This is a genomic window from Arthrobacter sp. ok909 (assembly GCF_900104405.1).
Taxonomy (GTDB): Bacteria; Actinomycetota; Actinomycetes; order Actinomycetales; family Micrococcaceae; genus Arthrobacter; species Arthrobacter humicola.
Genome location: NZ_FNJS01000003.1, coordinates 170991 through 227615 on the forward strand (window position 1 = coordinate 170991; position 56625 = coordinate 227615).

The following is a 56625-nucleotide window of genomic DNA, read 5'->3' on the forward strand; positions in this document are numbered from 1 at the left end:
GATCGTCACCCCGTATTACAACAAGCCCAGCCAGGCCGGCATCCAGGCCCACGTCGAGGCCGTCGCCGACGCCGCCGACCTCCCCGTCATGGTGTACGACATTCCGGGCCGCGCCGGCGTGCCCATCCTGCCCGAGACCATGATCCGTCTCGCCGACCACCCCCGGATCGTTGCCCTCAAGGATGCGAAGGCTGATTTCGCCGCCCTCACCCAGGTCCTGGCCAACACCGATATCGATGTCTACTCCGGCGACGACGGCCTCACGCTGCCGTGGATGGCTGCAGGTGCCGTCGGCCTGGTCAGCGTTTCCGCGCACGTCGCGACGCGGCAGTTCCGCGCGCTGATCGATGCCGCACTTGCAGGCGATTTTGCTACCGCCCGCACCCTACATTTCGAACTGGACCCCGTGGTCCGCGCAGTGATGACCCACATTCAGGGTGCTGTCGCTGCCAAGCAGGTTCTTAAGTGGCAGGGAGTCCTGCCCAACTCGGTTGTCCGTTTGCCCCTCGTGGAGCCGGACGAGGCCGAGATCGTAATCATCCGCGAGGATTTGGCGGAAGCGGGGATGGTCTTTTCCTGAGCAGGAGCCAATCCTGATCGTGAAAGTCCAGCCCGATTTCCGCCTGGAAAGTAGTGCACTATGACCCAAACCGCCCTTCCCGGCCTTGTCACGCCGCCCCGCCTCCCGAACAACACCCTGCGGATCGTGCCGCTCGGCGGGCTCGGGGAAATTGGCCGCAACATGACCGTCTTCGAGATCGGGGGCAAGCTCCTCATCGTTGACTGCGGCGTGCTCTTCCCCGAGGAGACCCAGCCCGGCGTCGACCTCATCCTGCCGGATTTCTCCTACATCGAGAACCGTCTCCAGGACATCGTCGCCGTCGTCCTGACCCACGGTCACGAGGACCACATCGGTGCCGTTCCCTACCTCCTGCGCCTGCGCGCCGATATCCCCATCGTGGGCTCGCAGCTCACCCTGGCCCTCATCGAGGCCAAGCTGCAGGAACACCGGATCAAGCCCAACACCAAGATTGTCGTCGAGGGCCAGGTCGAGAAGTTCGGGCCCTTCGAATGCGAGTTCATCGCCGTCAACCACTCCATCCCGGACGCCCTGGCCGTGTTCCTCCGCACCGCGGGCGGCACAGTCCTGCACACCGGTGACTTCAAGATGGACCAGCTGCCGCTCGACGGGCGTATCACCGACCTCCGGCACTTCGCCAAGCTGGGCGAAGAAGGCGTGGACCTGTTCATGTCGGACTCGACCAATGCCGACGTCCCCGGTTTCACCACCGCCGAGAAGGAAATCGGGCCCACCCTGGACCGGCTGTTCGGCCAGGCCTCCAAGCGGATCATCGTCGCGTCCTTCTCCTCCCACGTGCACCGCGTCCAGCAGGTCCTCGACGCCGCCGCCAACCACAACCGCAAGGTTGCCTTCGTGGGCCGCTCCATGGTCCGGAACATGGCCATCGCCGCGAAACTGGGCTACCTCGAGGTCCCGGCCGGGATCCTGGTCGATATCAAGAACATCGACAACCTGCCGGACAACCGGGTTGTGCTGATGTCCACCGGCTCCCAGGGCGAGCCCATGGCGGCCCTGTCCCGCATGGCCAACGGCGACCACCGCGTCGTCGTCGGCCAGGGCGACACCGTCATCCTCGCCTCGAGCCTCATCCCGGGTAACGAGAACGCGGTCTTCCGCATCATCAACGGCCTGCTGAAGCTCGGCGCAGATGTCATCCACAAGGGCAACGCCAAGGTGCACGTCTCCGGCCACGCCGCCGCCGGCGAGCTGTTGTACTGCTACAACATCCTTGAGCCGCTCAACGCCATGCCGGTGCACGGCGAAACCCGCCACCTCATCGCCAACGGCAAGATTGCCCTCGAATCCGGCGTGCCGGAGGAAAGCATCCTGCTCGCAGACAACGGCACCGTGATCGATCTCCGCGACCACCAGGCCGACATCGTCGGCCAGGTCGAGGTCGGGTTCGTCTACGTTGACGGCTCCAGCGTGGGTGAAATCACCGACGCCGACCTCAAGGACCGCCAGGTCCTCGGCGACGAGGGTTTCATCTCCATCATCACCGTCATCCACCGGGCCACCGGCAAGGTGGTGTCCGGGCCGGAGATCCACGCCCGCGGCGTGGCCGAGGACGACTCCGTCTTTGACGAGATCATCCCCAAGATCAACGAGGCCCTCGAAGAAGCAGTGCAGAACCGAACCGACCACACGACGCACCAGCTCCAGCAGGTCGTCCGCCGGGTCGTGGGCACCTGGGTGAACCGCAAGCTGCGCCGCAAGCCCATGATCATTCCGGTGGTCCTTGAGGCGTAAGCCTCAGTTGGTTCACCGTGCGTAAGCCTCAGGTGGTTCACCGGGGTAAGCCTTTTCGCGCACCGGGCGGATGCCCGGTGAACGGCCTTCCCGGCCCGCTCGCAGCCTGAGGGCTACGGCGGGCGGGGGAGGCCGTTCGGCGTCGGAACCGGGAACAACATGATCCCGGACGGCCCGGATATTCGGGGTTTTAGAGCCGGCATCCGGTACCGTGGCGGGTATGGCGACTCGTACTTCTCCCGCGCCTAGAGGAAACTCAAGCGGCAAATCAGGCAGTTCTCCCGGCCGGGGGTCCAGTCCCGCCGCATCCAAATCCGCCCGGCCGCGGGGCGCCGCAGGTAGAAAAACAGCGACCGCCCGGACCCGTCAGTTGGCCGCCGTTGAGCCGCCCCAGCCCTGGATTGTCCGGGTGTTCGCCGGTGCATGGCTTGGCATTGGCCACGTGGTCGGCGCCGGTATCCGGCGCGTCGGCCACGACGTCAGCGACCTCGCCCCCGAGGACCGCCGCGACGGTGCCGCACTGTTCAACCTGGCCCTGGGCGTCTTCGTCGCCACCTTCGCGTGGTGGGGGTTCCAAGGCTGGCTCCCGGACCTCGTGTTCGCGGTCATCAACGGCACATTCGGCTGGATGTCCCTGCTGCTGCCGCTCATGCTGTTCGTGTGCGCCTTCCGCCTGTTCCGCCAGCCCGACGACGGCCGCGGCAACAACCGGATCGGCATCGGCTTCCTCATCATGACCTTCGCCGGTTCCGGCCTGGCCCATATCATCGGCGGCCAGCCGACGGTGGCCGACGGCTTCGACGGCCTGCGCAAGGCCGGCGGCATGCTCGGTTACCTCGCCGCCGCCCCGCTGGCCGCAGTCCACCCCGCCGTCCCCGTGGCGGTGTACAGCCTGTTGGCCTTCACCTCGCTGCTGATCGTCACGGCGACACCCTTCGGCGCCATCCCCGGCCGCCTCCGGGACGCCTACGAGCACCTGATGGGCATCGACCTGCAGGACGACGACGGCGGGGACCGTCACGACCGCAGCTACCTCTACGAGAACGACGCCGAGGCGGCGCCCAGGAAGAAGCGCAGGCGCCTCTTCGGCAGGGACCACGACGACGACGCCGGCCTGGAAGGCTACGTCGGCGACGAAGCGTTCGAGCGGGCGCTCATCGCCGATGAGGAAGCAGCCGACGACGCGCCGCCCGCCAAACGGGCCAGGGGCGCCAAGGCGCTGGCTGGTGCCGGGCCCGACGTCGAGCCCGGTGCCGAGTCCGGCGTCGCACCCGGTGTCCGCCGTCCCACCCAGGCCGAGATTGCCGTCGAGAAGATCAAGGCGGCCCAGGGCCTCGGCGCGGCCGCCGGATCGCCGGGCGACAACGCCACCGAGGCCATCCCGCTGGTGACTCCCGGAATGGTGGCGGCGGGCTCGCTCAACCCCGCCGCCGCGGCAGCCCCGAAAGTCCCCGCCAACCCGGTGGCGCCGGCACCCCTGCCCACCCCGATTCCGCAGCGCACCGAACAGCTCTCGCTGGCCGGCGACGTGACCTACACCCTGCCGGCGTCGGACATGCTGACGCCCGGCTCCATCCCCAAGGAACGCACCGAGGCCAATGACGCGATCGTCGCCTCGCTCACCGAGACCCTGAACCAGTTCAACGTCGATGCCCAGGTGACCGGCTTCAGCCGCGGCCCCACCGTGACCCGCTACGAAATCGAACTGTCCCCGGGCACCAAGGTGGAGCGGGTCACCGCCTTGTCCAAGAACATCTCCTACGCCGTCGCGAGCTCGGACGTGCGCATCCTGAGCCCCATCCCGGGCAAGTCCGCCATCGGCATCGAGATCCCCAACACGGACCGCGAGACCGTGTCCCTGGGCGACGTGCTCCGCAGCCAGAACGCCCGCCGCACCGACCACCCCATGGTCATGGGCGTCGGCAAGGACGTCGAGGGCGGGTACGTCGTGGCAAACCTCGCCAAGATGCCGCACCTGCTGGTGGCCGGCGCCACCGGCGCCGGCAAGTCCTCGTTCGTGAACTCGATGATCACTTCGATCCTGATGCGGGCCACCCCGGACGAGGTCCGCATGGTCATGGTGGACCCCAAGCGCGTGGAACTCACGGCCTATGAGGGCGTTCCGCACCTCATCACCCCGATCATCACCAACCCGAAGAAGGCCGCCGAGGCGCTGCAGTGGGTGGTCCGGGAAATGGACGCCCGCTACGACGACCTCGCCAACTACGGCTTCAAGCACATCGACGACTTCAACAAGGCCGTCCGGGCCGGCAAGGTCCACCCGCCGGTGGACTCCAAGCGCGTCATCAAGCCCTATCCGTACCTGCTGGTGATCGTGGACGAACTCGCCGACCTCATGATGGTTGCCCCGCGCGACGTCGAAGACTCGATCGTCCGCATCACCCAGCTGGCGCGTGCGGCCGGCATCCACCTCGTCCTCGCCACCCAGCGTCCGTCCGTCGACGTCGTGACCGGCCTGATCAAGGCGAACGTGCCCTCCCGCATGGCCTTCGCCACGTCCTCCGTCACCGACTCCCGGGTGGTCCTCGACCAGCCGGGCGCCGAGAAACTCATCGGCCAGGGCGACGCCCTCTTCCTGCCCATGGGCGCTTCCAAGGCCATGCGCGTCCAGGGCGCGTGGGTCACGGAGTCCGAGATCCACAGGGTGGTCGAACACGTCAAGGGCCAGCTCAAGGCCGTCTACCGGGACGACGTCGCGCCCGAGGCGCAGAAGAAGCAGATCGACGACGACATCGGGGACGACCTCGAAGTCCTGCTCCAGGCGACCGAACTCGTGGTCACCACGCAGTTCGGCTCCACCTCGATGCTGCAGCGCAAGCTCCGTGTCGGCTTCGCGAAGGCCGGACGCCTCATGGACCTGCTCGAGTCCAGGGGAGTGGTGGGACCCTCGGAAGGGTCCAAGGCCCGCGACGTGCTGGTCAAGCCGGATGACCTCGCCGCGGTGCTGGCCGCGATGAAGGGGCTCGACGCGCCCGCCGTCGCGGATTCCCAGACGGCGGCGCTAAGTGATAACGCAAACGCGAACATCGCCCAGGGCGGCTACGCGGAGGACCTCGTGGCGGCTGACCTGGCCAACCGCACCCAGGCGATCGACTACCACGACGGCGCCGACGGCTCCGATGACGAGGACGGCTCGGAGGACGCTTGGTCCCTCACCGGACGGTAGTGCGGGAAGGCGGGTAGCCTAGGAAGGTGAATAGCGCCGAAGCCAACGCCGGATCCGCCTCGCGGATCTGGAACCTGCCGAATATCCTGACGATGCTGCGGATAGTGCTGGTGCCGTTCTTCGTCTGGTTCCTCGTCCTCGACGCCCCCGGACTCCAGGCCCAGAACGGCGTCTGGCGCTGGGCGGCTTCCGTCGTGTTCGCGGTGGCCATCTACACGGACAAGCTCGACGGCGACATCGCCAGGTCCCGCGGACTCGTCACCGACTTCGGGAAGATCGCGGACCCGATCGCCGACAAGCTCCTGATCGGCTCGGCACTGGTCATGCTCTCGCTGCTCCAGGAACTGCCGTGGTGGGTGACGATCCTGATCCTGCTCCGGGAGTGGGGCATCACCGCCCTGCGGTTCTTCGTCATCCGCTACGGCGTCATTCCGGCCTCGCGGGGCGGGAAGCTCAAAACGGTTGTGCAGACGGTGGCGATATTCCTCTACGTCCTACCGCTGGCATCCATCGCCCCGTGGCTCGGCGTTGTGGCGTTCGTCGTCATGATGGCTGCGCTGGCCATCACGTTGTGGACCGGCGGCGAATACGTTATCGAGGCCCTCAAACTGCGGGCGGCCGGCATCAAGGCAGAGAAAGCACGGGTAGGGGAGAACAAGCCATGACTGATCTGAACGCCCATCCGGACGCCAATCCGGACCCCAATCTTCATCCCAAGCTGCACCCCAACCTTCACCGGCTGGCGGAGCAGGCCGTCACCGGCGCCATCGGCCGGGGGGTGACCGCAGCCACCGCCGAATCCCTGACGGCCGGAATGGTCGCGGCGATCCTGGCCGACACGCCGGGCGCCTCCGCGATGCTGCAGGGCGGCGTGGTGTCCTACGCCAGCTCGGTCAAGACCGACGTCCTGGGCGTCTCCGCCGGTCTGCTCGACGCCGTCGGTTCCGTGGACGGGCAGGTCGCCGCGGCGATGGCAGACGGTGCCCGGCGCGTCTGTGGCGCCGATATCGGCGTGTCAACCACCGGTGTGGCCGGGCCCGAACCGCACGACGGCAAGGCGGTGGGCACGGTCTTTGTCGGCATCGCGACGGCGGAGGGCTCCACATCGTACCCGTATTCCTTTGACGGCAGCCGCGCCGAGATCCGCGCCCTCGCGTGCGGCGCGGCCCTGGAACGCCTGCTTGAGGCCCTATCTTCCGAAGGCTACCCGGCGTAAAGTTGCCGGGAACAAAAGTTGATTCCGAATAGTTGTTACATTGTGTCGCTTCCAAATAAGGGAGGCGCCTAGGATGAAAACATCAGCAGAGTCCGCCCCCACCGGCGGACTCGACAGTACGAGGAGCAAGGCGATACAGATGGTAAAGCAGCCCGTATCCGTAAACGGCGTTGTCCGCTGGAAGGATGTGGGCCTCGCCGATCAGGCAAAGAGCGAACAGAAGGAGCGCAAGATGGTAGTACTTCGTCACGAAATCGGTGATGTCCTGCGCGATGTCCGCCAGCGCCAAGGCCGTACCCTCCGTGAAGTTTCGCACAGTGCCCGTGTGTCCCTGGGCTACCTGAGCGAAGTGGAACGCGGCCAGAAGGAAGCCTCCTCGGAGTTGCTGTCCTCGATCTGCTCGGCCCTCGATGTTCCGCTCTCAAGCATGCTCCGCGAAGTCAGCGACCGCGTCGCGGTCGCCGAGGGTGTCGCGGTTCCGGACACCGTCCCGCAGGAGTTCGCGCAGCGCTACGGCCGCGACCTCGACCGAGAACTCAACTCCGACCTCAACGACGAGCTGGCGAAGGGCCTCCTTTCCGGAGCACGCTAGACGCCAACTCGCAGACGTTAGAAAAGGCCCCCCGGCTCGGCCGGGGGGCCTTTTCGAGTCTCAGGCGTGTTCGTCCCGGGGGAAGCCATCGCGTTCGTAGGTGGCATTGAGCTTTGCCATGTAGGTGGCGAGAGCCTGCAGGTCTTCGGCCGGCCACTGCGCCAGGCGCTTCCGGAACACCTCACGCCGGGCGTCCTGGACCTGGTGCATCCTTTCCTCGCCCTCGGGCGTCAGGCGGATGGCCTGCGCCCGGCCATCGAGGGGATCCGCTTCCTTCGACACGAGGCCGAGGCCCTCAAGGAACGCGATTTGCCGGCTCACAGAGGGTTTGCCGACGCCGATGCTGGAGGCGAGATCGGTCAGCCGGATAGGTCCTTGCTTGCGGATCACGGTGAGCAGTCCGTACGCAGCGGGTTCCACGTCCGGGTGGACCTCGCGGGAGAGCTGATTGGAAATGGAACGCCCGCGACGCCAGAGCAGGCTCAGCTGGTTTTCGACGGCGTTCAGGGCCGCATCGGCGTCAACGACGGCGTCTTCAGGGGAGGAATCTGCGGCGGCCTCGGGTGGGTTGCTCATGGCAACCATTCTAGAGTCCCGTGCCGTGAGAGACTTTACTGGTGCGAATCAGTGACTTTTGGCGGCTTATGGACGACGAGTTCGGTGCCGGGTACTCCCGTGTCCTGAGCAGCTCGCTGGTTCTGGCCGGCGTCGGCGGACGCACCGCGGACCAGGCCCTCAGCGCCGGCATCCCTCCCCGCCACGTGTGGCTTGCCCTGTGCGACGTCCAGGACGTGCCGCCGGAACGCCGTCTCGGCAGGGACATCAAACCCCGCGACAACGCCGGACCCAGCTGACGCCTGAAACGTTGCCCGGCATGCCGCCGGATGGGCCGCCGGGCCCCCTGCCGGTAGGGGGCCGACGCCTGACACGCCGCATTATTGTTCGAATATCTGTTCGGATAGGGATATGCTTTTTTTGAGCGTTTTCCACATAATGGGTCCCCGGCGACAACTTTGTCGGAGGGTGCCAGTAGCGTCAGTGATGACAGACGAAGGGCCTACACGGCCACTCCACAGCGAGAAAGTATTAGAGGTGTGAATCATGGCCGCAGCCCCGGATCGCCAGAAGGCGCTCGACGCAGCGCTTGCCCAGATTGACAAGCAGTTCGGTAAAGGCTCGGTTATGCGCCTCGGCGACGAAGTCCGTGCGCCCATCGAGGTTATCCCCACCGGCTCCATTGCCTTGGACGTCGCTTTGGGAATTGGCGGCCTGCCCCGCGGCCGTGTCGTGGAAATCTACGGTCCGGAATCCTCCGGTAAGACCACCGTGGCGCTGCACGCCGTTGCCAACGCCCAGCGTCTGGGCGGCATCGCCGCTTTCATCGACGCCGAACACGCCCTCGACCCGGAATACGCCGCCAAGCTGGGCGTCGACACTGACGCCCTTCTGGTCTCCCAGCCGGACACCGGCGAGCAGGCCCTGGAAATTATGGACATGCTCATTGGTTCGGGATCCCTTGACGTCATTGTCATTGACTCGGTTGCCGCTCTCGTTCCCCGTGCCGAAATTGAAGGCGACATGGGCGACAGCCACGTCGGCCTGCAGGCCCGCCTGATGAGCCAGGCCCTCCGTAAGATCACCGGCCGACTGAGCCAGACCAAGACCACGGCCATCTTCATCAACCAGCTGCGCGAAAAGATCGGCGTTTTCTTCGGCTCCCCGGAAACCACCACCGGTGGTAAGGCCCTGAAGTTCTATGCCTCAATCCGCATCGACGTCCGCCGCATCCAGACCCTCAAGGAGGGCGCGGACTCCGTCGGCAACCGCACCAAGGCCAAGATCGTCAAGAACAAGATGGCCCCGCCCTTCAAGATCGCCGAGTTCGACATCATCTACGGCCAGGGCATTTCCCGCGAGGGCGGCATCATCGATATGGGTGTCGAGCACGGCCTGATCAAGAAGTCCGGCTCCTGGTTCACCTACGATGGCGACCAGTTGGGTCAGGGCATGGAGAACTCCCGCCGGTTCCTGCGCGACAACCCGGAACTGGCGGCCGAACTCGAGCGCCTGATCAAGGAAAAGCTCGGCGTCGGCGTGAAGGCCCCCGCCGAGACCGAGGAATCACCGAAGCTGAAGGCCGTTGACGGCTTCTAGCTCCGGAGCCGGCAGCGGGTCAGGGTTCCGGCAGCGGAACCCTGACCCGAGCGCTGGTGACCCCAGCATGGGGTCGACCCGCCGCGGTTCACGAGGATCGCAGGGCTCCCGCAGTTCCCGCGGGTCGAGCGGGTCCCGTGGAGCCACGGCGCCGTCACCGGAACTGGACCCGGACGCGGATCCTGCGGCGGTGGCGCGTGCCATCGTGCTGCGCCAGCTGACGAATTCGCCCAAGAGCCGGCTGCAGCTGTCCCGCAAGCTGGCCGAGCGTAATGTCCCCGAGGACGTGGCCGAGGCCGTACTGGACCGCTTCGAGGAAGTGCGGCTGGTTGACGACGCCGAGTTCGCCGACATGTGGGTCCGCAGCAGGTCCCAAACGCGCAAGCTCGCCAAAGGGGCCCTGCGCCGCGAACTGGCCGACAAGGGGATCGACCCGGATACCGCCGCCAGCGCGCTCGACCAGCTCAGCGACGCCGACGAAGAGGCGGCCGCCCGTGAGCTCGTGGAGCGCAAACTGCGGGGATTCAGCGGCGACGAGGACCGTGCGGAGCGGGACAAGATCACCCGCCGCCTGGCGTCGATGCTTGCCCGCAAGGGCTATCAGCCCGCACTGGCCTTCCGGATCGTCGCCGAGGTGCTCGATGCCGCGGCCGCCGGAGCCGGGGACTGAGGGCTTCCAGCCGCCGTCCCCTCCCGCGTCCGTGCAGGCCCGGCCACAACCGGTTACCCCTAACCGTTACCCTTAACAGGTGAGTTTTACCATTCCCTCCCCAGCGGCCGGCACCACTTCTCCCACAGCGTCGTCGGCAGTCAGCGCAGACGCAGCTGCCACGCAGCTCAATTCCGGTTCGGCTCAGCCCCGCACATACCAGGTGCGCACCTTCGGGTGCCAAATGAACGTGCACGATTCCGAGCGGATGGCCGGCATGCTTGAAGCCGCGGGCTACGTACCGTCCGCCGGCGAGCTGGCCGACGTCGTGGTCTTCAACACGTGCGCGGTCCGGGAAAACGCCGACAACAAGCTGTACGGGAACCTGGGTATCCTGGCCCCGGTCAAGGCAGCCAATCCCGGCATGCAGATCGCCGTTGGCGGGTGCCTCGCGCAGAAGGACCGGGAGACCATCCTCAAGAAGGCGCCGTGGGTGGACGCGGTCTTCGGCACCCACAACGTCGGTGCCCTTCCTGCCCTGCTGAACCGGGCCCGCCACAACAACGAGGCCCAGCTGGAAATCCTCGAATCGTTGGATGTCTTCCCCTCGACCCTTCCGACCAAGCGCGACTCCGTCTATTCGGGCTGGGTGTCCATCTCGGTTGGCTGCAACAACACTTGCACCTTCTGCATCGTCCCTGCCTTGCGGGGCAAGGAAAAGGACCGCCGTCCGGGGGAGATCCTGGCCGAGATCCAGGCTCTTGTGGACGACGGCGCCATTGAAGTGACCTTGTTGGGGCAGAACGTGAATTCCTATGGCGTCGAGTTCGGCGACCGGCAGGCGTTTTCGAAGCTCCTGCGTGCCTGCGGGGAAATCCCCGGCCTGGAGCGTGTCCGCTTCACGAGCCCGCACCCCGCAGCCTTCACCGACGACGTCATCGACGCCATGGCCGAGACGCCCAACGTCATGCCGCAGCTGCATATGCCCCTGCAGTCCGGCTCGGACAAGGTCCTCAAGGATATGAAGCGGTCCTACCGCTCTGCGAAGTTCCTCGGCATCCTGGACAAGGTCCGCGAGAAGATCCCGCACGCGGCCATCTCCACGGATATCATCGTCGGCTTCCCCGGCGAGACCGAGGAAGACTTCCAGGCCACGCTCGACGTCGTCGAGAAGTCCCGGTTCGCCACCGCCTTCACCTTCCAATACTCCAAGCGGCCAGGCACCCCCGCCGCGGACCTGCCGGATCAGCTCCCGAAGGCCGTGGTCCAGGAGCGCTTTGAGCGCCTCACGGCCCTGCAGGACCGGATTGCTGCCGAGGAAAACGCCCGCCAGCTCGGCCGCCGCGTTGAGGTCATGGTGACCGCCCAGTCCGGCCGCAAGGCGGAGGAAACCCACCGCCTCTCCGGCCGTTCCCAGGACCAGCGGCTGGTGCACTTCTCCGTGCCCGAGGGCGCCGACGTGCCCCGGCCCGGCGACCTCGTGACCGTCACCATCACGGAGGCGGCCGCCTTCCACCTCGTCGCCGACCCCGCCTCGGCGGCGGATTACAGCCTGCGCCGTTCGCGTGCCGGTGACGCCTGGGACCGTTCCCAGGCCGATTCCTGCGGTGCCGCCCCGGCCGGCACGACGAATCCGGCGGGCAAAGCCAGCGCGTCGGGCAAGGCCGGCGTGTCGCTGGGCATGCCCAGCCTCCCGGTCCGCGGCCGTTAGCGCCGTGCCGGGACCTCAACGCAGCGCCGTCGCGCAGGTGCACGGCCAGGCGGCGACGGCGCCGCAGACGGCGGGAATGCCGCCCGTGATCGCCGTCGTCGGACCCACCGGTTCCGGCAAGTCCGACCTCGCCGTTTCGCTGGCGCTGGAACTCAACGGCGAGGTCATCAACGCCGATTCCATGCAGTTCTACCGCGGCATGGACATCGGCACGGCCAAGATCACCGACGCCGAACGCCGGGGAGTCCCGCACCACCTCTTGGACATCCTGGACGTGACCGAGGAAGCGAGCGTCTCGGACTTCCAGCAGCAGGCCCGCGCCCTGATCGGAGACATCCACGCCCGCGGGAAGCGGGCCATCCTGGCCGGCGGGTCCGGACTTTACGTCCGTGCCGCGCTGGATGTCCTGGAGTTTCCCGGCACGGATCCCGACATCCGCCGGCGCCTGGAGGCCGAACTGGACACGGCGGGCCCCGCACCGCTGCGGCAACGGCTGGAAGCCGTGGACCCCGTGTCGGCCGGCAGGCTCGGCGATGCCCGGCGCATCATCCGCGCCCTGGAAGTCTTCGAACTGACCGGACGCCCGTTCAGCTCCTTCATGCCCGCCCGCGAGTACTTCCAGCCTGCCGTCCAGATCGGGCTCGAGGTGGATAGGGAACTGCTCCGGGAGCGCCTGGCCCTGCGGGTCCACGCCATGGTGGACCGTGGGCTGCTGGAGGAAGTGCGGCGGCTCGACGCCGCGGGGCTCCGCAACGGCAGGACCGCGCCACGGGCCCTCGGCTATGCCCAGTTCCTTCGGGTTCTCGATGGCACTTCCAGCCTCGAGCAGGCCGCGGATGAAACGATCATCGCCACCCGGCAGTTCGCACGCCGGCAACTGACCTGGTTCCGGGCCGATCCCCGGGTCAACTGGCTGGACTGGCAGGATCCCGCCTTGGTGGCCAAGGCCGCGGCCCTGTGCCGGACGGCGCCCGTTCCGCCGCTGGCGTAGCGTTCCCGTCACGGTGCCGGAGCTCTCCGTACGGAACGGTAACCTTGGAGCATGGACGCATCCCACGCCGTAGCCGCCGCCCCTGCCGCCGGCGATACCGCATCCCTCAGCGGTCTGAAGTTTTCCAAGGGCCACGGAACAGGCAACGACTTTGTCCTGATCGCCGACCCCAACGGCGCACTGTCGCTCAGCCCCGAGCAGGTCGCGGCGCTCTGCGACCGGCACCGCGGCATCGGCGGCGACGGCCTGATCCGTGCGGTGCCCTCGCGGCTCGTGCCCGAGGGGCAGGAATTGCTGACCGTGCACCCCGACGCCGAGTGGTTCATGGACTACCGAAATGGCGACGGCTCGCTGTCTGAGATGTGCGGCAACGGCGTCCGCGTCTTTGTGCACTTCCTCATCGCCGAAGGCCTCGTGAACCTGCCGGCCGGCGAATCCCTCGTCATCGGCACCCGGGGCGGCGTGAAGACGATCGTCCGCACCGCTGCCGGCTATGCCGTCGACATGGGGCCCTGGGAGTTCATTTTCCCGGGCGAGGCGACCGCGCGGGCCATGGATTCGCTCGTCAGCGCCGAGGGGCTGGAGGTGGCCAGACCCGCACTGTCGGTCAGCATGGGCAACCCGCACACAGTGGTGGCCCTGGCCGAAATGGCCGAACTTGAGGCCACGCAGCTGTTCACCGCGCCCAAGGTGGACCCGACGCCGCCGCACGGCACCAATGTTGAATTCGTAGTGCCCTCCGAACCACTCGTCCACGAGGGCACGGGCACCATCACCATGCGGGTCCACGAGCGGGGGGTGGGGGAAACCCAGTCATGCGGCACCGGTGCCTGCGCCGCCGCCGTCGCCATCCGCCACTGGGCCGGGCAGGGCGCACCGGACGCGTGGAACGTTCACGTTCCCGGGGGAGTGGTCGGTGTGAAATTCTTCGTCGGTCCGGAGGGACACGAACACGTCGAGCTCAGCGGCCCGGCCGTGATCGTGGCTACCGGGACGCTTTCCTGACCCGAAGGATCCGGAACGACTTCGACGTGCTCTCACGGGTCACGGTGAAGCTGGAATCGAGCTCCGCCGCGAGCCAACGCTGCAGCGAATCCGAGCCGAGATTCTTCTGGACCACCAGCCAGGCCGATCCGCCCGGCGTCAGCCGCGGAATCCACAGGCGCAGGAGCGTGTGAAGTTCGTCCTTGCCGATCCGGATAGGCGGGTTGGACCAGATGGTGTCAAAACGCAGTTCGGGGTCCACAGCCTCCGGCGTGCTGGCGGTGACGTTGGTGAGTCCCAGCAGTGCGGCGTTTTCGTTGGTCAGGGTCACGCAGCGCTCGTTCACGTCCACCGCGTAGACGCGGGAGTGCGGTGCCCGCAGGGCCATGGTCAGGGCAATCGGGCCCCAGCCGCAGCCGATATCAAGCAGGTTTCCCTGCGGAGCCGGAGCCGGGACATCTGCCAGCAGCACGGCCGTTCCCTTGTCGATCCCGTCCGGGCTGAAGATCCCTGAGGACGTCTGCAGCCGGCGCGTCTCACCGGCAAGGTCCACGGTGAGCGGCTTGCGGGTGAAAGGCCCGGCGGGCTGGGCGCTGAAATAGTGTGCAGACTCCATAATGGGCCAGATTAGTTGGCGGTCCACCCGAATGGGAAACCGGACGGGACGCGGAACGGCGTCCGGGCCCGGGTACGCAACCCGGGTACGCAACGGAACGGCCCGGTCCCAGCAAGGAACGGCGGCCGAGCCCTGGAACGGGGCGTGAACGATCCCGGCGGCCCTCCCCGAACGGCGGACCCCGGCCCCGAACGGCCCACCCCGAGGGAGCCAGCTGCGCGAACCGGGCGAGCTTCAGCGTCTGCTAGGCTTAAAAGCATGATCTTGATCTCCAAGTAGCCGGCACGGGTCTCATCCCGTCCCCGCAGCGACGCAGGTAAACGCCTTCCGCTCAGTGCCCCCATCGCCCTGTCGAGTTATCTCGCCAGCAGGTGCACGAAACACTTGGAATCCAACCGCTTTTCTCGGCAACGCCTTGGCGGCGGCCCTTCTTTCCTTGACACCGTGCATGGCCCGATTCGGGGCCGGCCCGGCGGACGGCAATTACCTCACTGCGTTCCCGCAGCCAGGCGCCTCGGGCGCCTCTCCCACCAAGCCGCTCTCTTCACCTAGCTGTTTTCTTCAACTTGCTGTTCTCTCTACCCAGCCAGCGCTCCGTCCGGAGCCAGCCCTGCCCCCGGCACCGTTGCCGCGGGCATTCCAGGAGGCCTGCATGACCCCTCGCCGTCAGCCCAGCGCGAATACCGCCCCACAGAGCACCAATCGGCACTATTCTGAAATAGCCGAACCCCTAAAGGAGACCATGACCAGCCAGCCCAACACCGGACCCGATTCAGCCGCCCAGGACATGAGCCCTGCGGAGATCCAGGCTGTTATCGACCGGATCCTCTCCAAGGACACCCCTGCCCCGAATGCGGGCCGCGGCACCGGAGTCAACGACGCGGCCGGCACGAGCGCCGGCGGCCAGAAGGCGGTGTTCGGCACGGCACAGGCCATCTCGCGCCTGGACGACGTGTACACGAACTTCGACGGCGACCAGCAGGACCTCGAGGAACGCCACGCCCTGCGCCGCAAGGCGGGCCTGTCCACCGAACTCGAGGACGTCACCGAGGTCGAATACCGGCAGCTGCGCCTCGAACGCGTGGTCTTGGCCGGACTCTGGAGCGAAGGTACCCTCGCCGACGCCGAGAACTCCCTGCGTGAACTTGCCGCCCTCGCTGAGACAGCCGGCTCGGAGGTCCTGGACGGGCTCGTCCAGCGCCGGGCCAAGCCCGACCCCGGAACGTTCCTCGGCTCCGGCAAGGCGCAGGAACTCAAAGCCATCGTGATGTCCACGGGCGCCGACACCGTAGTGGTCGACGCCGAACTCGCCCCGTCCCAGCGGCGCGGCCTGGAGGACATCGTCAAGGTCAAAGTCATCGACCGCACCGCGCTCATCCTGGACATCTTCGCGCAGCATGCCAAGAGCCGGGAAGGCAAGGCACAGGTGGAACTGGCCCAGCTCGAATACCTGCTCCCGCGCCTGCGCGGCTGGGGAGAGTCGATGTCCCGCCAGGCCGGTGGCCAGGTGGGCGGCGCCGGCGCCGGCATGGGTTCCCGTGGTCCCGGTGAAACCAAGATCGAACTGGACCGCCGCCGGATCCGCACCCGCATGGCCAAGCTGCGGCGCGAAATCGCCGCGATGAAGCCCGCCCGGGAAACGAAGCGCGCCAACCGTCGTCGTAATGCCGTGCCGTCAGTAGCGATCGCCGGCTACACCAACGCCGGGAAGTCCTCGCTCCTGAACCGCCTGACCGACGCCGGGGTGCTGGTGGAGAACGCCCTGTTCGCCACCCTGGACCCCACCGTGCGCAAGGCAGAAACCGCCGACGGCCTCGGCTACACGCTGGCGGACACCGTGGGATTCGTCCGCTCGCTGCCCACCCAGCTCGTGGAAGCATTCCGCTCCACCCTGGAAGAGGTGGCCGACTCGGACCTCATCCTGCACGTCGTCGACGTCTCGCACCCCGACCCCGAGGGCCAGATCGCCGCAGTCCGGGCAGTCTTCAGCGAAGTCGACGCCCGCAAGGTTCCGGAAATCATCGTCCTGAACAAGGCCGACGCCGCCGACCCGTTTGTGGTCGAACGGCTCAAGCAGCGCGAACCGCGCCACGTGGTGGTCTCGGCACGCACAGGTGAAGGCATCCCGGAATTGCTCAAAGCCATCAGTGACGGCATTCCGCGCCCCGGCGTGAAGCTTGAGCTGTTGATCCCGTACAACCGTGGAGATCTGCTCAACAAGCTCCATGAGACCGACGCCGAGATCCTCAGCCTAGAGCACGAGGAAACCGGCACCCGGGCCGTGGTGATGGTGCGCGAAGGACTCGCCGCTGAACTGGATCCCTTCATCAGCAATGACTGAGGCTGCGGTGACCAAGGCCAAGGCCGGATCCTCGGACGCCGGGGCCGCTGACGCGGAACCGGCCGACGGAGGGACGGGCGAGGACGCCGCGGACGGCAACACGGCGTCCGGCAACACGGCCGGCGGGACTGGCGAGGAGTTCGTGATTGAGCTGCTCGACCGTGCCGTGTCCGGCATGGGTGGCCAGAGCCGCGACGGCCAGCACGAAATGGCCCGGCAGGTGGCGCGCGCGATCGACAGCGGCGACCACCTGCTGGTCCAGGCCGGCACCGGCACCGGCAAGTCACTGGCGTACCTGATTCCGCTGATCGCCCACTCGCTGACCAGCAACAAGCCCACCCTGGTCTCCACTGCGACCCTGGCACTGCAGACCCAGATTGTCGGCCGCGACCTGCCCCGGCTGCTCAAGACCATCACCCCGGCCCTGGAGCGGCCCGTCAAGGTTGCCTTGGTGAAGGGCCGGTCCAACTATGTGTGCCGGCACAAGATCGAGGGCGGCTTCCCGTCCGAGGAACCGTCCGAGGGGCAACTGTTCTCCCTCGGCGAGGACACGTCCGTGCCGCACTTTGCCGCCGCGCTGGGCGGGCCTTCCTCCCAGCTCGGCAAGGAAGTGGTGCGCCTGCGCGAATGGGCGGAGGAGACGGCCACGGGGGACCGGGACGAACTCATGCCCGGTGTCACGGACCGGGCCTGGCGGCAGGTCTCCGTCACGTCCATGGAGTGCCTCGGCGCGCAGAAGTGCCCGCTCGCGGCCGAATGCTTCAGTGAACTGGCCCGGCAGAACGCCGCCGATGCCGACGTCGTGGTCACCAACCACGCCATGCTCGCCGTCAGCGCCTTCGAAGGCCTGGCGGTCCTGCCCGAGTACGACGTCGTGGTGGTGGACGAGGCCCACGAACTGCAGGACCGCGTCACAGGCGCAGTCTCCGGCCAGCTCTCCGTGGCGATGGTCCACGCCGCCGCGTCCGGGGCCCGTAAGCACACAGGCATCACCGTGGACGCCCTGAACAATGCCGCCTCCCACCTGGAGCTCGCCATCGAAGGCGTCCCCAGCGGGTTGATGCCCAACGGCCTGAACACCGAGCAACTCGACTGCATCGACCAGTTGCGCGACGCCTGCCGCGCCGCGCTGTCCGATTCCAAGGGGGACAGTTCCACGACGGCCGACGGCGGTCGCCAGCTCGCCCGGTCCCGCCTCATGGTCATCCTGGAACTTTGCGAACGCCTCCTGGCCGCGCGGGAAAACCGCGAAGTCGTGTGGTTCTCCCGCAATAGCAGCTTCGACCCGGCGCAGGGCTACTCCCAGCCGGACGAGACCGCGCCGGCCTTGATCAATGTGGCCCCGTTGAGCGTCGCGGGGCGGCTGCGTGAAGGACTGTTCGCGGACCACACCGTCATCCTGACATCGGCCACGCTCGCCATCGGGGCGGCGTTCGAGCCGGCCGCCGGAGGCCTCGGCCTGGTCGGCAGCGGCGCCCCGAGCTGGACCGGCGTCGACGTCGGGTCCCCCTTCGACTATCCGAAGCAGGGCATCCTCTATGTCGCCCAGCACCTGCCCAAGCCCGGGCGCGGCACGTCCCCGGAGGCTCTGGACGAACTCGAGAAACTGATCCGTGCCTCCGGCGGCGGCGCCCTGTGCCTGTTTTCCTCCCGGCGAGCGGCGGAGGAGGCCGCCGAGGCGATGCGGCCACGGCTGGGCCTCAGCATCCTGTGCCAGGGGGAGTCGAGCATGACAGCGCTCGTGCGGCAGTTTGCCGACGAGCCGGACACATGTTTGTTCGGCACGATGTCCCTGTGGCAGGGCGTCGACGTTCCCGGAGTGTCCTGCCGCCTGGTGGTCATTGACAGGATTCCGTTCCCGCGGCCGGACGACCCGCTCATGACAGCACGTTCCCGTGCGGTGGCGCAGGCCGGCGGCAACGGCTTCATGTCCGTCTCGGCCACGCACGCCGCAATCCGCCTGGCGCAGGGCGCCGGCCGGCTGATCCGCTCGACCTCGGACAAGGGTGTGGTGGCGGTGCTGGATTCGCGGCTGTCCACGGAGCGCTACGGCGGGTTCCTCCGCGCCGCGCTTCCGCCGTTCTGGCCCACCACGGATCCTTCGATCGCCGTGGCCGCCTTGAAGCGGCTGGCGAAGGACTCCGCAAAGAACTAAAAGCGGGGGCCGGAGCCGCGGCTCCGGCCCCCGGAAGCCGTCCCTTGGAAGCCGTCCCCGGGAGGCCTGCCACGGGGTGGCTACAGGGAGCGGAGCACCGAGACGACCTTGCCCATGATCACGGCGTGGTCGCCGAGGATGGGCTCGTACTGGGTGTTTTGCGGTAGCAGCCAGGTGTGGCCGTCGCGCTGGCGGAACGTCTTGACCGTTGCTTCATCGTCGAGCAGCGCAGCCACGATGTCGCCGTTCACGGCATCACCCTGGCGGCGGACAACCACCCAGTCGCCGTCGCAGATGGCGGCATCGATCATCGAGTCGCCGGCCACCTTGAGCATGAAGAGTTCGCCGTGGCCCACCAGTTGGCGCGGCAGGGGCATGACGTCCTCCACCACCTGGTCGGCGAGGATCGGTCCGCCGGCCGCGATGCGTCCGACAAACGGCACCATTGCCGTGTCGGTGGCGCTGGCGAGTTCCGTCACGGAGAGGCCACCGACGGCGCGGAGGCCGCTGGATTTCTCGACGCCCGAAATGGCCCTCGTCCCCTCGTCCAGGGTCAGCGGCATGAGCACTTCCATGGCCCTTGGACGCTTTGGGTCCCGACGCAGGTAGCCGAGCTTTTCAAGTTGGGACAGCTGATGGGTCACGCTCGACAGGCTGGCGAGTCCGACGGTGTCGCCGATTTCGCGCATGGACGGCGGGTAGCCGTTGTCACTGACGGAGCGCTGGATCGTTTCCAGGATTTTCTTCTGCCGGACGGTCAGGCTCTTGGGGGCCCGTGCAGGCTGGGCGCTCCGTGAGCTGGCCCGGCCGCCGGTGGCTTGTGCTGCCATGTTCGCCAACGCCTTTCCGTTCCACCCGGCCGCCGTGGCTGCTGTCACCGGGAACTTCCGGCCTGAAATGTCAGACCCTCCTGATCAACTACCGATGAACGAGTTCACAAGCTGTTGTTCTTTCCCTCAAAAGTAGGCCAGCGGCATCGCTTTTTCAAACATTTGTTCTAGCGAGTCTCGACATCGTTCGTTACTAAGTGCTAAAACAGAACTAGCAAAGTTCGAATATGTGTTCGATTCCGGCTTTTACGCCCCGAGCGCATTATTCGGTTCTATGTTCGAATGTTCGGCCGGTTGGCGGCGAGTACGTGGAGTACGCCGGGCGGCACCGTATGGTCCAGGAGGGCTCAGTTCATGTCAGCAGCAAGCGCGTTTCACAGCACCTTTGATCACAGCATCACGGGCCGCGAGGTCGCCCGGCGGCCGAAGCAGGCGCCGCTGCGGCTCACCCGGCGCGGACGGTTCGTCTTCTTCGGGATCCCGCTGATCCTGCTGGCAGCGCTCATCTTGTCGTTCAGCGGATTCCTTACCGCTCCGGCCAAGGCGGCGGATTCCGCGGACCAGCTCAATGTGACGCCCACTGTTTCCGTGACTGTCCAGCCGGGGGAGTCACTCTGGGCCATTGCGGGGACCGTGGCGCCGGAACGCGATCCCCGTGACGTCGTGGCCGATATCGTGCAGTTGAACAACCTTGACGCCGCGCGTGTAATGCCGGGCCAGCAGCTGTTCGTTCCGTCCAAGTAGGTACCGCCGGCGACCGTCCCGGGCGTCACAGTTTCAGCGCCCGTCCCGCTTCCACTTAAACTGGTCACGTGACTGACCAGCTTGAGCGCCTCAACCGACTGCCCCTCCGAACCAATCTGCGCGGCCTGCGACCGTATGGCGCACCCCAGCTGGACGTCCCCATTCTGCTCAACGTCAACGAGAACACCCATGGTGTCCCGGCCGACGTCCGCGCCGCTATCACCGAGGCTGTCAGCGCCGCCGCCGCGGGGCTGAACCGGTATCCGGACCGGGAGTTCACCGAATTGCGGGAAGCCCTGGCCGAGTACCTTGGCCACGGCCTGGGCGCGGAGAACATCTGGGCCGCGAACGGCTCCAACGAAGTACTTCAGCAAATCCTCCAGGCGTTTGGCGGTCCCGGCCGGACGGCCCTTGGTTTCCCTCCCACATACTCGATGTACCCGCTGCTGGCCGCCGGCACGGACACGGAGTACATTGTTGGCGCCCGCGCGGCGGACTACGGGCTCAGCGCGGAATCGGCTGCCCGCCAGGTCCGGGAGCTGCAGCCCAACATTGTCTTCCTGTGCTCCCCGAATAACCCCACCGGTACCGGACTGGGTCTTGATGTCGTCGAGGCCGTCTATGCCGCCGGAGAGGCCAGCCAGACCATCGTGATCGTAGACGAGGCGTACCACGAGTTTGCCCACGACGGCACGCCCAGCGCACTGACCCTGCTGCCCGGCCGTGAGCGGCTCATCGTCTCGCGCACCATGAGCAAGGCCTTCGCCCTCGCCGGGGCGCGGCTCGGGTACATGGCCGCCGCTCCGGAGGTCACCGACGCCCTGCGGCTGGTCCGTCTGCCGTACCACCTCTCCGCTATAACCCAAGCGACGGCCCTGGCCGCGCTGCACCACCGTGTGGCCCTCATGGCCGACGTCGAGGACATCAAGCGCCAGCGCGACCGGATCGTGTCCGAGCTGGCCCGCCTGGGCCTAAAACCGGCGGCTTCCGATTCCAACTACGTGTTCTTCGGCGGCCTGGAGAACCCGCACGACGTCTGGCAGGGCCTGCTGGACGCCGGCGTCCTCATCCGCGACGTCGGCATCCCGGGGCACCTTCGCGTGACCGCGGGCACTGAGACGGAAACCACAGCCTTCCTCGAAGCCCTTGAACGCATCCTGACCAGCCACGCAACGCCGCAGGCCTAGACTTGACGGGGAGCCAGTGCGCCCCGCCAGACTGCCCAGCACCCTGCCTTCTTCCAAAGGACACATCTACATGAGCAACACCGGAGCCACCGCCGCCGAGGGCCGGACCGCACGCATGGAACGGACCACCAGTGAGTCCTCTGTCCTGGTTGAGATCAACCTGGACGGCACCGGGGTCTCGGATATCAGCACGTCGGTCCCGTTCTACGACCACATGCTGACGGCCCTGAGCAAGCACTCGCTGATTGACATGACCGTCAAGGCCACCGGCGACACCCACATCGATGTCCACCACACCGTCGAGGACGTGGCCATCACCTTCGGCGAGGTTCTGCGGACCGCATTGGGCAACAAGGCCGGAATCCGCCGCTTCGGCGAGGCGACCGTGCCCCTGGATGAGGCCCTCGCGCAGGCCGTCGTCGACGTCTCGGGCCGGCCCTACCTTGTCCACGCCGGCGAGCCGGCAGGCCAGGAATACCACCTGATCGGCGGCCACTTCACCGGCTCGCTGACCCGCCACGTGTTCGAGGCGATCACGCTCCACGCCGGGATCTGCCTCCACATGAACGTCACGGCCGGACGCGACCCCCACCACATCGTCGAGGCCCAGTTCAAGGCCTTCGCCCGGGCCCTGCGCGCAGCCGTCGAACCGGACCCCCGGGTCGAGGGCATCCCGTCCACCAAGGGCGCCCTGTGACCGGCCCGGTCCTGCGCGACGGGGCCATCATCGACCCCGCCGCCGCAACCAAGCCGGTGTCTCCGGAGGGAAAGCCGACCGTCACGGTGCTGGACTACGGTTCCGGCAACGTCCGCTCTGCCGTCCGTGCTCTGGAGCGGGCCGGGGCCGAGGTCATCCTCAGTTCCAAGCCCGAGGACGTCCTCAACGCCGACGGCCTCGTCGTCCCCGGCGTCGGCGCCTTCGAAACCGTCATGCGCGAACTCAAGTCCGTGGACGCCATCCGCATGATCGGGCGCCGCGTCGCCGGCGGCCGCCCCGTGCTTGCCATCTGCGTCGGACTCCAGGTGCTGTTCGAGGCAGGCGTCGAACACGGCACGGAAGCCGAAGGCATGGGGGAGTGGCCCGGCAAGGTCGAGTTGCTGCCCGCCGACGTCGTGCCCCACATGGGCTGGAACACCGTCTCCGTCCCGGAGGGATCCAAGTTGTTCGCCGGCGTCGAGGGTGAGCGCTTCTACTTCGTGCACTCCTACGGGGTCCAGCACTGGGACTTCGACGTCATCCAGCCCCGGATGGCGGCGCCCCTGGTGACCTGGTCCGAACACGGTGCGCCGTTCATTGCGGCCGTGGAGAACGGCCCGCTGTGCGCCACGCAGTTCCACCCGGAGAAGTCCGGTGATGCCGGCGCCCGGCTCCTGCGCAACTGGGTCGACGGCCTGCGCCCCGCGGCCCCGGAACAGACCGCCTAGATGTGGTCCCTGGTCCTCATGGGCGTCGCCGGCCTGCTGGTCGGCGGCGCAATCTCCTTCCGCCAGCAGAAAAGTCCGCGCTGGGTGGAGGTCGTGTTCTACATCCTGGCCGGCATGTCGCTGCTGGCCGCCTATCTCCTGACCCTGCCGGCGTCCTGACGGCCGCGCCGCGTTCCTGACCCACCATCCCGAGCTGAGGACACCACGATGACCACCGAAACCCCGCTGCCCGTACTCGAGCTTCTGCCTGCCGTCGACGTCGTCAACGGCCAGGCCGTCCGGCTCGTGCAAGGCGAAGCCGGCAGCGAGACGAGCTACGGCACCCCGCTGGAGGCCGCGCTCAACTGGCAGCAGCAGGGGGCCGAGTGGGTGCATCTGGTGGACCTGGACGCCGCATTCGGGCGCGGCTCCAACGCTGAACTGCTGCGCGAGGTCGTGGGGCGGCTTGACATCAAGGTTGAACTCTCCGGCGGCCTGCGCGACGACGATTCCCTCGAGAAGGCGCTCGACCTCGGCGTGGCCCGCGTGAACCTGGGCACCGCGGCACTGGAGAACCCGGAATGGACCTCCCGGGTGATCGAGCGCTTTGGCGATAAGATTGCCGTCGGCCTCGATGTCCGCGGCACCACGCTCGCCGGCCGCGGCTGGACCAAGGAAGGCGGGGACCTCTGGGAGGTGCTCGGCCGCCTCGAAGACGCCGGCTGCGCCCGGTACGTCGTCACCGACGTGACCAAGGACGGCACCCTCCAGGGCCCCAACGTCCAACTCCTGCGCCAGATGGTCGAGAAGACGGGCAAGCCGGTGGTCGCCTCCGGCGGCATTTCCAGCCTTGAGGACCTGCAGGTCCTGCGGTCCCTGGTGCCGCTCGGCGTCGAGGGCGCCATCATCGGCAAGGCCCTCTACAACGGCAACTTCACGCTGCCCCAGGCCCTCGACGTCGCCGGTCGCCGCTAAGCGGTCAGCAGTCATGACGCACACCCGCGAGCCCGGCGACACCCACGACCCCCACAACGCAGTGCAGCCGGACGCCGGCGCGGCTCCGGTCCGGCATCTGCCCGGACATATCGCCGCTGCCCTCGCCGGCGCCGGCGGCGCCACGGACTCCGCCGGTCAACCCTGGGCGGGCCGCAGCCTGTCCGGGGAAGCCGCGAAAATCCACAATTTCGAAGACGACGACGGCGCTGCCGACGCCGGCTACCTGGCGGCCGTGGCCAACCTCGCCGCGGGCACCGGCGACGAGGCGGCCGTGGTGGCCGCGCTTGCCACCGCCCGGGTCTTCGTGCCCATCCTGGCCCAGCTCGCCGAGGAAGGGGAAGGCGCCGGCGGCCTTCACGCCGACAAGCAGGCCGATATGGCCCTCGTAACGCTCAAAGCGCCGGACGGGCGGACGGCCATGCCCGCCTTCACCTCGGCGGCGTCACTTGAGGCCTGGCATCCGGAGGCCAGACCGGTGGCGGTCTACGCGGCCCGGGCGGCCCTGTCCGCCGTCGCGGAAGGTGCCGAGCTGCTCGTACTGGATCCCGGTGCGGACCTGACGTTCGTGGTCCGCAGGCCGGCGGTCTGGGCACTGGCCCAACAGCAAACCTGGACGCCGTCGTATGCCGATCCGGAACTCGCGCGCGCCCTCGGGGACAGCGCGGTTGGCTTTCCGGCGGTCCGCCGTGTTGAAATTCATCCAGGGGGTGGAATTGCCTCGGCTACAGCCGATGGCAGGCGGCTCCCCGGCGGGGGATCCGGCCCGGAACTCCGCGTGGTCCTGTACCTTGAGGACGGACTCGACGCCGCCGGCGTGCAGTCCATCGTCGCCGGCCTCAACAACGACTGGGCCCGGAATGAAATCTTTGCCGAGCGGGTTGACTCGATCGAGGTCAAGCTGCAGCGCGCAGCACCATAGCTGACGGCCCAACGGGGGGACCTCCTGGTGCTGCCGTGGGCAGTAACAGAAGGATGTAGTGACGTGAATTTCGCGCTTTACCGGGAGCTGCTCGCCGTCCGGCCCATCAGGCGGCTCCTGCTGGTCGGGATGATTGCCCGCATACCGCACTCGGCGGCCGGCGTCCTGTTGACCCTGCACATCGTCCTGACCCTCGGCCAAGGCTACGCGGCCGCCGGCGCCGCGGCCGCCGTCATGACGATCGGAATCGCCGTCGGGGCGCCCTGGCGCGGACGCCGGGTCGACACCGTGGGACTGCGCAAGGCGCTCATCCCGTCCGTCATATCCGAGACCGTGATCTGGTCCATCGTGCCGCACGTCTCCTACGAGGTCCTGCTGCCGCTGGTATTCGTCGGCGGCCTGCTCACGCTGCCCATCTTCAGCGTGGTGCGGCAGTCCCTGGGCGTACTGGCCACCGGCGAACAGCGCCGCACCGCCTTCGCCCTCGACGCCATCGCCACCGAGCTGGTCTTCATGATCGGACCCGCAGTCGGCGCCGTCGTCGCCACCAGCGGGCAGTCGGTCCTGGGCCTGACAATAGTCGGCGTGGCCACGTCCGTCTCTGGACTGTTCCTCATGTGGTTCAACCCGCCCACCCGGAGCGCGGCCCCCGACGCCGGGCTCGAGGCGGAAGAACTCGAGTGCGCGGAGGCCGCCGTCGTCGCCGCCGCGCCGGCCCACCTCCAGGAGGCCGCGGCCGAACTGGCGCCTTTGGCGGCCGCAGCCGAGGAACGGCGGCAGCGGCGCTCCGGCCTGCGCCACCGGGTCATCCACAACTTCAGTTGGTTCACCCCCGCCGTGGGAGCCGTCTTCGCCGTCGCAGCCGGTGCCGGCATGGTCCTCAGCGGCACTGACGTGGGCATCGTCGCAGCCCTCCAGACCGGCGGCCACGAGGCCGAAATCGGGATCGTCTTCGTCTTCTGGTGCGCGGCCTCGGTGGTGGGCGGCATAGTTTACGGCGCCATGCACCGGCCCGTCTCGCCGATCCTCCTGCTGTTGGGAATGTCAGCGCTGACGGTCCCGATGGCGTTCGCGACTGATACCTGGACTCTCAGCCTGCTCTCGCTGCTTCCGGGGCTGCTGTGCGCGCCGGTGCTGTCCGCGGCCTCGGAAAAGGTCGCCGAACTGGTTGACGAGAGCCGTCGCGGCGAGGCGATGGGCTGGTACGGGTCCTCGCTCACCGGCGGCGTGGCCCTGGGCGCGCCGCTCGCCGGGCTGTTCATCGACGTCATCGGCCCGTCGGCCGGCTTCGTCGCCGTGGGGCTGGCCGGCGTGGCCCTCTGCCTCGTAGGACTCGTCCTGCAGCAGATGCGCCGCCGCCGCCTGGCCCACGCCTAGACGCCGCGCTGTCCCTATCAGAGGCCCGCGTGGCCCCCGGGCCCGGGGGCCACGCGGGGTCCCGATGGATCGAAGCAGAGTTAACGACGCCGGCGGGCGGACCCGGATGGTCCGCCCGCCGGCGTGTCATGGCTGACGAAAGTGCTGAGGCGGCCGTGGCTAGTTGTCTGTGACTAGTTGACTGGGCCGGTGTACTTCTCGCCCGGGCCCTTGCCCGGAGCGTCCGGGATGATCGATTCCTCGCGGAAGGCCAGCTGCAGCGAACGCAGTCCGTCGCGCAACGGCCCGGCGTGCTGTGAGCCGATTTCCGGTGCCGCGGACGTCACCAGGCCGGCGAGGGCGGTAATGAGTTTGCGGGCCTCGTCCAGGTCCTTGAGTTCCTGGGCATTTTCCTCGGCGGCGAGGCCCAGCTTCACTGCGGCGGCGCTCATCAGGTGCACGGCGGCCGTCGTGATGACCTCGATCGCGGGGACTTCCGAGATGTCGCGAATCTGCTGCGAGACGTCGGCCTGTGCGGCTGCGGGCTCGAAGACATGGGAATTACTGTCTGAAGTGCTCATGCTGGTAAGCTTGTCACAGACCGACTGAATGTCGTTATTCTGCAGTGCTTCTTACGTGTGGTGCTTGTTACTGACTGGTGCTTCTTGGCGTAAGTGGTGACCGGCGACGCACACGTGCGTTGGGCGGGTATCTATCTGTAGAATTGGCTTTTAGTTTGCAAGCGGAGTTCTCTCCCACCCGCGTCAGCCGCGAAACTTCCTTCGGGAAGCCCCTCCCTCACGGGAGTCAAGGTTGCCGGGTACCTGGTCGGGCACAACCTCGGACTCCGGTCCGGCGAAAGTGCATGCCGCCTCATTGAGGGCTGCAGTTCCGATCTCGAGGCCTTCGATTGCTCCGGCAATTGGGGGCCTTCTCTTTTTGCCGGTGGAATACCCCTCACGAACACAGGAGCTTTAACATTAGCGAGCCAAGAATCAATGAGCGTATCCGCGTCCCTGAGGTGCGGCTGGTCGGCCCTGCAGGCGAACAGGTAGGAATTGTCCGTATTGAGGATGCCCTGCGTTTGGCTGCCGAGTCCGATCTTGATCTCGTTGAAGTTGCACCGCAGGCCAAGCCTCCGGTGTGCAAGCTGATGGACTTCGGCAAGTACAAGTACGAGGCCGCCGTCAAGGCGCGCGAGGCCCGGAAGAACCAGACCAACACGGTCCTGAAGGAAATCCGCTTCCGCCTGAAGATTGACACCCACGACTACGAGACGAAGCGCGGCCACGCGCTCCGCTTCCTCGGCGCTGGCGACAAGGTCAAGGCCATGATCCAGTTCCGCGGCCGTGAGCAGCAGCGTCCCGAGATGGGCATCCGCCTGCTCCAGCGTTTCGCGGACGACGTCGCCGAAGTTGGCGTTGTGGAGTCCAGCCCCCGGATCGATGGCCGCAACATGGTCATGGTGGTGGGCCCGCTGAAGAACAAGGCTGAAGCCAAGGCAGAGGCCCGCCGCGCAACGCAGCGTGCGGAAGCCAAGGCTGAGAACGAAGCCAAGGCATCAGGCCGCGTCGACGTCTCCGGCGGCAACGCTCCGCTGACGCAGACGCTGTCCGACCTCCTGCCGGAAGGCTACGTCGTAGCGACGGAGGCTCCTGCAACGGAGGCTCCCGCGGTCGAAGAAGCCAAGGTCGCAGAGGCCACGGCCGAAACGGCGGCAGCCACGCAGGCCCCGGTCGAGGAGACCAAGGCCGAGGAAGCTCCGGCCCAGGAAGCCCCGAAGGAAGCTGCTCCCAAGGCAGCCGAGAAGCCGGCAGCAGCCAAGGCTCCCGAGGCTCCGAAGGCGGCCGAGAAGCCGGCAGCAGCCAAGGCTCCCGAGGCTCCGAAGGCGGCCGAGAAGCCCGCAGCAGCCAAGGCTCCCGTGGCTCCTAAGGCCGCTCCGGCCCCGGCCCCCGTGGCTAAGGCTCCGGAGGAGAAGACTGCGGAATCCGCTCCGGCCGCTCCGGCAGCAGCACCGAAGCCGGTCGCTGCTCCGAAGCCGGTTCCGAGGCCTGCAGCTCCGAAGCCCGCCGCACGGCCGGCCGCCCCCCGGGCTGCCGCCAAGCCCGGCAGCAAGAAGACCAACTAGTTCACGGCTGCCGGACAGCAATGTCCGGCAGCAAGCAACCAGCATGCCGCCCGCAGGGGCGGCTGCACGAAAGAGCTGCAGACTTTTCTGCGGATACGTAAGGAGATCGGTTCCCATGCCGAAGATGAAGACCCACAGCGGTGCTAAGAAGCGCTTCAAGCTGACCGGTAGCGGCAAGCTGCGCCGTCAGCAGGCCAACCGCCGTCACTACCTCGAGCACAAGTCCTCACGGCTGACCCGTCGCCTTGCCGGCGACAAGATCGTCTTCAAGGGCGACGCCAAGGTCATCCGGAAGATGCTCGGCATCTAAGTTCCAAGTTCTCTGATTGCCGGCCACCTGGCGGCAATCAACTACCAAAAAGGCTTCTCAGGCCAGCCGGACTTTTCCGGCAGTAGACGCTTGGGATCAGAATTCTGAAGGAGTACGCACGTGGCACGTGTGAAGAGGGCTGTAAACGCCCACAAGAAGCGCCGGGTTATCCTCGAACGCGCAAAGGGCTACCGCGGACAGCGCTCACGCCTGTACCGCAAGGCCAAAGAGCAGCTGCTGCACTCGTTTGTCTACAGCTACGGCGACCGCAAGAAGAAGAAGGGCGACTTCCGCCGTCTTTGGATCCAGCGCATCAACGCTGCATCCCGCGCCAACGGCCTGACCTACAACCGCCTGATCCAGGGCCTGAAGGCCGCTGAGGTTGAGGTTGACCGCCGCATGCTGGCCGAGCTCGCCGTTTCCGACGCCAACGCCTTCGCCGCGCTGGTCAAGGTTGCCAAGGACGCGCTGCCCGCCGACACGTCAGCTCCGGCTGTCCAGGCTGAGGCCGCTCCGGCTCCGAAGGCCGCCAAGAAGGCTCCCGCGAAGAAGCCTGCTGCCAAGAAGGCCGCCGACGAGGCTGCAAAGTAGTTCCCCGCAGCAGTTGAAAAACTGCAGCGTTCAAGAACCGGCTGCGAGAGCAACTAAGGTTCTTATATGAACGAAACCGGGCGCCCGCAAGACCTTCCACTTTCCAACCCCCGAGCTGATCGGGTGAGGAAGGTGGCACAACTTGCCGGGCGCCCGGCCCGTTTAAAGCGACGCGAGTTCCTGGCGGAGGGGCCGCAGGCGGTCCGGGAAGCCCTCGTTCTACACCAAAAGAGGCTCGCCGCGGGGGAACCCGGCATCGTCTATGAGGTCTACGCGAGCGAGTCCTGCCTGGACCGGCACCGGGATCTGGAGACACTCGCGGAGGGCACCACCGCCTACCTCGCCACCGACGAAGTGCTTGCCGCGATGGCGGACACTGTTACCCCGCAGGGCGTTCTCGCGGTCTGCGGTTTCCTGGACGTTGGCCTCGATCAGGTGTTGGACGCCGGGCCGCGGCTGATCGCCGTCCTTTGCCAGGTCCGCGACCCCGGCAACGCCGGAACCGTCCTGCGCGCCGCCGACGCTGCCGGCGCGGACGCGGTGGTCCTGACCGGATCCAGCGTGGACATCTACAACCCCAAAGCGGTCCGTTCGACGGCGGGCTCCCTCTTCCACCTGCCGATCGTCCTCGGCGCCGATGCGGCCGACATCGTGGCCCGCTGCAAGGAACGGGGGATCGGCGTCCTAGCCGCCGACGGCTACGGCCAACTGAACCTGGACCGTCTCCAGGACGAGAATGCGGCCCGCCGGCTGGGCGCTTCCGCCGCGGAATCGGTCTACGCGCTCGAACAGCCCACCGCCTGGCTTTTTGGCAACGAGGCCCAGGGCCTGTCCGAGGACGAAATTGCGCTGGCCGACCACCGGGTGGCCGTGCCGGTCTACGGGCAAGCGGAGAGCCTCAATCTCGGCACCGCGGCCACGGTCTGCCTTTACGCCAGCGCCCGGTCCCAGCAGGTGCCCTAAAGACCCGGCTGCCTGAAAAGGCATCCCGGCGTGCACAGGCAGACAAAAAAGGCGGGGCCCGCCAAAGGTGGGCTCCGCCGTCGTACTGTTCCGTCGAACTGTTCCTAGGGCCTCACTCGAAGCGTGAGGTCAGCCGTACAGAATTATGATGTGGTCTTGTTGCGTCCTGTAATGGCGCCGTAGGCGAGGGCAACCACCAAGCCGCCGACGATGGCCAGGAGCCAGGAACCGAGATTCCAGAATTCCATCTTGCCGCCGCCAAACAGAAGGTCGCCGATCCAGCCACCGACAATGGCTCCGACGACGCCGAGCACGAGGCTGGTAACCCAGCCGCCGCCGACCCTGCCGGGCATGACTGCCTTGACGATTGCACCTACTATGAGTCCGAGAATGATCCAGCCAAGAAAGCCCATGTCTCCTCCTACATATTCGTCGGTATCCAAATTGTGAATCCCGAATATGGCTTCAAGCTAACATAGGCCGGATTACTTGTCAGCAGGGGAGTGCCCAATCGTTACGTGGCGGTATCGGCCCTGCCGCGGTTCGGAGGCCGCCCGGAAACGGGTAGCGTATTCCTTGCGGGCGCCGGGTTCTTCCGGTGTCCGGTGACACCCCGGAAGAACCCCGTAAGGAGAAGCTCACGTGGCTGCAAGTGGCGGTACCAAGGCGATAATTGCGGCGCTGGCCGCCAACCTGACCATCGCCGTTTTGAAGTTCGTCGCCTATTTCCTGACGCTGTCGTCATCCATGCTGGCCGAAGCCATTCACTCGCTCGCGGACTCCGGCAACCAGTTGCTACTGCTCGTCGGCGGCAAGCGCGCGGAGCGGGAGGCCAGCCAGGAACACCCCTTTGGCTACGGCCGTGAGCGCTACATCTACGCCTTCATCGTCTCGATTGTGCTGTTCAGCGTCGGCGGTCTCTTTGCGCTCTACGAGGCGTGGGGAAAGATCCAGCACCCGCACGGCATCGAAGGGGACTTCTGGTGGGTGCCGCTGGCTGTGCTGGTGGGCGCGATCATTGCAGAATCCTTCTCGTTCCGGACGGCGATCGCCGAATCCAACCCCCTCCGCGGGAAGCAGAGCTGGGTCAAGTTCATCCGCAACGCCAAACAGCCGGAACTCCCCGTGATCCTGCTCGAAGATTTCGGCGCCCTCGTGGGCCTCGTCTTCGCGCTCTTCGGCGTGAGCCTGACACTCATCACCGGGAACGGCATCTGGGACGCCCTGGGCACCGCCATGATCGGCCTCCTGCTCGTGGGGATCGCCGTCGTGCTGGCCATGGAAACAAAGTCCCTGCTCCTGGGCGAGTCGGCCACCCGCGACGACGTCGCCAAGATCCGCAGCGCGATCGAAGCCGGCGGCACCGGCATCATTCACCTCAAGACCATGCACCTGGGCCCCGAAGAGCTGCTGGTGGCAGCCAAGATCAGCATCGGCCGCACGGACTCGGGCCAGGACATCGCGAAGGCGATTGACGCCGCAGAGGCCCGGATCCGCGAGGCCGTCCCGATCGCCCGGGTCATCTACCTGGAGCCGGATGTGCAGCGGATCAGTGCGTCCTAACCGGCGGCCGCCGTCGACGGCAGCGCCGTAGAAGGCAGCGCACTGAGACGTCAGCAAACAAGAACGGCAGCCCGGTCCAGTGCATCGCTGGATCGGGCTGCCGTTCTTTGTGGACGGCGGGGCCGCGGCTACGAGGCCAGCGGCCGCCGGCGTTCCACGGCGCCGCTGATGGCGGCCACCCCGAGGCCCAGGATGGCCAAGACGGCACCCACGAGAGCGGGGGCGACGTAACCCCAGCCCCAGGCGATCACGAGTCCGCCAAGGAAGGCGCCCAAGGCGTTGGCGACGTTGAGCGCCGCATGGTTGAGCGAGGAGGCCAGCGACGGGGCATCAGGCGATGCATCCAGAAGCCTGGTCTGCAAGGCCGGAACCAGCATGGACCCGGCGGCACCGACCACGAACACCATGATCAGCGCCGACCACGCCCAATGGGCCGCAACACCATAGACCACGAGCGCCACGGCCGTCGCCGGCAGCACCCAGTAGATCGTCCCCATGACGGACTTATCGGCGATCCGGCCGCCAACGATGTTGCCTGCCACCATGCCCACTCCGTACAGCGCCACGACGAGCGGCAGCCACGGCGCCGGGACCCCGGCCACGGATGTCATGGTGTGCGAAATGTAGGTGTAGGTCGCGAAGAAGCCGCCGAAGCCGACGATGCCGACCAGGATGGCGAGCCACACCTGGAGCCGCTTGAGTGCCCCGAGCTCGCGGCGGAAGCTGGCATCGGCGTGCGGCTTCTGGAACGGAACGAACTTCCACAGCATGGCGAGCGTGATGATGCCGATCAGGCCGACCAGCAGGAACAGCAGCCTCCACCCGTAGCTCTGGCCCAGCCAGGTAGCGAAGGGAACTCCGATGACGTTGGATACCGTCAGCCCGGCCATGACCATCGAAATGGCCCAGCCCCGCTTGGTCGGCGCCACGAGGGACGCGGCAATCACGGCCGCGACGCCGAAGAAGGCGCCGTGCGGCAGCCCCGCCGCGAACCGCGACACCAGCATGGAGCCGTAGTCAGGGGCGAGGAGGGAACTGAGGTTGGCGATGCTGAAGAAGAGCATGAGCCCCAGGGCCAGATGCTTCCGCGGGAGTTTGGCTCCGACGGCGGCCAGCACGGGCGCACCGACGACGACGCCGAGGGCGTAGGCGGAGATGAGGTGGCCGGCCTCGGGCGTGCTGATGTTCAGTCCCTGCTCAATCTCCTTGAGCAGGCCCATCATGGTGAATTCTGTGGTTCCGATGCCGAATCCGCCCATGGCCAGGGCAATGATGGCGAGGGCAATGTGACGGGTGCCGGTCTTGGACGACGCCGGAGCTTGTGTGGTGGTTGTCATTCGTCTTTTCGGGTGATTTCCGGGAGGTGCCGGGAAGAGTCGGCCAGATAAATATGCTTTATTGAACTGGGAGCGCGCGCCGAATATTTCGCAGGCTGCCCGGCAACGCCTTCACCATTGTCCCTCACCCCTTCCCCGCGGCGACGCCCCCACGACTCTGGCCGTCGACGTCGATCCCTGGCGCCCGCCTTAGACTGGGGGACGTGACTGGACTCATCAACGTCGTCGGCGGCGCAGTAGTGGACTCCCTGGCGGAACCAGGGAAACTCCTTGTGGCGCGGCGCACGGCTCCACCGCAGTTTGCCGGTATGTGGGAGTTCCCGGGCGGAAAAGTGGAGCCGGGCGAAGCAGCCGAAGACGCCCTGCACCGCGAGCTCCGGGAGGAACTCGGCGTGCAGGTCCGGCTCGGATCCGAGCTGCCCGCGGCGACCGCGACGGGCTGGCCGCTCAACGAGAAGGCAGCGATGCGGGTTTGGTTCGCCGAACTCGAGGACGGGGAGCCCCGGCCGTTGGAAGACCACGACGAACTGCGCTGGCTTGACCTCCGCAATTCCGACGACGTCCTGGGCCTGCCGTGGATCCCGGCCGACTTCCCGATCGTCGAAGCACTCCTGGCCGCCGTCCATGCCGCCCGGCCGCGCGGCGGGGGAGCCGAACTGATCCGCTGACCCGGACACGCCGACCGGCATACGCCGGCCCGCCTCTCGCCAAACGGTCAGGCATGTGCCTACTCTGAACGCAATCGAGAGGAGCAGCCCGTGCAGGTCGGTGTCGGACGAGAACAGCGCGCCGGAGAACGCCGGGTTGCGGCCACGCCGGAAACGGTGCAGCAACTGACGGCCCTCGGACTCACGCTCGTGGTGGAGAGCGGCGCAGGAACCGAGGCAGGGTTCGCGGACGCAGCGTTCAAAGAGGCCGGCGCCACGGTGATCTCGGAGCTCCCGCTCGCGGCCTTGGACGTCCTGCTGCATGTTCGTCCGCTCGCGCCGGACACTGCGGCCCGGCTACGGCCCGGTGCCATCACTGTCGGCCTGGCGTCGCCAGCCTCCGAGTTGCCCACCGTCCGGGCACTGGCCGCCGCCGGGATCACCTCCTTCGCCCTGGAGCTGCTTCCGAGGATCTCCCGTGCCCAATCGATGGACGCACTCACTTCGCAGTCCCTTGTCACCGGGTACCGCGCCGTGCTGGAGGCCGCCGTGCGGTATCCGCGGTTCTTCCCGCTCTACATGACGGCCGCCGGAACCATCCCCCCGGCGAGGGTTCTGGTCCTGGGAGCCGGTGTCGCCGGCCTGCAGGCCATCGGCACCGCGAAGCGGCTGGGCGCCCGCGTTTCGGCCAACGACATCCGCGCCGCCTCCGCCGACGAGGTCGCCTCGATGGGCGGCACGTTCATCAATCTGGACCTCGACGCGGCGGCGGAAGGAACCGGCGGCTACGCCCGCGCCCTCGGCGAGGACCGGGCGCAACGCCAGCGCAGCCTGCTGGCCCCGCACGTCGCGGCCACGGACATCCTGATCACGACGGCGGCCATCCCGGGCCGGGCCGCTCCGGTGCTGGTAACCACCGACATGGTGGCCGGCATGCGGGCAGGCTCTGTCGTCGTTGACCTCGCCGCGGAGTCCGGCGGCAATGTGGAAGGCGTGATCGCCGGCCAGGACATCCAGGTGCCGGTTGAGGGCGGATCAGTCACGCTCGTGGGCCTTCAGGACGCCGCGTCCGCCATGCCGTCGGACGCGTCCCGGCTCTTTGCCCGGAACGTCAGCAACTTCCTCGCCCTCATGACCGACGGCGGCACCGTTGCCCCGGACTTCGACGACGACGTGGTCGCCGGAACATGCCTGACCCACGGCGGCACCGTACGGCATGCCGCCACCGCCGCAGCCCTGGGAGAGGACGCCTGATGGGCCCCGTTGCGCTGCTGACAGTCGTGGTGCTTGCCGTCTTCGTCGGCTTCGAAGTCGTGTCCAAGGTGACCAGCAAGCTGCATACACCGCTCATGTCCGGCGCCAATGCGATCCACGGGATCATCCTCGTCGGCGCCATCATCGTGGCCGGGCAGGCCGGCGACCCCTGGGTGCTCGGCATCGCGCTCCTGGCAGTGGTCCTGGCGACCGTAAACCTGGTGGGTGGCTTTGTGGTCACGGACCGGATGCTGGAGATGTTCAGCGTGCACAAGCCCCTGCGCAAATCGGCGCAGAAGCCCTCAGGAACCGGTACCACCAAGGCCGGCGGAACGGCGGCCGAAGAACACACCGGCGACGGCACCTCCGGCGGCGTCGCAGGGGAGGCGAGATGAGCCTCCTGACCCCGGAATGGACAGCCTTGCTGTATCTGGTGGCGGCCGTCTGCTTCATCCTGGCGCTAAAGGGCCTGAGCTCGCCAAAAACCGCCCGCCGCGGCAACGCCATCGGTGCGGCCGGGGCGCTCGTCGCCGTCGTCACGGTGTTCTTCTCTGCCCGGCTGGAGAATATGCCGCTCATCCTGGCCGCCATCGCCGTCGGCTCCGCGATAGCCGTGCCCGTCGCCCGGCGGGTGCAGATGACGCAGATGCCCCAACTGGTGGCACTGTTCAACGGCGTCGGCGGCGGCGCCGCAGCGCTGGTCGCCGCACTCGAACTGAGCCACAGCGAGGATCCGTGGGTGCGCCTGGCGGTCGTCTTCACCATGCTCGTGGGCGCGGTGTCCTTCGCGGGCTCCGCGGTCACCGTCGGCAAGCTTCAGGAACTCATCAGCACCCGTCCGCTGCTGTTTCCCGGGATGCCCTGGGTGATGGGGGCCGTCATGCTCGGGGCGGTCGTCTCCGGGGCGCTGGTCGTCCTGAGCGGCTCCGTCGGCTGGTCGCTGGCGCTGCTGGGCCTGGGGCTCGCGGCAGGTCTGCTGCTCGTGTTGCCGGTGGGCGGGGCGGATGTGCCGATCGTGATCTCGCTGCTGAATGCCTTCACCGGTCTGGCGGTGGCCGCGTCAGGCGTCGTCCTGGGCAACGTCCTGCTCCTCGTCGCCGGAACCCTGGTCGGCGCGAGCGGCACCATCCTGACCAAGGTCATGGCCTCTGCCATGGGGCGCGGAGTCGCCGGAATCATGTTCGGCGCCTTCAAGGGCGGCTCGACGGCGGGTTCCACCGCCGTGAGTGACCGGCCCGTACGCTCGTCCTCCCCGGAAGACGTCGCCGTCCAGCTCGGCTATGCCCAGCGCGTGGTGATCGTTCCCGGGTACGGGCTCGCCGTGGCACAGGGCCAGCACACCGTGGCGGAGCTCGCCACAGCCCTGGCCGACCGCGGCATCGATGTGGTGTTCGCCATCCACCCCGTGGCGGGACGCATGCCGGGCCACATGAACGTGCTCCTGGCCGAGGCTGATGTGCCGTACGAGTCGCTAAGGGAGCTGGCGGAAATAAATCCCGAGTTCGCCAACACGGACATCGTGCTGGTGGTCGGCGCCAACGACGTCGTCAACCCGGCGGCCAAGTCTTCACCTGGTTCGCCGATCTACGGGATGCCGATCCTGGACGTGGTGCAGGCCCAGCAGGTGGTGTTCCTGAAGCGGTCGATGCGTCCGGGGTTCGCGGGCATCGAAAACGACCTCCTGCACGACCCCAAAACCACGCTCCTTTTCGGGGATGCCAAGGATTCGCTGTCAAAGGTGCTCGGCGCGGTCAAGGCGCTCTGAGGTCAGGGAGCCGGCGCGCTTCAGAACAACGTCGGCTGCGCTGCCGGGTGGCCGGCATATGCCGTGCCGGGGTGCCGGTTAGTGGCGTACCGGGATGCGTCCGGGATGCTTCCAGCCGGGTACTGGGCTTCCTCCTCCCGGGCATCATCGCTGAGGTCCGCGTTGCCGCTGAGGTCCCTGTGGCTGAAGCCCTGCGAACCGGAAAAGCCGTGCAGGTCCTTGAAATAGCGGATGCGACCGGCCAGCCACGCCCGGTATTCCTTTGAGGCATAGGACCCGCTGCCGTACAACCGGCGGTACTTGCCCGCCAGGTGCGGATGTTCGCGGGCAATCCACTGCATGAACCACTCACGCGTCCCCGGCTTCAGGTACAGCGCGCCAGCCGTGACCCCCGTGGCGCCTGCCGCTGCCAGGGCCCCGAAGAGGGAGTTGAGGGCGTCGTCGCTGTCGGAAAGCCACGGCAGGATCGGCATGGCCATGACGCCGCAGGGCAGGCCTGCTTCCCTGAGCCGGGAAATGAGCTTCAGCCGTGCCCGCGGACCCGGTGTACCCGGCTCCACGGCCTCGGACAGGTGCTCGTTGGTCATGGCCAGCGAGATGCCCACCCCGACCGGCACCTGGGCCGCGGCATGCTTCAGCAGCGGGATGTCCCGGGCCAGGAGCGTGCCTTTAGTGAGGATGGACAGGGGCGTGCCGGAATCGGCGAGGGCGCCAATGATGCCGGGCATGAGCTGGTAGCGGCCCTCGGCGCGCTGATAGGGGTCCGTGTTGGTGCCGAGGGCCACGTGCTCGTGCCGCCAGGAGGGCTTGGCCAGTTCCCTGCGCAGGACCTCGGCAGCATTGATCTTGACCACCACCTGGCTGTCAAAGTCCAGGCCGGCGTCGAAGTCCAGGTACGTGTGGCTCTTGCGGGCAAAGCAGTAGACGCAGGCATGGCTGCAGCCGCGGTACGGGTTGATGGTCCAGTCGAACGGCATCCGGGAACCGGCGACCACCTTGTTGAGCACCGATTTGGCGGTGACCTCATGGAAAGTGATCCCGGCAAACTCCGGGGTGGAGACGGACCGTACCAGTCCGGCCAGGGGCAGCAGGGCATCGGGGGACGGGGGAGTGGCGGACCCGATACTGGCAGATTCCGAAGAGGTGGACGGGTCTCCCGTCGACGCGTCGCTTCCGGAGCTGCCGCGCTTCAGTGATTGTGCATCCCATCTCATGCCACCATTCGAATATATGTTCGACTTAAAGTCAAGGATGACGTCGAACCATGCGGATGAGATTCGGCAGCGCTTCGAATCTCGAGCAGGGCCTGCCCGGCGAAGGCCATCGCGGCGTTGGATGTCCACGGCGCCGCTGGGGACCATGAATGGCACCAGCAGAAACTGACACGATTGGCAAGGAGATTCGGCGTTGCCACCTATCGCGGTTTGTTCTATAACTTATAGAACTAAGCTCGGGGGTGGAAGTGATGATCCTGAATGTCGACCTGGCCAGCGAGGTGCCGATCTACCAGCAGCTTCGGGACCGGATCGTGGAGGCGATCGCCGGGGGCGTGCTGACCGTGGGCAGCTCGTTGCCGGCCACCAGGACGCTCGCTGCGGACTTCGGGATCAACTTTCACACCGTGAACAAGGCGTACGACCTCCTGCGCCAGCAGGGCGTGATTCGGCTCAACCGCAAGTCCGGTGCGGTGGTGACCTCCACGGCCGCGGACCCGCCGTTCTCCGCCGAGTGGACTGCGAGGGCACGGACTCTCCTGGCGGAGGCCGTGGCCAGAGGACTGCCGCCCGACGAGGTTCTCGAGATCTGTCGCTCCGTACTCGATTCCTTCGGCGCCACACAGCCCGAGGACAAGCCATGACCGTTTCCATCGCCCTGAGCTCCGTGTTGTCAGCACTGGTGCTCACGCTTGCCCTCGTGCTGCCCTCGATCACCAGTCCGACTGTCCCCTTCGGAGTCCGGGTGCCAGCCCGGCGTGCCGGCGACCCGACGGTGGTCAGGCAGACCCGTATCTACCGATGGCGGGTACTCGTCGGTGGGGTCGTCGCCGCCGTGGTCGGCGGCGCCATCTACGGCGTGACCAGTGAAACGGTGCTGCTGCCGCTGTCGGTAGTGCTGCTCCTCGGCGTTTTTTACGGCTGCTTCTTCCTGGCCAACCATGAGATCCGGGCCGCCAAGGCCGCCGGAGGCTGGTATGAGGGCCTGCATCAAGGCATTGCGGTGGACACCGGACTGCGGACAGATCCGCCGCGGTTTCCCTGGCTCTGGCTGGCCCCTGCAGTGATCGTCACGGTCACCACGGTGGTGATCGGCGTGGTCAGCTACCCGTCGATGCCCGAGATGCTCGCGGTCCACTACGGCGCGAACGGCGCGCCCAACCGGGTGGCCGCCAAATCGGTCGGCACCGCCTTCTCTCTGGTGTTCGTGCAGATCGGCGTGACCGCGCTGCTGGCGGGTATCGCGGCGGCCATCTTCCACAGCCGGCCCGACCTCGACCCGGCGCACCCGGTAGGCTCCGCGCGCTGGTATCGCCAGTACATGTCCCTGGGCGCCAAGGCGCTGCTCGGTCTGGCCGCGATGATCGACGTGGGGATGCTGGGATCATCGCTGCTGATGTGGACCGGGACGGTCACGCGGTGGGCGCCGCTGGTGGTCGTGCTCCCGATCCTGGCCGCCGTCGTGGTTGCCATCATGGTCCTGGCGGGGAACAACCGCGAGCGGGATGAGGGCGAGAAGGACACCGGGCTGACCCACCGCGACGACGACAAGTACTGGCGCGGTGGCCTGTTCTATGCCAACCGCGACGACCACGCGCTGATGGTTCCGCGCCGGTTCGGTCTGGGATGGACGCTCAACTTCGGCAATCCCAAGTCCGCGATATTTCTGGCCGGCGTGGTCGTACTGATCGGGCTGCTGATCACCCTCCGTCTTGGCGGCTGACTCCAGGCGCTTCTCCTGGACGCCTCCTACGCAGCTGCGGGATTGAGACCTACGAAGCCAGCCGCTCGCGTGCGTCGTGATCGGAGATGGTCGGCTCAGCGCCGCGTTTGGGCTGGTTAACCTCGGCCCACACCGCATCGAGGGAGAGGCCGAGGACCTCGGCGATCGCAGCGATAGTGGGGAAGGCGGGGGTCGCTACACGGCCCGTCTCGATCTTCCGGAGGGTCTCCGGCGAGACACGTGCATCGAGCGCGACGTCGAGCATCGAGCGCTCTCCCCTGGCGCGACGCAACAGGGCGCCGAGGCGCTGTCCGCGCTCGACCTCTTCGAATGTAAGCGGCAACCTGACCATGGCTCCGATTATAGCGGGATAATATGGCCGGTATAGTTATTGGATGCGTGAGAAAGGCGCCGCATGATCGAGATCCTGAACCCCGCCGAACTGGCCCGAGCAAAAGAGACGGGCGCCCTCGTCGCCGACATCCTGCAGACGCTGAAGAGCCGCAGCACGGTCGGTACGAACCTCCTGGACCTCGACCGGTGGGCCCGGACCATGATCGTCGATGCTGGAGCGCAGTCCTGTTACGTCGACTACGAGCCGTCCTTCGGGCGCGGGCCGTTCGGACACTACATCTGCACGGCCGTCAACGACGCCGTGCTCCACGGGCTCCCGCACGACTACGCGCTCGCCGACGGCGACCTGCTGACACTCGACCTCGCCGTCTCGAAACGAGGAGTTGCTGCGGACTCTGCGATCAGCTTCATCGTGGGCGACTCAAGGCCCCCGGCGAGCGTCGCAATGATCAGCACGACCGAGCGCGCATTGAACGCAGGAATAGCCGCTGCCCGACCCGGGGCTCGCATCGGCGACATCTCCCATGCCATCGGCTCGGTCCTCAGCGAGGCGGGATACCCGATCAACACCGAGTTTGGCGGTCATGGCATCGGATCGACGATGCACCAGGACCCGCACGTTCCAAACACCGGACGGCCAGGCCGCGGATACAAACTGCGCCCCGGGCTGCTGCTCGCACTCGAGCCGTGGGTCATGGCCGACACCGCTGAACTCATCACCGACGCCGACGGGTGGACGCTCCGAAGTGCGACAGGCTGCCGGACGGCACACAGTGAGCACACGATCGCCATCACCAGCGACGGAGCTGAAATCCTCACCTTGCCGACGCAGGCGCACCCGTGAGATCGGAGCCACACCTGCCTCGTGTGCTGCATCTGATGCAGGATGCGGTGTACGGAGACCGTCCAACAGGCCGAACCCGGATGACGCGACGAAGAAACGTTTAGGCTGCCGGCTGGATCATGTCCTGTTCCCCCGGATCCCGGGGTGCTTCACTGAAAGGTACGACGACGGCCATGCCGCCTTTCGCCGCGACAAGCGCCGCCGCGCGCAGTGTTGGAGCGAACTGCCGGAGTGTACTGCCGGAGCGAATCGTTAGGCCGCATCGTGGTGCCGCGTTGTTAGGCTGGGGCGATGATTCTCCTGACCGGATTCGAGCCCTTCGGCGGCGAAACAACCAACCCGTCCTGGGCCGCGGCCCGTTCAGCGGCGCGGTTGCTCCGGTCCGAAGGACTCGACGTCCAGGCCGTGGAACTTCCCTGCGTCTTCGGGGCCTCGGTGACGGTGCTGGAGGAGGCCCTGGAGCGTTTCCGGCCGGAACTGGTGCTGTGCGCCGGCCAGGCCGGCGGCAGGGCAAGCATCTCCCTGGAGCGCGTGGCCATCAACTGCGACGACGCCCGGATCCCGGACAACGCCGGCAACCGGCCCGTAGACGAACCCGTGGTCAGCGGCGGACCGGCAGCCTATTTCACATCCCTGCCGATCAAGGCGGCGCTCGCGGCGCTGACCGCAGAACAGATCCCGGCGGAAGTGTCGCAAAGCGCGGGGACCTATGTGTGCAACCACATCTTCTATGCGCTCATGCACGCACTGAGGCTGCGGCCGGGCACCAGGGGAGGATTCGTCCACGTCCCCTACGAGGACAGCCAGCTTCCGGCCGGGGGCACCACGCCGTCGCTGCCCGCGCACCAGATGGCGGCGGCGCTCGCCGTCGTCGTCCGCACTGCGCTCGCGACGACGGCGGATCTCAAGATCGCTGCCGGCACAACGCACTAGCGGGCCGAGCGCCAGGCAGGCCGGCGGGTCAAGCGTCGACTGGATGACTCAGTCGAGCAGTTCCCAGACGACGCCGACCGTGGCGGTGACGCTCGACTCACCGGCCTCAACAGTGAGTGCTTCCGCCGCCACCGCGCGCTGCATCTTCGCGAGCGGGACCGGCGGCTGGAACCCGGTGTGCTGGGTAAGGGAAAGAACCCTGCCCAGGCCTGTGCCGGAGAGGGCGGCGTAGTGCGCGGCGGTGGTGCGGGCATCCTGCCAGGCAGCTTCCCGCGCCCGGACCTCGATGCCTGCGGAATCCGCGAAGCCGAGCGTCAGGCCGTTCAGCCGGACGTCGTCCCCGCCGGCGGCAACGGCCGCGGCGATGACCTCCGAGGACGCGGACAGTGTCCGGATCCTGATGGTGAGCGTGCTTGAGGCCAGATAGCCCGTGACGGTCTGGCCGCGGCCCTCCTGCCAATTCACTTCGGCCCGGACGTTCAACCCGGAGGTGGACACGTCGGGGCCGGCCACGCCGTGCTGCCGGAGCGCCGAGGTGATGGCGGCCGAGCGTGTTCCGGCGTCGCCGTAGGCCTCGGCCACGGTATCCCGGCGGCATTCGACGCCGACCGACAAGGTCAGGAGGTCAGGCACCGCCTCCGCGCTGCCGGTTCCGGTAACCGAAATGCTTCTGGGGTTGTGTGTCATGTCAGGCCTCGTATCGCTCGGGGGCAGTCACGCCCGTGTTGCGGTTTGTTCGCGGACCGGTCCCCGGGCCGCCGGGCCGGGGGTAGCCGCCTGCTTCCAGCCCGGCGTGGCGCTCGAAAAAGTTCGCGCTGCCCGGGTTGCCCGTCCGCCAGAGGGACCAGCCCGCGGCGATGAAGTACAGGGGAAGGAAGGGCAGCCCCAGGCACCAGGCGTACTGGGTGCTGTGGCGCTCCTCGTGTCCCAGCAGTGCCGGATTGGCGCGGGCGGCTTCCGGTCCGGCACGGAAGAGGATCACGTTGCCCACAGTGAAGGCCGCGGCGAAGGGAAGCCGCCAGCGGTAGCGGTTCGCGATCAGCAGCCCGCGCGGCCCCCCGCCGACGGTCGTCCCGGCACAGACCGCCAGCACCAGGCCCAGGAGGGTGGTGCCGTTGAGCATGTTGGCGATCTGCCGCAGCCGTTGACCGGACGTCATGAGGCCATGGTAGCCGGGGGTGTGCCGGGGTGGCGCTCCAAAGGCCGCCGGAGGCGTCCGCACTGTCAGTCGAAACCCCACACACCGGATTGTCACGTTCGGGCGGGCGTTGCCGTGCGGTCGACAGCCGTCTACTAGACTGAAGGAAGTGCCCGCCGGAGGGATTTCGGCTGGCCTGCACAATGAATTCAGCACAATGAATCCAGCGCAGTGAACTGTGACAGCGAACAGTGATCAGGAACAGTGATCACGGACTGTGACAATGAACTGTGACAATAAGCCTTGCCGACAACCCGCGCGTTGCGTGCGTGCCGCCGGCATGATCCGACTCGTAGCTAAGAACAGTAGATGACTGAAACTTTGCCGGGCGCCGCCGTCCCGAATCCTCTGGATGAAGCCGCCATTACCGCTGCCGTAGACCAAGCCGTTGCCGCCATCGCCGCTGCCGCGACCCTCGATGAACTCAAGGCCGTGCGCCTCGCGCACACGGGTGAGAAGTCCGCGCTGAGCCTCGCCAACCGCGAGATCGGCGCGTTGCCCAAGGACCAGAAGGCCGCCGCCGGCAAACTCATGGGTGCCTCCCGCGGACGCGTCAACAAGGCGCTCGCGGACCGTACGGCCGAGCTTGAAGCCGAGAACGACGCACGGATCCTCGTCGAAGAGACCGTCGACGTCACGGCGGCGCCCCGCCGGCGCCGGGCCGGTGCACGTCACCCGCTTTCCACGCTGCAGGACCGCGTTGCGGACATCTTCGTCGGCATGGGCTGGGAGATCGCCGAGGGGCCCGAGGTCGAGTCCGAATGGTTCAACTTCGATGCCCTGAACTTCAAGCCGGACCACCCCGCCCGCGACATGCAGGACACGTTCTTCGTCGAGCCGCCCGAAGCGCACCTGCTCATGCGCACCCACACCTCACCGGTGCAGGTCCGCTCCATGTTGGAACGCGAACTGCCCATCTACGTGCTGTGCCCGGGCAAAGTGTTCCGCACGGATGAACTCGACGCGACGCACACCCCGGTGTTCCACCAGTTCGAGGGCCTGGCCATCGACAAGAAGCTGAGCATGGCCGACCTCCGCGGCACCCTGGAGCACTTCGCACGGCAGATGTTCGGCGGGGAAGCACAGATCCGGCTGCGTCCGAACTACTTCCCGTTCACCGAGCCGTCCGCCGAGCTGGACATCTGGCACCCGGGCGCCAAGGGCGGCCCCAGCTGGATCGAGTGGGGCGGCTGCGGCATGGTCAACCCCAACGTCCTGCGCGCCGCTGGCATCGATCCGGACGTTTATTCAGGTTTTGCCTTCGGTATGGGCATCGAGCGCACCCTCATGTTCCGCAATGAGGTTGGCGACATGCGCGACATGATTGAAGGCGACGTACGTTTCAGCGAGCACTTCGGGATGGAGATCTAACAGTGCGTATCCCACTTTCCTGGTTGCGCGAATTCGCGCAGGTACCGGCCGAAGCAACGGCCGAAGACGTCATGGCCGAGCTCGTCAAGGTCGGACTCGAAGAAGAAGCGGTCCACCGTCCCACGGACACGATCCGGGGTCCGATCGTGGTGGGCCAGGTGCTCAGCATCGTCAAGGAACCCCAGACCAACGGCAAGACCATCAACTGGTGCCAGGTCCGGGTTGTCCCCGAAGGCCAGCAGCAGACCCTGACCGGTGAGGGCATCGACCCCTCCGGTGTGCAGGGCATCATCTGCGGCGCCCACAACTTCGTCGAAGGCGACAAGGTGGTTGTCACCCTCCCCGGTGCCGTGCTGCCGGGCGACTTCCACATCTCCGCACGCAAGACCTACGGACACCTCTCCGCCGGCATGATCGCGTCCGTGCGGGAACTCGGCATCGGCGAGGACCACGACGGCATCCTGGTCCTGTCCCGGATCGGCCTCGACCCCGAACCGGGCACCGACGCCATGGAACTCCTGGGCCTCTATGACCAGGCCGCCGAAATCAACGTCACCCCGGACCGCAGCTACTGCTTCTCCATCCGCGGGGTGGCCCGTGAATACGCGCACGCCACCGGCACCGAGTTCACCGACCCGGTATCCAAGGTCCATGCCCCGCAGGTGCTGTCGGGCGGCTACGGCGTCAAGCTCAACGACGACGCCCCGATCTACGGCAAGCCCGGCTGCGACCGCTTCGTGGCCCGCACGGTCCGGGGCGTGGACGCTACCCGGCCCACTCCGCCGTGGATGACGTCCCGCCTCCGGCTCGCCGGCATCCGGTCCATCTCCCTGCCGGTGGATATCTCCAATTACGTCATGCTCGAGCTCGGACAGCCGAACCACTGCTATGACCTGGACAAGCTGTCCGGCGACATCGTGGTCCGGCGGGCCACGGCAGGGGAGAAGATCACCACCCTGGATGACAAGGAGCGCACACTCGACGCCGAGGACTTGCTGATCACGGACGCCTCCGGGCCCATCGGGATCGCCGGCGTCATGGGCGGTGCCCACACCGAGGTATCGGACTCCACCACCAGCGTCCTGGTCGAGGCCGCGCACTTCGACGAAGTCTCGATCGCACGCTCGCGTCGCCGCCACAAGCTCCCGTCCGAGGCGTCCAAGCGCTTCGAACGCGGCGTGGACTGGCAGGTTGCCGACGTCGCCGCCCAGCGAGTGGTGGACCTGCTGGTCGAACTCGCCGGCGGCACCGCCGACGAGGCGGGGACCGACGTCGGCACTGCACCGGACGTCGTCATCATCGAACTGCCGGCAGGCTACGCCGCCGCCCGGATCGGGATCGATTTCACCGAGGACCACATCGTGACCTCGCTCGAGGACCTCGGCGCCGTCGTCGAAACGAGCGCCGCAGGCCACACGGTGACCGCCCCGAGCTGGCGCAACGACCTCGAAACCAAAGACGACCTCACCGAGGAAATCGCCCGGCTGGTCGGCTACGACAAGATCCCGGCAACCCTGCCGGTGGCGCCGCCGGGCCGTGGCCTGACCCGTGTCCAGCAGCAGCGCCGCCGCCTGATCCAGGCCCTCGCCGACGCCGGACTCACCGAAGTGCTGGCCTACCCGTTCGTGTCCAAGGCCGCCAACGACACCTTCGGCGTTCCTGCCGAGGGTGCGGCGCGCGCGGCCCTCAAACTGGCGAACCCGATCAGCGAGGAGCACGGCTTCCTGCGGACCTCCATCCTGCCGGGCCTGATCGAGGTGGCCAAGCGCAACCACTCCCGCGGTTTCCGCGACCTCGCCCTCTTCGAGGCCGGGCTCGTGTTCCTGCCCGGAGAGCGGCTGGGCACCGCCTCGATTCCGCCGCTCGGCGCCAAACCGAGCGACGAGGTGCTGGATGCCCTGTACGACGGCGTCCCGGACCAGCCGCTGCACCTCGCCGCGGTTCTCACGGGGCACGACTCGCCCGCAGCCCCGGGCCACGCCCCGCGGGCGTGGGACTGGGCCGACGCCCTGGATATCGCCCGCGTCGCCGGCGACGTGCTCGGCGTTGACCTCGTGGTCACGCAGGGCCGGCACCAGGCCTTCCACCCCGGCCGGGCCGCGCAGATTGCCCTGCGCACCGGCGAGGTAGTTGGCTACGCCGGGGAGCTGCACCCGAAGCTGCTGGCAGCCTACGACATGCCGGCCCGCTCCGTGGCGCTGGAACTGAACGCCGACGCCCTCTTCGAGGCCGCCGCCGACGTGATCGTGGCCCGGCACATCTCGACGTACCCGGTGGCGACCCAGGATGTGGCCCTCGTGGTCCCGCAGGACGTCCCGGCCGGAGAGGTGCTTACGGCCCTGCGTGAAGGCGCCGGCGAACTGCTCGAGGACGTCGCACTGTTCGACGTCTACGCGGGCAAGGGCATCGAGGACGGCAAGAAGTCGCTTGCGTTCAGCCTGCGCTTCCGCGCCGACGATCGCACCCTGACGGCGGACGAGGCATCGGCGGCCCGTGAGGGTGCCGTCGCCGCTGCCCACGAACGCTTCGGGGCTGTGCAGCGCTAACTGCGGCGCTGAGCACTGAGCTGACGACGGCGCTACCGAGCTGAAGGGCGGGTCATGGCATCACACCTTGTTGTGCGTGCCTGCCCGCCCTTTCGCTTGCCCGGGAGCTCCGGCGATCCCTTGGACCCCGCATCAGCTGGGGCAACGGCGGCAGCTGCCTCGCTCCTGGAGAGCGACGCGCGTTCCCTTCTGGACGGACCGGAGCTGGACCGGGCACGGGCCATGACCCCGCGGACACGGGAGGACTTCCTCGCCGGACGGCTGGCGCAGCGGAGGTTCGCCGCCGGGCTGCTGGGTGTGCCGGCGTCGGCCCTCACAGCCTGGTACAGCTGTCCGCGCTGCGGCGCCGGAACGCAGATCTCCCACGGCCGCCCCGGCTACCTGATCGGGGGAGCAGCGGCGCCGTTGCTGCTCAGCCTTTCCCGTGCGGCCGGCTGGACGCTGCTGGCAGGAATCGTTGACCCGGAACCGGGCCTGCGCCTGGGGATCGACATTGAGGATCCGGCCAGGACCGACTTCGAAGGTTTCGACGCCGTAGTGCTGACCCCGGCGGAACGCGCCCACCTCGCGGGCCTGGCCGGCACCGAGCTCTTGCGCGCGCGGGCACGGCTGTGGGCGCGCAAGGAGGCCTGGCTCAAGATGACCGGCACGGGACTGCGGACGGCTCCGGACACCGTCGACGTGTTCGATGACGCCCCGGATGACGTGCTGGAGGGGGACGTCAACGGCCGTGCCGGGCTCCGGGACCTGCCGCCGGCAGAGGCCGGGCTGCCCGCCCACCTCGTGGCCGCCGTCGCCGTGGCGGTCTATCCCTAGGCGCTTCCGGTCTGTAGGCGGCCGGTGTGTCTACGGCCGGTCTTTCTGCGGCGCCGGCCGCCGTCAGGGCGTTGGCGGCGCCGGCTGCGGCAGCGGCGGGAGGGCATCTTCGTAGAGCCAAGGGTGCAGCAGTGCCTCGGCATCGAGGCCCGTCGCGTGGGCCGCCGTGAGGATGAAGTCGGCCGTCGTCACGGTGCCGTGGCGGAAACGGTCCGTCCAGTCATGCAGGAGGGCGAAGAATGCGAGGTCGCCGGAGCGCACCCGCAGTGCGTGGAGGGCCAAGGCTCCGCGCTTGTAGACGCGGTCGTCAAACATCAGCTCCGGGCCGGGGTCGCCCACCATCAGGTCCTGCGGGAGGGCGGAAAGCTTGCGCCAGGCAGCGCGGGCGCGGCCGGCCACCGACATCACGCCGGCTTCTTCGGACCAGAGCCATTCGGCATAGCAGGCAAAGCCCTCGTGCAGCCAGATGTCCTTCCACGTGGCCGTCGTGAGCGAGTTCCCGAACCACTGGTGGGCGAGCTCGTGGGCGACCATCCGCTGCGACTCCCAGTCCTGCCGCAAATGGTTGGGACCCAGGATGGACAGCGTCTGTGCCTCCAGCGGGATCTCCAGCACGTCCCCGGTCACCACCACGGTGTACTCCGGGAACGGATACGGCCCAAAGCAGTTGGTGAAGGTCCGCATCATGTCGGGCTGCCGGGCCAGGGCGGCCCGGGCGTCCGCCGCCTGCGACGCCGGAACGGCCACGTACTGGGGGACGTGTCCCGACGGCCGCTCGGCGTTGAGCGTCAGGAGCTCATAACGCCCGATCTGGACCGTTGCGAGGTAGGTGGCCATGGGTTCGGCCTGCTCGTACACCCAGGTCTCGCGGCTGGCCCTGCTGGTGCGGGACAGCAGCACGCCGTTGCACACCGCCCGGTAGTTCGCCTCGGTGGTCACCGTGATGCGATAGCTCGCCTTGTCCCGCGGGTGGTCATTGCACGGGAACCAGGACGCGGCGCCGTTGGGCTGGCCAGCCACCAGCACGCCATCGGAGAGCTCTTCCCAGCCCACTTCGCCCCAGAGGCCGCGGCGGGGCGCAGGGTATCCCTCGTAGCGGATGTCCAGGCTGAAGGCCTCATCGGCGAGCAGCGGCACTTCCGGGTATACGACGAGCTGCTCGGCCCGCTGGGTGAACCGGCGCACCTTGCGGCCGTCGAGCTGGATCTTGGTGGCCCGCAGCCCGGTCAAGTCCAGGACGATCGCCGACGTCGGGATTTGCGTCATGGCGTGCAGGACAGCACGCCCGTTCAGGCGGTTGCTGCTGACCCTGTAGTCCAGCTCGAGTTCATACCGGGTGACCCGGTAGGCATGGGTCCCGTGGCCAGGCATGTAGGGGTCCGGGGAGCCAACAACCCGGGCCGGTGCCCTGGGTGTATCCCTGCTGATGTGCCTGGAAATATCCCCGCCGATTTCTCCGGCAGTATCCCCGCCGGTGGCAGGGGCGCCGCTGCTTGGTGCACTGGTACTCAATGGACGGACCTTCGGATTGTGGTGCTGTCGGACATACGCGGGCCGGGCCTACCGGGACTTGGCGGGCGGTGCGGGCCCGTCCCAGGGGCTGACCGGGTTGCCCATCCAGTACGTGCCGGCAGGGACCGTTTCGCCCCGCATGACGAGGGAAGCCGGCCCCACCGTACCGCCGGTGCCGATCCTGGCCTGCGGCAGGATGACGCCATGGGGTCCCATGGTGGCTCCGTCATCGAGCGTAACAGTGTCGATGCTCATGACGCGGTCATGGAACAGATGGGTCTGGACGACGCACCCGCGGTTGACGGTCGAGTTCCTGCCGAGGGTCACGAGGTCTGCCTCGGGCAGCCAGTAGCTTTCGCACCAGGTTCCCCTGCCGATTTTCGCGCCGAGTGCGCGCAGCCACCAGACCAGCGCCGGTGTGCCTGTGGCCGCGCGTGCGAACCACGGGGCGCTGACCATTTCAATGAAGGTGTCCACCACTTCGTTCCGCCAAATGAAGGAGCTCCAGAGCGGGTGTTCACCGGGGCGGATCCGGCCGACCAGCAGCCATTTGGCCGCTACCGCACTGGCTGCGGCCGTGGCGCCGGCCAGCAGGATCACCACCCCGCCCAGGACGGCGGCGATGCCGTAGTTGAAGATGGTCGCGATCGCGTCAAATGCCAGCATCACGGCGACGGCGATCGCGACCGTGAGCATGACCGGGACGAACCGGCACAGCTCCCACAGGGTGCGTGCGACCTTCAGCCGCCGGGGCGGCTGGTAGGTCCGGGTGTCGTCGGAGGCGATGGCGGTGCGCCGCAGCCGCACGGGCGGGCTGCCGAGCCACGATGTCCCGGACTTCGCCTTGGCCGGGGTCGCGGAGAGGACCGCCACGAGGGAGTTCTTGGGCACGTTGCGGCCGGCCGCCGTCATGCCCGAGTTGCCCAGGAAGGACCGCTTGCCGATCTTTGCCGGCGCAATGTGCATCCAGCCGCCGTCGAGTTCGTAGGACGCCACCATGGTGTCGTCGGCCAGGAAGGCGCCTTCTCCGACGGTGGTCATGCGGGGGATCAGGAGCACCGTGGAGGCTTCCACGTTGCGGCCGATCTTCGCGCCGAGAAGCCGGAGCCAGACCGGGGTGAAGAGGCTGGCGTAGATCGGGAACAGTAGATCCCGGGCCAGGTCCAGCACCCGCTCGGTCGCCCACACCTGCCATCCGATCCGGCTGCGGACACGGTAGTAGCCCTCGGCGAGGCCGATGCTGAGGAGCCGTGTGGTGGCAAGGATCAGCAACAGGTTGGTCAGGAACCACACGAGTGCCGCCAAGGGGATGGAGAGCACAAGTCCGGGCAGGGCTGCGGACAACGAGGAGTGCCCCTTGATGAATGAGAACATCACAAAGGCCGCAGCGGCGGCGGAGGCATAGGGGATGAGGGCCAGCACCGCGGATGCCGCGGCGAACCCGGCAAACCACAGCCGGCCGATCAGCCGGTGCTCGGCCGGGATTTCCGGCCACGAGTGCCGGGCCTTGCCGCGGCGCTCGGCCGGCGACCCGGCCACCAGCTGGCCGGCTTTGACCTTCCCCATGACTGCGGAGCCCGGCTCCACCTGTGCTCCTGCGCCCACGATGGCTCCCGGCATGAGTGTGCTGCGCGCCCCGACGCTTGCGCCGGGGCCAATTCTGATGGCGCCGATGTGGACGAGGTCGCCGTCGATCCACCAGCCGGACAGATCAACTTCGGGCTCGATGTTGGACCCGGCGCCGAGGGTCAGCAGCCCGGTGACGGGCGGGAGGGAGTGCAGTTGGACGTTCTCGCCGATCTTGGCGCCCAGGGCTTTTGCGTAGTAGGGGACCCACGGCGCGCTGGCCAGGCTGATAGCGCCGGCGAGGTCCTGGATCTGCTCAGCGAGCCAGAGCCGGATGTGCACCTTCCCGGACCGCGGGTACGTTCCGGGCCCGACGTTGCGGAGCAGGATCCGGGCCGCGGCAATGGAGATCATCATCCGCCCGGCGGGGCTGACAAAGACGAGCCAGGAGGCGACGACCCACCACCACGAAATTGTTGGCGCGGCGCTGAATCCGGCGAAGGCCGCCAGGAGGTTGTTGGCGGCCATCAGGTAGGTCAGCCAGCGCATGCCGACGAGGATGTGCAGGGGGACGCCCATGAACGTCTGGAAGGCCTGGGACCTCCGCGCCGTGGGCCGGACGGTCCGCTCCTGTGCGGGAACGGCCCCGCCCTCGGGCAGCGACTGGCGGGCCGTGTCCACCAGCGCACCTACCCTGGGGGTCGCGTAGATATCGGCCACCGTGATGGTGGGGTAGCGCACGCGCAGGGCGGATACGAGCTGCGCGGCTGCCAGTGAGCCGCCGCCGTAGGCGAAGAAGTCAGCGTCGAGGCTCGTGACCGGGCTCCCCAGCACGGCGCTCCACTGCTGCACGATCCATTGCGCGTCGTCGGGCAGGTTCAGCGGGGCGCCTTCGGCCTCGACGGCTCCGGTTCCGCTGAGCGGCCAGGGCAGGGCACGGCGGTCCACTTTGCCGCTGGTCTTGGTGGGCAGCGAATCGACGAGGGTCAGGAGCGGGATGAGCGGTGCCGGCAGGTTCTCGCCCAGCAGTTCGCGCGCGACTGCGAGGTCAATGTCCTGGCCAGCCACGGCGGCAAGGTAGCCGACCAGGATCTGGTTGCCCGCCGCCGTGGTCTGCACCGCGGCGGCGGCACCGGCGACATCCGGCAGCGACTGCAGGGCGGCGTCGATTTCGCCCAGTTCGATCCGGCGGCCCCCGAGCTTGACCTGTTCATCGGCGCGGCCCTGGAAGATGAGCCCCTGGGCCTCGTACTTGACGAGGTCGCCCGAGCGGTAGGCGCGCTCCCAGCCCAGCGTCGGCATGGGGGCGTACTTTTCCGCATCCTTGACCGGGTCAAGGTACCGGGCCAGCCCGACGCCGCCGATGATCAGTTCGCCCACCGCGCCTTCGGCGACCGGGAGTGAATCGGCGTCGACGACGGCGAGGTCCCAGCCGTCCAGCGGCAGGCCGATCCGGATGGGGCCGGGCGTGCCGAGCGGCGCGGCACACGCGACCACGGTGGCCTCGGTGGGACCGTAGGTGTTCCATACCTCCCGGCCCTCGACGGCGAGCCGCTCGGCAAGGTCCGGCGGACAGGCTTCCCCGCCGAAGATCAGCAGGCGGACGCTTTCCAGCGACTCGACGGGCCAGAGCGCGGCGAGCGTGGGGACGGTGGATACCACCGTGATGCCGTGGCTGATGAGCCAGGGGCCAAGGTCCATCCCGGTGCGGACCAGCGCCCGGGGTGCCGGGACGAGGCAGGCGCCGTTGCGCCACGCGAGCCACATTTCCTCGCAGGAGGCGTCAAAGGCAACGGACAACCCTGCCAGCACCCGGTCCTGCGGGCCCACCGGATCATCCTGCAGGAAGAGGCGGGCCTCGGCGTCCACGAACGCGGCGGCCGAGCGGTGCTGGACGGCAACGCCCTTGGGAGTGCCCGTGGAACCGGAGGTGAAGATGACCCACGCGTCGTCGTCGGGGCCCGGCTGCCTGGCCGCGGGGAACGGCCGGGGGTGTTTGCTGTCCGTGACGATCTTCGCGCCGGCGCGAAGAATGCCGGAAACCCTGGCTTCCCCAAAGACCAGTTTGGCCCGCTCGTCGGGGTCGTCGGCGTCGACCGGGACGTACGCCGCCCCGACGAGCAGCACCGCCAGGATCGAGATGTAGAGCTCATTGGTGCCGGACGGGATCCGGACGCCGATTTTGTCACCGGCACCCAGTCCGGCCATGTGCAGTTTCCGCGCGGTTGCCCGGACTTCGTGCATGAGCTGGGCGTAACTGAGCGAGCGGTGGCCGTCGTCGAGGGCGGATGCATCAGGGAAACGGTCGGCAGTATTGCGAAGGATGTCAATGAGCGTCCGCTCCGGGGGGGCGGAGAGCGCGCCGGGCAGTTGGGGCGCGTGGACGGGGGTGTCGTCCGCCGCCACACGCTGTGCCGAACCGGCGTCGGGGGCTTTACTCGGGGTCAGTTGTTGCTCGGTCACTGGCGCATTGTCCCTGCAGGAGATGAACGGATGGTGTTGCCGCGTGGTTTAGGCGCCCGCGCGGCTTTAGGGGACCAGGATGACTTTGCCCGTGGTGCGGCGCTGTTCGAGGTCATCATGGGCCTGTGCCGCCTCGGCGAGGGAGTAGCGCGCGCCGATCCTGACCTTGAGGTTGCCCGCGGCAGCGGCGGCAAAGACTTCGTCCGAGCGCCAGCGGCGTTCCCGGGCGTCGCGAAGGTAGTGGCCCATGGTGGGCCGCGTGAGGTACAGCGAGCCGCCGGCATTGAGCCGCTGCGGGTCGAACGGCGGGACCGGGCCGGAGGCTCCGCCGAAGAGGACCAGCATGCCCCGGATGCGCAGCGACGCCAGGGAGCCGTCGAAGGTGTCTTTTCCGACGCCGTCGTACACCACGTCCGCACCGGTGCCGCTGGTCAGATCCCGGACGCGCTCCGCGAAGCCGTCGTAGCGCAGCACGTGGTCTGCCCCGGCTTCCCGGGCCAGCTGCTCTTTCGCATCCGTGGAAACGGTGGTGATGACGTGGGCGCCCCTGGCTTTGAGCAGCTGAATCATGAGGAGCCCGACACCACCGGCGCCGGCGTGGACCAGCACCGTGTGGTCAGGCTCGACCTTGAAGGTGGAATTGATCAGGTAGTGAGCCGTGACGCCCTGCAGCGGCAGCGCCGCGGCGGTGAAATCGTCCAGGCCGTCCGGAACCGGGAGGGCCTTGTCCCCGTCGACGAGGGCATAGCCGGCGTAGCAGTTGACGCCTTCCGCCGTCGCCACCCGGTCGCCGGGAGCGAATGCGGTGACGCCGTCGCCGACTTCCTCCACGGTCCCCGAGGCTTCGGAGCCGGGCGTGAAGGGGTAGGCGACCTTGTAGACGCCGCTGCGCTTGTAGGTGTCGATGAAGTTCACGCCCGCGGCTGCGACCTTGATCAGAAGCTGGCCCGGTCCGGGAACGGGACGGGCTGTTTCGTCGAGTTCCAGGACCTCGGGGCCCCCTGCCCGGCGGGCGACGATAGCGTGCATCATATGGCTCCTTTTCCGGGCGGGAATTTTTTTGTCCCGGTCCCATGGACCATCCTAGGGACACCGGCGACAACCCTGAAGGGGCCGTCCGTAACTAGCCGTCACGTGGTGTGGCCATGAACAGACCTGCGCATGATGGTCCCGCACCCGCCCGGTCCGCCGGCGGAGCCTGTACGCGGGCGGCGGCAGAGGCGTTGCGCCCGGCTAGTAGCGGCGGGTGACGGTCGCCATCGGGCACTCGAAGTGGCGTCCGGCGGAGAGGCCGACGTCGTTGAGGTAACGGACGATGATGCCGTAGGACTGCAGGAGCGTGGTTTCCGTGTAGGGAACCTGGTGCTTCGCGCAGAACTCGCGGACGATCACGGCGGCCTTGTCCAGCTGGGGGCGGGCCATGTCCGGGAAGAGGTGGTGCTCGGCCTGGCGGTTGAGGCCGCCGAGCAGGATGTCCATGAAGCGGCCGCCCGAGATGTTCCGGGAGGTCAGGACCTGGCGGCTGAAGAAGTCCACGCGGCTGTCGGCCGGCAGGACCGGCATGCCCTTGTGGTTCGGGGCGAAAGAGGCGCCCATGTAAAAACCGAAGACGGCAAGCTGGACCGCGATGAACGCGAGTGCCATGCCCCACGGCAGGAAGGTGAAGGCGAGAACCGGCAGCAGGCTGAGGCGGACCACGAGGATCGGGATTTCAACCCAGCGGTGCGTGACCTTGGCGCGCTGGAAGATGAACTTGATCGAATCGATCTGCAGGCCCAGGCCCACAAGGAACAGAAGCGGGAAGAAGAACCAGCCCTGTTTGCGGGTGAGGAATGAGAACCGTCCCTGCCGGGTGGCGGCGGCTTCCGGGAAGAAGGCGATCGCCCCGGTGGCGATGTCCGGGTCCTTGGAAATGACGTTCGGGTGGTTGTGGTGCGCGCCGTGCTTCTGCTCCCACCAGGAGTAGCTGATCCCGGCGACCGAGGTGGCAAGGAGCCGTGCGGCCCAGTCGTTGGCGCGGCGGGAGGCGAAGATCTGCCGGTGTCCGGCCTCGTGGGCCAGGAAGCTCAGCTGGGTGCAGAGGATGCCCAGGGCCGCGGCGATGAGGAGCTGGAACCAGCTGTCACCGATCAAGGCGAAACCGAACCAGGTGGCGGCCATCAGGAGGGCCAGAACGGAAAACACCGTGATGTAGAAACCGACGCGGCGTTCGAGCAGGCCGGCGGCCTTGACGGTCTTCAGGAGTTCCGAGTAGCTCAGGACGACGGCATTGGTCTGCCGGACGCGCGATTTGGGTCGCTCCGTCGTTGCGGTGGTGAGGGTCATGGAGCGCTTGCCTCGTAACTGTTACGGGCAACGCTCCAACTGACATTCGCAGCTGCACGGTCTGTATTACCCTTTATCCAGCATACGCCCCGGTGTCTACACGGACCGCCGATCCACGCCGTCATCCTTTGCCGGCGGAACTCTCCTGACGCCGGCACGCCTCTTCCAGAGCCGGGCCCGGGGGCGGACTCGGGGGCCGTATCCGTACGCATTCCGGGGTTCATCCGGACATAGGCGCATCGATGCATAAATATCGGCATCTATGCATACTATTGCTGTATAGTCGTGTTTATGACTATTTCTGTTGCCGTTTCCGGGGCAAGCGGCTATGCCGGCGGCGAGGTCCTGCGGATCCTTGCCGGTCATCCCGACGTCACCATCGGCGCCATCACGGCCCACAGCAACGCCGGTTCCAGACTAGGGGAATTGCAGCCGCATCTCCATGGCCTGGCAGACCGGATCCTTGAAGACACCACGGTGGACAACCTGGCCGGGCACGACGTCGTGTTCCTGGCGCTTCCGCACGGGGCGTCCGCGGAGATCGCGGCCCGGCTTCCGGCCGGAACCGTGGTGATCGACGCCGGCGCTGACCACCGCCTCGAGGACCCGCACGCCTGGGAGAAGTTTTACGGCTCCGCGCACGCCGGCACCTGGCCCTACGGACTCCCCGAACTGCCCGGCCAGCGCGACGCCCTGCGCGGCGCCACCCGGATCGCCGTCCCGGGCTGCTACCCGACGTCGGCCCTGCTGGCCCTCACGCCCGGCTTCAGCAACCACCTCCTGGAAGGCGACGACGTCGTGATCGTCTCCGCCTCCGGCACCTCCGGGGCCGGTAAGG

Annotated in this window: 53 protein-coding genes (2 of these 53 running past the window's edge); 39 read left to right on the forward strand and 14 right to left on the reverse strand. The window is 67.5% G+C overall.

Annotated features, from left to right (window positions below):
- The 6 genes from dapA to BLR03_RS04240 all read left to right on the forward strand — a co-directional run.
- Nucleotides 1-580, forward strand: partial view of a 4-hydroxy-tetrahydrodipicolinate synthase gene (gene dapA / locus BLR03_RS04215; protein WP_091249830.1) — the 3' portion only. Its footprint begins 329 nt before the window's first position; the window shows 580 of its 909 coding nt (coding positions 330-909); the start codon falls outside the window, past its left edge; the stop codon is at nt 578-580.
- A 60-nt stretch (nt 581-640) separates the two neighbouring features.
- Nucleotides 641-2332, forward strand: a complete 1692-nt coding sequence (locus BLR03_RS04220) for a ribonuclease J (RefSeq protein ID WP_091249832.1) — start codon at nt 641-643, stop codon at nt 2330-2332.
- 220 nt (nt 2333-2552) lie between these two features.
- Complete coding sequence (locus tag BLR03_RS04225; protein WP_091249835.1) at nt 2553-5519, forward strand: FtsK/SpoIIIE family DNA translocase; 2967 nt, start codon at nt 2553-2555, stop codon at nt 5517-5519.
- A 26-nt stretch (nt 5520-5545) separates the two neighbouring features.
- Nucleotides 5546-6184: a CDP-diacylglycerol--glycerol-3-phosphate 3-phosphatidyltransferase gene (pgsA, locus tag BLR03_RS04230; RefSeq protein WP_091249836.1), complete on the forward strand. Its 639-nt coding sequence runs from the start codon at nt 5546-5548 to the stop codon at nt 6182-6184.
- Nucleotides 6185-6189: 5 nt separating this feature from the next.
- A complete protein-coding gene (locus tag BLR03_RS04235) occupies nt 6190-6735 on the forward strand; it encodes a CinA family protein (RefSeq protein WP_254788158.1) in 546 nt (181 codons plus the stop codon).
- Between the two features lie 139 nt (nt 6736-6874).
- Nucleotides 6875-7327 (forward strand): helix-turn-helix domain-containing protein, encoded by a 453-nt coding sequence (locus BLR03_RS04240; RefSeq protein ID WP_066434909.1) that lies wholly within the window; start codon nt 6875-6877, stop codon nt 7325-7327.
- A gap of 60 nt (nt 7328-7387) precedes the next feature.
- On the opposite strand, the gene BLR03_RS04245 is transcribed toward BLR03_RS04240, so the two are convergent.
- The gene (locus tag BLR03_RS04245; protein WP_091249840.1) at nt 7388-7903 is read right to left on the reverse strand and encodes a MarR family winged helix-turn-helix transcriptional regulator; all 516 of its coding nucleotides are present in this window, start codon (nt 7901-7903) and stop codon (nt 7388-7390) included.
- 41 nt (nt 7904-7944) lie between these two features.
- Here BLR03_RS04245 and BLR03_RS04250 point away from each other — a divergent pair, with 41 nt between their 5' ends.
- The 6 genes from BLR03_RS04250 to dapF all read left to right on the forward strand — a co-directional run bounded on the left by BLR03_RS04250 (nt 7945) and on the right by dapF (nt 13837).
- Complete coding sequence (locus BLR03_RS04250; protein WP_091249843.1) at nt 7945-8181, forward strand: DUF3046 domain-containing protein; 237 nt, start codon at nt 7945-7947, stop codon at nt 8179-8181.
- A 247-nt stretch (nt 8182-8428) separates the two neighbouring features.
- A complete protein-coding gene (gene recA / locus BLR03_RS04255; RefSeq protein ID WP_091249847.1) occupies nt 8429-9481 on the forward strand; it encodes a recombinase RecA in 1053 nt (350 codons plus the stop codon).
- Nucleotides 9482-9671: 190 nt separating this feature from the next.
- The gene (locus BLR03_RS04260; protein WP_175460406.1) at nt 9672-10151 is read left to right on the forward strand and encodes a regulatory protein RecX; all 480 of its coding nucleotides are present in this window, start codon (nt 9672-9674) and stop codon (nt 10149-10151) included.
- Between the two features lie 79 nt (nt 10152-10230).
- On the forward strand, nt 10231-11841 hold the full coding sequence (miaB, locus tag BLR03_RS04265) for a tRNA (N6-isopentenyl adenosine(37)-C2)-methylthiotransferase MiaB (RefSeq protein ID WP_175460407.1): 1611 nt from the start codon (nt 10231-10233) through the stop codon (nt 11839-11841).
- A 76-nt stretch (nt 11842-11917) separates the two neighbouring features.
- Nucleotides 11918-12832, forward strand: a complete 915-nt coding sequence (gene miaA / locus BLR03_RS04270; RefSeq protein WP_091249850.1) for a tRNA (adenosine(37)-N6)-dimethylallyltransferase MiaA — start codon at nt 11918-11920, stop codon at nt 12830-12832.
- Nucleotides 12833-12883: 51 nt separating this feature from the next.
- Complete coding sequence (gene dapF, locus BLR03_RS04275; RefSeq protein ID WP_091249853.1) at nt 12884-13837, forward strand: diaminopimelate epimerase; 954 nt, start codon at nt 12884-12886, stop codon at nt 13835-13837.
- Here dapF and BLR03_RS04280 read toward each other — a convergent pair.
- Entirely contained in the window at nt 13818-14432 is a 615-nt protein-coding gene (locus tag BLR03_RS04280) for a class I SAM-dependent methyltransferase (RefSeq protein WP_091249856.1), read from the reverse strand. The genes dapF and BLR03_RS04280 overlap by 20 nt on opposite strands.
- 742 nt (nt 14433-15174) lie before the next feature.
- On the opposite strand from BLR03_RS04280, the gene hflX reads away from it, so the two are divergent.
- Nucleotides 15175-16773: a GTPase HflX gene (gene hflX / locus BLR03_RS04285; RefSeq protein ID WP_091249859.1), complete on the forward strand. Its 1599-nt coding sequence runs from the start codon at nt 15175-15177 to the stop codon at nt 16771-16773.
- The gene (locus BLR03_RS04290; protein WP_302846565.1) at nt 16766-18928 is read left to right on the forward strand and encodes an ATP-dependent DNA helicase; all 2163 of its coding nucleotides are present in this window, start codon (nt 16766-16768) and stop codon (nt 18926-18928) included. The genes hflX and BLR03_RS04290 overlap by 8 nt, the downstream gene beginning before the upstream one ends.
- Nucleotides 18929-19008: 80 nt before the next feature.
- On the opposite strand, the gene lexA is transcribed toward BLR03_RS04290, so the two are convergent.
- Nucleotides 19009-19758: a transcriptional repressor LexA gene (lexA, locus tag BLR03_RS04295; RefSeq protein WP_091250045.1), complete on the reverse strand. Its 750-nt coding sequence runs from the start codon at nt 19756-19758 to the stop codon at nt 19009-19011.
- A 354-nt stretch (nt 19759-20112) separates the two neighbouring features.
- Here lexA and BLR03_RS04300 point away from each other — a divergent pair, with 354 nt between their 5' ends.
- The 8 genes from BLR03_RS04300 to BLR03_RS04330 all read left to right on the forward strand — a co-directional run bounded on the left by BLR03_RS04300 (nt 20113) and on the right by BLR03_RS04330 (nt 26385).
- Nucleotides 20113-20502, forward strand: a complete 390-nt coding sequence (locus BLR03_RS04300) for a LysM peptidoglycan-binding domain-containing protein (RefSeq protein ID WP_091249862.1) — start codon at nt 20113-20115, stop codon at nt 20500-20502.
- A gap of 68 nt (nt 20503-20570) precedes the next feature.
- Nucleotides 20571-21689, forward strand: coding sequence for a histidinol-phosphate transaminase (locus tag BLR03_RS04305; protein WP_091249865.1), 1119 nt, complete (start codon nt 20571-20573; stop codon nt 21687-21689).
- 70 nt (nt 21690-21759) lie between these two features.
- Nucleotides 21760-22386 (forward strand): imidazoleglycerol-phosphate dehydratase HisB, encoded by a 627-nt coding sequence (gene hisB, locus BLR03_RS04310; protein WP_091249867.1) that lies wholly within the window; start codon nt 21760-21762, stop codon nt 22384-22386.
- Entirely contained in the window at nt 22383-23114 is a 732-nt protein-coding gene (gene hisH / locus BLR03_RS04315) for an imidazole glycerol phosphate synthase subunit HisH (protein WP_091249870.1), read from the forward strand. The genes hisB and hisH overlap by 4 nt, the downstream gene beginning before the upstream one ends.
- Nucleotides 23115-23273, forward strand: a complete 159-nt coding sequence (locus BLR03_RS24310; protein ID WP_175460408.1) for a hypothetical protein — start codon at nt 23115-23117, stop codon at nt 23271-23273.
- A 48-nt stretch (nt 23274-23321) separates the two neighbouring features.
- Nucleotides 23322-24068 carry a bifunctional 1-(5-phosphoribosyl)-5-((5-phosphoribosylamino)methylideneamino)imidazole-4-carboxamide isomerase/phosphoribosylanthranilate isomerase PriA gene (priA, locus tag BLR03_RS04320; protein WP_091249873.1) on the forward strand — a complete coding sequence of 249 codons (747 nt, stop codon included), beginning with the start codon at nt 23322-23324 and terminating at the stop codon, nt 24066-24068.
- A gap of 13 nt (nt 24069-24081) precedes the next feature.
- The gene (locus tag BLR03_RS04325) at nt 24082-25008 is read left to right on the forward strand and encodes an SseB family protein (RefSeq protein ID WP_091249876.1); all 927 of its coding nucleotides are present in this window, start codon (nt 24082-24084) and stop codon (nt 25006-25008) included.
- 63 nt (nt 25009-25071) lie between these two features.
- Nucleotides 25072-26385: an MFS transporter gene (locus BLR03_RS04330; RefSeq protein ID WP_091249879.1), complete on the forward strand. Its 1314-nt coding sequence runs from the start codon at nt 25072-25074 to the stop codon at nt 26383-26385.
- A 173-nt stretch (nt 26386-26558) separates the two neighbouring features.
- Here the strand turns inward: BLR03_RS04330 and BLR03_RS04335 are convergent, their stop codons facing one another.
- On the reverse strand, nt 26559-26945 hold the full coding sequence (locus BLR03_RS04335; RefSeq protein WP_091249882.1) for a DUF1844 domain-containing protein: 387 nt from the start codon (nt 26943-26945) through the stop codon (nt 26559-26561).
- 341 nt (nt 26946-27286) lie between these two features.
- Here BLR03_RS04335 and infC point away from each other — a divergent pair, with 341 nt between their 5' ends.
- The 4 genes from infC to BLR03_RS04355 all read left to right on the forward strand — a co-directional run bounded on the left by infC (nt 27287) and on the right by BLR03_RS04355 (nt 30356).
- A complete protein-coding gene (gene infC / locus BLR03_RS04340; RefSeq protein ID WP_302846566.1) occupies nt 27287-28492 on the forward strand; it encodes a translation initiation factor IF-3 in 1206 nt (401 codons plus the stop codon).
- A gap of 115 nt (nt 28493-28607) precedes the next feature.
- Nucleotides 28608-28802 (forward strand): 50S ribosomal protein L35, encoded by a 195-nt coding sequence (gene rpmI, locus BLR03_RS04345; protein WP_009358635.1) that lies wholly within the window; start codon nt 28608-28610, stop codon nt 28800-28802.
- 120 nt (nt 28803-28922) lie between these two features.
- Nucleotides 28923-29393 (forward strand): 50S ribosomal protein L20, encoded by a 471-nt coding sequence (gene rplT, locus BLR03_RS04350; RefSeq protein WP_091249887.1) that lies wholly within the window; start codon nt 28923-28925, stop codon nt 29391-29393.
- 66 nt (nt 29394-29459) lie between these two features.
- A complete protein-coding gene (locus tag BLR03_RS04355; protein WP_091249890.1) occupies nt 29460-30356 on the forward strand; it encodes a TrmH family RNA methyltransferase in 897 nt (298 codons plus the stop codon).
- A gap of 143 nt (nt 30357-30499) precedes the next feature.
- Here the strand turns inward: BLR03_RS04355 and BLR03_RS04360 are convergent, their stop codons facing one another.
- Nucleotides 30500-30769 carry a GlsB/YeaQ/YmgE family stress response membrane protein gene (locus BLR03_RS04360; protein WP_091249893.1) on the reverse strand — a complete coding sequence of 90 codons (270 nt, stop codon included), beginning with the start codon at nt 30767-30769 and terminating at the stop codon, nt 30500-30502.
- Between the two features lie 229 nt (nt 30770-30998).
- Between BLR03_RS04360 and BLR03_RS04365 the strand changes: the two genes are divergently transcribed.
- A complete protein-coding gene (locus tag BLR03_RS04365) occupies nt 30999-31919 on the forward strand; it encodes a cation diffusion facilitator family transporter (protein ID WP_091249895.1) in 921 nt (306 codons plus the stop codon).
- Nucleotides 31920-32047: 128 nt separating this feature from the next.
- Here BLR03_RS04365 and BLR03_RS04370 read toward each other — a convergent pair whose 3' ends face one another.
- Entirely contained in the window at nt 32048-33256 is a 1209-nt protein-coding gene (locus BLR03_RS04370) for an MFS transporter (protein WP_091249897.1), read from the reverse strand.
- 203 nt (nt 33257-33459) lie between these two features.
- On the opposite strand from BLR03_RS04370, the gene BLR03_RS04375 reads away from it, so the two are divergent.
- From BLR03_RS04375 to BLR03_RS04390, 4 genes are all read left to right on the forward strand, one after another.
- Complete coding sequence (locus BLR03_RS04375; RefSeq protein ID WP_091249900.1) at nt 33460-33924, forward strand: (deoxy)nucleoside triphosphate pyrophosphohydrolase; 465 nt, start codon at nt 33460-33462, stop codon at nt 33922-33924.
- 90 nt (nt 33925-34014) lie between these two features.
- Nucleotides 34015-35157: a Re/Si-specific NAD(P)(+) transhydrogenase subunit alpha gene (locus BLR03_RS04380; protein WP_091249903.1), complete on the forward strand. Its 1143-nt coding sequence runs from the start codon at nt 34015-34017 to the stop codon at nt 35155-35157.
- Complete coding sequence (locus tag BLR03_RS04385) at nt 35157-35552, forward strand: NAD(P) transhydrogenase subunit alpha part 2 (RefSeq protein WP_091249905.1); 396 nt, start codon at nt 35157-35159, stop codon at nt 35550-35552. Before BLR03_RS04380 ends, BLR03_RS04385 begins: the two co-directional genes overlap by 1 nt.
- Nucleotides 35549-36922, forward strand: a complete 1374-nt coding sequence (locus BLR03_RS04390; RefSeq protein ID WP_091249907.1) for an NAD(P)(+) transhydrogenase (Re/Si-specific) subunit beta — start codon at nt 35549-35551, stop codon at nt 36920-36922. Before BLR03_RS04385 ends, BLR03_RS04390 begins: the two co-directional genes overlap by 4 nt.
- Nucleotides 36923-36942: 20 nt before the next feature.
- Here BLR03_RS04390 and BLR03_RS04395 read toward each other — a convergent pair whose 3' ends face one another.
- A complete protein-coding gene (locus tag BLR03_RS04395; protein ID WP_091249910.1) occupies nt 36943-38136 on the reverse strand; it encodes an Rv2578c family radical SAM protein in 1194 nt (397 codons plus the stop codon).
- 251 nt (nt 38137-38387) lie between these two features.
- Here BLR03_RS04395 and BLR03_RS04400 point away from each other — a divergent pair, with 251 nt between their 5' ends.
- Together BLR03_RS04400 and BLR03_RS04405 are read left to right on the forward strand one after the other, a co-directional pair.
- The gene (locus BLR03_RS04400; RefSeq protein WP_091249913.1) at nt 38388-38780 is read left to right on the forward strand and encodes a GntR family transcriptional regulator; all 393 of its coding nucleotides are present in this window, start codon (nt 38388-38390) and stop codon (nt 38778-38780) included.
- Entirely contained in the window at nt 38777-39859 is a 1083-nt protein-coding gene (locus tag BLR03_RS04405) for a DUF1648 domain-containing protein (RefSeq protein WP_091249916.1), read from the forward strand. Before BLR03_RS04400 ends, BLR03_RS04405 begins: the two co-directional genes overlap by 4 nt.
- 49 nt (nt 39860-39908) lie before the next feature.
- On the opposite strand, the gene BLR03_RS04410 is transcribed toward BLR03_RS04405, so the two are convergent.
- Nucleotides 39909-40211, reverse strand: coding sequence for a helix-turn-helix transcriptional regulator (locus BLR03_RS04410; protein WP_091249919.1), 303 nt, complete (start codon nt 40209-40211; stop codon nt 39909-39911).
- Between the two features lie 63 nt (nt 40212-40274).
- Between BLR03_RS04410 and map the strand changes: the two genes are divergently transcribed.
- Together map and pcp are read left to right on the forward strand one after the other, a co-directional pair.
- Nucleotides 40275-41057, forward strand: coding sequence for a type I methionyl aminopeptidase (gene map / locus BLR03_RS04415; RefSeq protein ID WP_091249921.1), 783 nt, complete (start codon nt 40275-40277; stop codon nt 41055-41057).
- 291 nt (nt 41058-41348) lie between these two features.
- Complete coding sequence (gene pcp / locus BLR03_RS04420) at nt 41349-41990, forward strand: pyroglutamyl-peptidase I (RefSeq protein WP_091249923.1); 642 nt, start codon at nt 41349-41351, stop codon at nt 41988-41990.
- 48 nt (nt 41991-42038) lie between these two features.
- Here the strand turns inward: pcp and BLR03_RS04425 are convergent, their stop codons facing one another.
- Complete coding sequence (locus BLR03_RS04425; RefSeq protein WP_091249925.1) at nt 42039-42677, reverse strand: SIMPL domain-containing protein; 639 nt, start codon at nt 42675-42677, stop codon at nt 42039-42041.
- A gap of 1 nt (nt 42678) precedes the next feature.
- Nucleotides 42679-43149 (reverse strand): DUF4157 domain-containing protein, encoded by a 471-nt coding sequence (locus BLR03_RS04430; RefSeq protein ID WP_091249927.1) that lies wholly within the window; start codon nt 43147-43149, stop codon nt 42679-42681.
- A 348-nt stretch (nt 43150-43497) separates the two neighbouring features.
- Here BLR03_RS04430 and pheS point away from each other — a divergent pair, with 348 nt between their 5' ends.
- From pheS to BLR03_RS04445, 3 genes are all read left to right on the forward strand, one after another.
- A complete protein-coding gene (pheS, locus tag BLR03_RS04435; RefSeq protein ID WP_091249929.1) occupies nt 43498-44559 on the forward strand; it encodes a phenylalanine--tRNA ligase subunit alpha in 1062 nt (353 codons plus the stop codon).
- Nucleotides 44560-44561: 2 nt separating this feature from the next.
- Nucleotides 44562-47105 carry a phenylalanine--tRNA ligase subunit beta gene (pheT, locus tag BLR03_RS04440; RefSeq protein ID WP_091249931.1) on the forward strand — a complete coding sequence of 848 codons (2544 nt, stop codon included), beginning with the start codon at nt 44562-44564 and terminating at the stop codon, nt 47103-47105.
- A 120-nt stretch (nt 47106-47225) separates the two neighbouring features.
- Nucleotides 47226-47921 (forward strand): 4'-phosphopantetheinyl transferase family protein, encoded by a 696-nt coding sequence (locus BLR03_RS04445; RefSeq protein WP_254788151.1) that lies wholly within the window; start codon nt 47226-47228, stop codon nt 47919-47921.
- Between the two features lie 63 nt (nt 47922-47984).
- Here the strand turns inward: BLR03_RS04445 and BLR03_RS04450 are convergent, their stop codons facing one another.
- The 4 genes from BLR03_RS04450 to BLR03_RS04465 form a co-directional block, all read right to left on the reverse strand.
- Nucleotides 47985-49292: a M1 family metallopeptidase gene (locus BLR03_RS04450; protein WP_091249935.1), complete on the reverse strand. Its 1308-nt coding sequence runs from the start codon at nt 49290-49292 to the stop codon at nt 47985-47987.
- 189 nt (nt 49293-49481) lie between these two features.
- The gene (locus tag BLR03_RS04455; protein WP_091249938.1) at nt 49482-53405 is read right to left on the reverse strand and encodes a Pls/PosA family non-ribosomal peptide synthetase; all 3924 of its coding nucleotides are present in this window, start codon (nt 53403-53405) and stop codon (nt 49482-49484) included.
- Between the two features lie 123 nt (nt 53406-53528).
- Nucleotides 53529-54494 (reverse strand): quinone oxidoreductase family protein, encoded by a 966-nt coding sequence (locus BLR03_RS04460; protein ID WP_091249939.1) that lies wholly within the window; start codon nt 54492-54494, stop codon nt 53529-53531.
- A gap of 201 nt (nt 54495-54695) precedes the next feature.
- Complete coding sequence (locus tag BLR03_RS04465; RefSeq protein ID WP_091249942.1) at nt 54696-55787, reverse strand: fatty acid desaturase family protein; 1092 nt, start codon at nt 55785-55787, stop codon at nt 54696-54698.
- Nucleotides 55788-56078: 291 nt separating this feature from the next.
- Between BLR03_RS04465 and argC the strand changes: the two genes are divergently transcribed.
- Nucleotides 56079-56625 carry the 5' portion of an N-acetyl-gamma-glutamyl-phosphate reductase gene (gene argC, locus BLR03_RS04470; RefSeq protein WP_091250046.1) on the forward strand. Its footprint extends 485 nt past the window's final position, so only the first 547 of its 1032 coding nucleotides appear in the window; the start codon lies at nt 56079-56081; the stop codon falls past the right edge of the window.

What these genes read in the sequence shown, in the direction of transcription:
- BLR03_RS04220 (WP_091249832.1), top strand. Translation starts at nt 641, where the DNA reads ATGACCCAAACCGCCCTTCCCGGCCTTGTCACGCCGCCCCGCCTCCCG.
- BLR03_RS04225 (WP_091249835.1), top strand. Translation starts at nt 2,553, where the DNA reads ATGGCGACTCGTACTTCTCCCGCGCCTAGAGGAAACTCAAGCGGCAAA.
- BLR03_RS04240 (WP_066434909.1), top strand. Translation starts at nt 6,875, where the DNA reads ATGGTAAAGCAGCCCGTATCCGTAAACGGCGTTGTCCGCTGGAAGGAT.
- BLR03_RS04245 (WP_091249840.1), bottom strand. Translation starts at nt 7,903, where the DNA reads ATGAGCAACCCACCCGAGGCCGCCGCAGATTCCTCCCCTGAAGACGCC.
- recA (WP_091249847.1), top strand. Translation starts at nt 8,429, where the DNA reads ATGGCCGCAGCCCCGGATCGCCAGAAGGCGCTCGACGCAGCGCTTGCC.
- miaA (WP_091249850.1), top strand. Translation starts at nt 11,918, where the DNA reads ATGCCGCCCGTGATCGCCGTCGTCGGACCCACCGGTTCCGGCAAGTCC.
- dapF (WP_091249853.1), top strand. Translation starts at nt 12,884, where the DNA reads ATGGACGCATCCCACGCCGTAGCCGCCGCCCCTGCCGCCGGCGATACC.
- BLR03_RS04280 (WP_091249856.1), bottom strand. Translation starts at nt 14,432, where the DNA reads ATGGAGTCTGCACACTATTTCAGCGCCCAGCCCGCCGGGCCTTTCACC.
- hflX (WP_091249859.1), top strand. Translation starts at nt 15,175, where the DNA reads ATGACCAGCCAGCCCAACACCGGACCCGATTCAGCCGCCCAGGACATG.
- BLR03_RS04290 (WP_302846565.1), top strand. Translation starts at nt 16,766, where the DNA reads ATGACTGAGGCTGCGGTGACCAAGGCCAAGGCCGGATCCTCGGACGCC.
- lexA (WP_091250045.1), bottom strand. Translation starts at nt 19,758, where the DNA reads ATGGCAGCACAAGCCACCGGCGGCCGGGCCAGCTCACGGAGCGCCCAG.
- BLR03_RS04300 (WP_091249862.1), top strand. Translation starts at nt 20,113, where the DNA reads ATGTCAGCAGCAAGCGCGTTTCACAGCACCTTTGATCACAGCATCACG.
- hisB (WP_091249867.1), top strand. Translation starts at nt 21,760, where the DNA reads ATGAGCAACACCGGAGCCACCGCCGCCGAGGGCCGGACCGCACGCATG.
- BLR03_RS24310 (WP_175460408.1), top strand. Translation starts at nt 23,115, where the DNA reads ATGTGGTCCCTGGTCCTCATGGGCGTCGCCGGCCTGCTGGTCGGCGGC.
- priA (WP_091249873.1), top strand. Translation starts at nt 23,322, where the DNA reads ATGACCACCGAAACCCCGCTGCCCGTACTCGAGCTTCTGCCTGCCGTC.
- BLR03_RS04325 (WP_091249876.1), top strand. Translation starts at nt 24,082, where the DNA reads ATGACGCACACCCGCGAGCCCGGCGACACCCACGACCCCCACAACGCA.
- BLR03_RS04335 (WP_091249882.1), bottom strand. Translation starts at nt 26,945, where the DNA reads ATGAGCACTTCAGACAGTAATTCCCATGTCTTCGAGCCCGCAGCCGCA.
- rpmI (WP_009358635.1), top strand. Translation starts at nt 28,608, where the DNA reads ATGCCGAAGATGAAGACCCACAGCGGTGCTAAGAAGCGCTTCAAGCTG.
- BLR03_RS04355 (WP_091249890.1), top strand. Translation starts at nt 29,460, where the DNA reads ATGAACGAAACCGGGCGCCCGCAAGACCTTCCACTTTCCAACCCCCGA.
- BLR03_RS04360 (WP_091249893.1), bottom strand. Translation starts at nt 30,769, where the DNA reads ATGGGCTTTCTTGGCTGGATCATTCTCGGACTCATAGTAGGTGCAATC.
- BLR03_RS04370 (WP_091249897.1), bottom strand. Translation starts at nt 33,256, where the DNA reads ATGACAACCACCACACAAGCTCCGGCGTCGTCCAAGACCGGCACCCGT.
- BLR03_RS04385 (WP_091249905.1), top strand. Translation starts at nt 35,157, where the DNA reads ATGGGCCCCGTTGCGCTGCTGACAGTCGTGGTGCTTGCCGTCTTCGTC.
- BLR03_RS04390 (WP_091249907.1), top strand. Translation starts at nt 35,549, where the DNA reads ATGAGCCTCCTGACCCCGGAATGGACAGCCTTGCTGTATCTGGTGGCG.
- BLR03_RS04395 (WP_091249910.1), bottom strand. Translation starts at nt 38,136, where the DNA reads ATGAGATGGGATGCACAATCACTGAAGCGCGGCAGCTCCGGAAGCGAC.
- BLR03_RS04400 (WP_091249913.1), top strand. Translation starts at nt 38,388, where the DNA reads ATGATCCTGAATGTCGACCTGGCCAGCGAGGTGCCGATCTACCAGCAG.
- BLR03_RS04405 (WP_091249916.1), top strand. Translation starts at nt 38,777, where the DNA reads ATGACCGTTTCCATCGCCCTGAGCTCCGTGTTGTCAGCACTGGTGCTC.
- BLR03_RS04410 (WP_091249919.1), bottom strand. Translation starts at nt 40,211, where the DNA reads ATGGTCAGGTTGCCGCTTACATTCGAAGAGGTCGAGCGCGGACAGCGC.
- map (WP_091249921.1), top strand. Translation starts at nt 40,275, where the DNA reads ATGATCGAGATCCTGAACCCCGCCGAACTGGCCCGAGCAAAAGAGACG.
- pcp (WP_091249923.1), top strand. Translation starts at nt 41,349, where the DNA reads ATGATTCTCCTGACCGGATTCGAGCCCTTCGGCGGCGAAACAACCAAC.
- BLR03_RS04425 (WP_091249925.1), bottom strand. Translation starts at nt 42,677, where the DNA reads ATGACACACAACCCCAGAAGCATTTCGGTTACCGGAACCGGCAGCGCG.
- BLR03_RS04430 (WP_091249927.1), bottom strand. Translation starts at nt 43,149, where the DNA reads ATGACGTCCGGTCAACGGCTGCGGCAGATCGCCAACATGCTCAACGGC.
- pheS (WP_091249929.1), top strand. Translation starts at nt 43,498, where the DNA reads ATGACTGAAACTTTGCCGGGCGCCGCCGTCCCGAATCCTCTGGATGAA.
- BLR03_RS04450 (WP_091249935.1), bottom strand. Translation starts at nt 49,292, where the DNA reads ATGCCTGGCCACGGGACCCATGCCTACCGGGTCACCCGGTATGAACTC.
- BLR03_RS04460 (WP_091249939.1), bottom strand. Translation starts at nt 54,494, where the DNA reads ATGATGCACGCTATCGTCGCCCGCCGGGCAGGGGGCCCCGAGGTCCTG.
- BLR03_RS04465 (WP_091249942.1), bottom strand. Translation starts at nt 55,787, where the DNA reads ATGACCCTCACCACCGCAACGACGGAGCGACCCAAATCGCGCGTCCGG.